The following is a 56,992-nucleotide window of genomic DNA, read 5'->3' on the forward strand; positions in this document are numbered from 1 at the left end:
GCCGAGCAGCATTGCCGCAAGCTGCGGCCGCAGTGAGGCACGGCCCAGCGGACAGGCGCGCCTCAGCTTTCTCGCGGTGCGTTCGGTTGGGAAACCGGCGGCGCTGCCGCCGGCTTCCTGTCGCGGGGCCGGGCTTATTCTGCCGCGGCGTGCCGGGTGCCCTTGGTCATCCGCGCCTTGATGGCGCTGATGGCCGGCCAGAACAGCATGACCAGGGCCAGGGTCACGATGGTGCCCACCAGCGGGTTCGACCAGAAGATGGAGAGATGGCCTTGCGACACCAGCATGGCCTGGCGGAACGAGCTTTCCGCCATGTCTCCGAGCACCAAGGCGAGAACCAGGGGCGCCAGGGGATAGTCGAGCTTCTTGAACACGTAGCCGACGACGCCGAACACCAGCATCACGGCGATGTCCAGGCCGGCATTGTGCACCGTGTAGGCCCCCACCGCGCAGATCACCAGGATGATCGGCGCAATCACGCTGAACGGGATGCGCAGGATTGCGGCGAACAGCGGGACGGTGGTGAGCACCACGATCAGGCCGGCGATATTGCCGAGATAGATCGAGGCGATCAGGCCCCACACGAAGTCCTTCTGCTCGACGAACAGGAGGGGACCGGGCTGCAGGCCCCAGATCAGCAGGCCGCCGAGCAGCACCGCTGCCGTGGGCGAGCCGGGGATGCCGAGGGTCAGCATGGGGAGCAGGGCCGAGGTGCCGGCCGCATGGGCCGCCACTTCCGGCATCACGACGCCTTCCAATTCGCCCTTGCCGAAGTTAGCCCCGTTCTTGGAGAACTTCTTGGCAAGGCCGTAGCTCATGAAGGAGGCGGGCGTCGCCCCGCCGGGGGTGATGCCCATCCAGCAGCCGACCACCGCCGAGCGCAGCATGCCGGCCCAATACTTTGGCAACTGGGCCCAGGTCTGGAACACCACCTTCGGGTTGATCTTGGCGCTCTTGCCCTTGAAGGCGAGGCCCTCTTCCATGGTCAGGAGGATTTCGCCCACCCCGAACAGGCCGATGACCGCCACCAGGAAGTCGAAGCCGCGCAGCAGCTCCACCGACCCGAAGGTCATGCGCAGCTGGCCGGTCACGGTATCAATGCCCACCGCCGCCAAGGCGAAGCCCAGCGTCATGGCCGCGAGCACCTTGAATGGCGATTCGCGCCCCATGCCCACGAACGAGCAGAAGGTGAGCAGATAGACCGCGAAGAATTCAGCGGGGCCGAATTGCAGCGCGAACTTGGCGATCACCGGGGCCAGGAAGGTGATGAGCAGCACGGCGAAGAAGGCGCCGATGAAGGAGCCGGTGAAGGCCCCGGTCAGCGCTTCGCCCGCCTTGCCCTTCTGGGCCATGGGATGCCCGTCGAATGTTGTCGCAACGGACCAGGGTTCACCTGGAATGTTGAACAGGATCGACGTGATGGCGCCGCCGAACAGCGCCCCCCAATAGATCGACGAGAGCATGATGATCGCCGAGACCGGCGACATGGAAAAGGTCAGCGGCAGCAGGATGGCGACGCCATTGGCGCCCCCGAGGCCCGGCAGCACGCCGATCAGCACGCCCAGCGCGATGCCGACGAACATGTAGACGATGTTCATCGGATCGGCGAGGACGGAAAAACCTCCGATGAGTGATGTGAGCGCTTCCACGGAATTCCTCCCCTCGGCCCCGGCAACCCTTGCCTGGACATGCGGGTGTTGTGTTTTTGGCGGCGGATGCGGTCGGGTCGGCGTCGCGGCTGAGCCGGGACGGCGCGGGACCTGCGGATTGGCGGGCGCCCGGCGCGCGGGCGGCCGCGATCAATAGCCGAATGCTGTTTCCAGCGGGCCCTTGGGCAGGGGCACCAGGAACCAGATCTCGAACATCACGAACAGGGCCAGCGGAACGCCGATGGCGACCGGGAGGATAATGGGCAGCTTGTACTTGCCGAGCCACCACATGAAGAAGGCGATGAAGATGACCGAGGCAACGTAGATGCCGATCAGGGTAATCAGGATCGCATAGACAATGGTGGGCACAAGAACCTTCAGCACCTGCATGAAGGGCTCGCGATCGACGAAATTGGTCAGGTCGGGAGTCTTCGTGATGAGGTTCTGCACCAGCGTGCCCACGCTGGCGATAAACATGATGAGGCCGATATAGAAGGGGAAATAGCCGGCCTGCGGGCCGTCTTCCGCCCAGCGCGCGCCGACTCGCCAGCTGTCGGTCATCACCACCACGGCGAGCGCCATGAAGATGAGCGCGACGACGACGTTCATCGTGCGGTTTGAGACTGTTTTCTCGGTCTTTTCGACGTCCGATGACATGCTTGCAACCTCCCTTTGGAGATCACCGCCGCAGATGGGTGCCGGGGCGGGGGGGCGCCCCGGCGGTCCATCACTTGGCGATGAAGCCCGCCTTCTCCATGAGCGTGCGATGTGTATCGGCGGCCTTGCCGAGCCAGGCCTTGTACTCTTCACCGGTCAGAGCGGAGGTGTTGAACGCGCCCTTCTCCATGAAGTCTGCCCAGTCCTTCGTCGCGCGCACGCGCTTGAACAGATCGACGTAATAATCGACCTGGTCCTTGGTGACCTTGGGCGCCATGAAGATGCCGCGCAGCATCAGGTATTCGATGTCGAGCCCGCCTTCCTTGCAGGTCGGGATATCGTTCCAAGACTTGTCGGTGGTGACGGGCGTCTTGTAGTTGAGGCGGACGTCATCGAACACGCACAGCGGCTTCAGTTCGCCGGCGCGCCATTGCGAAACCGCCTCGATGGGGTTGTTGACGGAGGAGGTCACGTGCCCGCCGACCAGCTGCGCCGCGACGTCTCCGCCGCCCTTGTACGGGACATAGATGAACTTGGCGCCGGTCTTCTGCTCGATGGCGGCGGTGATGATCTGGTCTTCCTGCTTGGAGCCGGTGCCGCCCATCTTGAATTCGCCGCCGGGGGCCGCGCTCTTCAGGGCTTCGAGATAGCCCTTCACGTCGGAATAGGGCGCCTTGGCATTCACCCACAGCACGAATTCGTCGAGCGCCAGCATGGAGACCGGCGTCAGGTCGTCCCATTTGAACGGCACGCCGGTGGCGAGCGGGGTCGTGAAGATGTTGGACAGAGAAATGATGATCTTGTGCGGGTTTCCGACGGATCCCTTCATGTCGAGGAAGCCTTCGGCACCCGCGCCGCCGGACTTGTTGATGACCACCATCGACTGGTTCATCAGATTGTTCTTCTGAATAATACCCTGAATGACGCGGGCCATCTGGTCGGCGCCGCCGCCGGTGCCGGCGGGAACGATGAATTCCACATTCTTCGTGGGCTCCCACGCAAGCGCGGGCAAGGGCGACAAGGCCGCCGTGGCGGCCAGAACAGCCGCGAACTGCTTCACGGAATTGGCTAGGGCCAAACGCATTCCTTTTTCCTCCCGATCGTCCGCTTTCTTAAGTAAGCGGATCACCTTCCCTAACGTGCTGACGTAGCTGCTTTTATTGCCACTCTGGCTAGGAGCGGATCAGAGAAGAGTATATTGTATGTCAAAGGCGCGCAAATGAAATTGACGCTCGGGCATATCGTGCGCCGAATACTTCAAATTAAAATAAATAATACAATATGCCAGAAAATCAGAGCCAACTTCCGGCAATCTACCGCTGCAGCCGCAATAAAATCGAGTGCGATGCAGCAAAGTCATTGCGCGACAGCGCTCGCGCCGGCCGCATGTTTGGTCGGTGTGCGCGAAAGGCGTGAGGGGAATGCAGTTCCGGGGCCGCGCAAAAGGTCTCCGCGTGGCTCGGTAAAAACCGATCACCCGAATACCTACGTCACTCGACCGGAAACGGCGCCGACGCCCCGCTGCCCGCCGCCTTCAGCGATAGACGACGAATTCCGGTGGCAGTACTTCGTCGGCGCCGGAATACAGGCGCGTCATCTGCTCGGCAGCTGAGGCGATGCGCGGTCCCAGGCGCGCGATCCGGTCGTCGCTCATGCGCACCGCCGGCCCGGAGACCGATACCGCGCCGATGGGTTCGCGCCATTCGTTGAAGATCGGCGCCGCCACCGCCCGCATGCCGAGGGTGTGCTCTTCGTCATCAATGGCGAAGCCGCGGGACTCGATCGCGCTCACATCGTCCATGAGCGAGCGCTCCGTGCGGTGGGTGCGTACCGTGAAGGCTTCGTAGCGCATCTGCGCGAGACAGGCGCCCCGGAACGCCGGGCTCGCCACGGCCAGGATGCCTTTTCCCGCAGCCGTGGCGTGGAGTGGCAGGCGCGCGCCGAGCCGGAAGAACGCCCGCACCGCCGAATGTCCCTCCGCCTGGGCCACGACCACCAGTTCGTTGCCGTCGAACATGGCAAGGTTCACCGTCTCGTCGGTCTCATGCAGCAGGCGCCGGATGACCGGCCGGCCGATATCCGGCAGCTTGCGGATGCGCAGGTACGCCGCGCCGATGCGGAACAGGCCGAGGCCTACTGTCCATAGCCCGTTCTCATGGTCGTGGTTCACCAGCTGGCGCTTCTGCAAGGTCGCCAGCAGGCGATGCACGGTGGAGGCCGGCAGATCCGCCTTCTTGGCAATATCCGACAGGCTCATCCCGTCGGCGTCCGCAAGCACGCGCAGCAGCGCCACCGCGCGATCCAGCGACTGGACCTCTCCACCCGCATCCGGGGCGGTGGAGGCGGGACGGCCGCGGCGGCGGGGCAGGATCTCGGTATCTGGCATGGGTGGACTCGCCCAATTCATGGCTCCGTGACGGAAACCAGCGGGCCGCACCTTACAGCGAAACCGGGGTGCGGCGAGCCACTGTGACAATTTTCCACATTCTGGAAAGATTTCTCACGAATATCATGAAATAGGATTTGACGACGGCATTGGTCGTCTGATTTTCTGGTATACATTATACGGCATTCGAGTGCGAAGCTCGAGGCATGGGAGGGCAGCGCCATGAAGGTTTGCATTTACGGGGCGGGGGCCATCGGCGGGTATCTGGGCGTGCAGCTGTCGCTGGCCGGCGCCGAGGTCAGCCTCGTGGCGCGGGGTGGGCATCTGGAAGCGATGCAGCAGAACGGCGTCAAGCTGCTGATCAATGGCGAGGAGCGCGTCGCCAAGGTGCGCGCGACCGACGATCCCGCCGAACTCGGCCCGCAGGATTATGTCTTCATCGCCCTCAAGGCCCATTCGGTGCCGAGCGTGGTGGACCGCATGCGGCCGCTGCTTGGAAATGACACCAGCGTCGTCACCGCCGTGAACGGCGTGCCCTATTGGTATTTCTACAAGTCCGGCGGCGCCCTGGAAGGCCGCACGCTGGAAAGCATTGATCCGGGTGGAAAGCAGTGGGACGTGCTGCGCCCCGAGCGCGCCATCGGCTGCATCGTCTATCCGGCCACCGAGGTGGTCGCTCCCGGCGTCATCCAGCACGTCTATGGCGACAAGTTCCCGATCGGCGAGCCTTCGGGCGAGAAGAGCGCCCGGGTCGAGCGCCTCAGCGAGATGATGGGCAAGGCCGGCCTGCGCGCGCCGGTGCTGGAGAATATCCGCGATGAGCTGTGGCTCAAGCTGTGGGGCAATCTCTGCTTCAACCCCATCAGCGCGCTGACCCATGCGACGCTCGACGTGATCGCCTCCGATCCCGATACCCGCGCCGTCGCCCGCTCCATGATGATTGAGGCGCAGACCATCGCCAACCGGCTGGGTGTCAACTTCCGCGTGGATGTCGAACGCCGCATCAATGGCGCCGGCGCCGTGGGCGCGCACAAGACCTCCATGCTCCAGGACCTGGAGCGGGACCGGCCGATGGAAATCGACCCGCTGGTCACGGTGGTGCAGGAAATGGGGCGCCTGGTGGATGTGCCCACCCCCACCCTCGACGTGGTGCTGGCCCTGGTGCGCCAGCGGGCTGCGGTTGCCGGCCTCGGCGGGCATCTGTCCTGCCCGCCCCTGACCGCCGCCGACCTCACCTCTGCAAAGGCTGTCGCGCACTAAGCTGTGCGCGAACCGGGCCGACTCCTGTCGGCCCGCGATGTTTCAGGATTGCCCTGGGCGCGCGCCCAAACCCGCGCCCGGGGCAAGACGGGCCTCGTCGCGGCCAGGGCCGGGCGGGGCACCGGCGCCGGGGCCCGTCAATTCTTTCCCGCCCGCGAGGGCGGACCACGCCTCCCTCCAGAGCATCTTGGGCCGGTCCGGGTTTCGGGCCGGCCTCTCTTTATGCGGTGGTGGCAACGCGGGCGCGCAACGCCGATCTGTGATCGAAGCGTGCGGCGGACCAAGGGGATAGCTCAAAACAGGAGAAGCGGCACGATCCGCGACGGGGCGCAATCCGCCGGGCCGCGGCCCGGCGGAGAGGATCACGCGATGGAGAGGATCACTCGGCGGCCATGGCCACCGGTGCGCCGGTGCGACCGAAGTCACCGGCGTTGAGCGCGACGCCGGTGAGGGCGTAACCGAGGACGAGGACGGCAAATACGGCGATGCGCTTCAGCATGACGGATCTCGTAACTAAAATCTGGTCCCCAAAAGGGACCGCGGCTGGCGACACGTTGCCGCCACACTGGTTCCCATTTGGTTAAACCCGGCTCACCGGAGGGCTGCGCCCACCGTCCGCATTTCAAGGTGGTTAATGTCGCAGAGGTGCGACTGGTTCCTACCTTTCTGCATCGCAGCATGCAACTCTACCAATGTCGGCCATCCACACCCGTCTGGACAGGCGCGCGCGCCGCGTCTAGACCCCCGCCCAAGCCTCCCGCACCGCAAAGAATCCAGATGCTTCGCAAACTCTATGATTGGGTGATCGCCTATTCCGCGCGCCCGTCCGCCCCATGGGCGCTCGGCGTGGTTTCGTTTGCGGAGAGCTCCATCTTTCCCATTCCACCGGATGTGCTTCAGGTGCCCATGACCCTGGCCCGGCCGGACAAGGCCTGGACTTATGCGCTGATCGCCACCTTGTCCTCGGTGGCCGGCGGGCTGGTGGGCTATGCCATCGGCGCGCTGCTGTATGACAGCGTCGGGCAGTTCCTCATCAATCTCTATGGCTACGGCCAGAAGGTCGAAGGCTTCCGTGAGGCCTATGCCCATTACGGCCATTGGGTGATCCTGCTGAAGGGGATCACGCCCATTCCCTATAAGCTAGTGACCATCACGTCCGGCTTCGCCAATTACAACCTGTTCTGGTTCATGGTGTTGTCGCTGATCACCCGGGGCGCGCGCTTCTTCCTGCTGGCGGCGCTGCTGCGCTATTTCGGACCGGCGGCGCGGGACTTCATCGAGAAGCGGCTCGGCCTCGTGACGCTCGGGCTTCTGGCGGTGGTGGTGATCGGCCTGCTGGCGGCGGCCTATCTGATGTGAAGAATCGGGACGCGGAAGCGCACGTTTCCGGGCAATCTGCAAAAAATGTTTCACGTGAAACAATGGGTTAGCGAAGACGAATCGCGCGGAGAAGCACCTCTCCGCGGCGGTTCGGGGGAATGAAACCCCATGTTCCGCCGATTTCCGCCGACGTTCGGGCGATGAGGCCCGTTTCACGGTCTTCGAAGGCAAACCCACGGGCCCACGCGGCGACCGCCGCGCGTAGAGGGCCGGGACCAGCCCGGCCTTACGGCGGCGAAGCGATCGGCCCTCAGCGGGGCAGGGTGGTTTCGCCCATCAGGTCCTTGTCGATGGCGTGCGCGGCCTGGCGGCCCTCGCGGATCGCCCACACCACCAGCGACTGGCCGCGGCGCATGTCGCCGGCCGCATAGAGCTTGGGCACGGAGGTGAGATAGGCGCTCTCGTCCGCCGCCACATTGCCGCGCTTGTCATAGGCGACGCCGGACTGGTCCAGCATGCCTTCGTGCAGCGGCGCGGCGAAGCCGATGGCGAGGAACACCAGATCGGCCCGCAGCACGAATTCCGTGCCGGGGATCGGCTCGCGGCGCTCGTCCACGCGCACGCACTTCACGCCGGTGACGCGGCCGTTGCGGCCCTCGATGCCGAGGGTGGCGCAGGCGAACTCGCGCTCGGCCCCTTCCGCCTGGGAGGAGGAGGTGCGGAACTTGGTGGGCCAATAGGGCCACACCGCCAGCTTGTCCTCCTTCATGGGGGGAACCTGGCGGATATCGAGCTGGGACACCGAAAGCGCGCCCTGGCGGAACGCGGTGCCCACGCAGTCGGATGCGGTGTCGCCGCCGCCCACCACCACCACATGGCGGCCGGCCGCCAGCAGGGGATGTTCGCGGCCCACGTCCTCGCCGCCGACGCGGCGGTTCTGCTGCACCAGATAGGGCATGGCGAAATGCACGCCCTCGAATTCCTGGCCCGGCAGGCGCGGGTCGCGCGGGGCTTCCGAACCGCCGGCCAGCAGCACGGCGTCGTAATTGTCGAGCAATTCCTGAACCGGCTTCGTGACGCCGACATTGACGCCATAATGGAAGGTGACGCCTTCCGCCTCCATCTGGGCGACGCGGCGGTCGATGTGCACCTTTTCCATCTTGAAGTCGGGAATGCCGTAGCGCAGCAGGCCGCCGGCCTTGGGCTCGCGCTCGAACACGTGCACGTCGTGGCCCGCGCGGGCGAGCTGCTGGGCGGCGGCAAGGCCGGCGGGGCCGGAGCCAACCACGGCCACCGAGCGCCCGGTCTTCACCTGCGCCGGCTCGGGCTTGATCCAGCCATTCTTCCACGCCTTGTCGGCGATCGCCTGTTCCACCGTCTTGATGGTGACCGGCACGTCTTCCAGGTTCAGCGTGCAGGCTTCCTCGCACGGGGCGGGGCAGATGCGGCCGGTGAATTCGGGGAAATTATTGGTGGAATGGAGGTTGCGCGCGGCCTCCTCCCAATCGCCCTGATAGACGAGGTCGTTCCAGTCCGGGATCTGGTTGTGCACCGGGCAGCCGGTGGGACCGTGGCAGAAGGGAATGCCGCAATCCATGCAGCGGGCGGCCTGGTTCGCCACCTCGGGGTCGGGCAGGGGCAAGGTGAATTCGCGAAAATGGCGAATGCGGTCGGACGCGGGCTGATACTTCTGCTCGCGCCGATCAATTTCCAGGAACCCCGTAACCTTACCCATTCGATCCCCTCCAGGAGCCGCGTCGCGCGCCCGGCGCCGATAGCTCCATTACAAGAATTGTTCCAGCTTGAGGACTCCGCTTTTGCGGCATGCGCCCCGAAAGCCCTCTCCCGTTTACGGGGGAGGGTTGGGAGGGGGCGCCGCGCAGCGGCGGATGTCGTGCTGAGGGGCCGCCGGAAGCCTTCTCGCTTCACTCGGCCCCCTCCCCAGCCCTCCCCCGCAAGCGGGAGAGGGGGCGGGACGTGCGTGCGGAAATCCTATTCCGCGGCTTGAAGACCCCGCCGCTTTTCCATCTCGCGCAAGGCACGGCGGTATTCCACCGGCATGACTTTCACGAACTTGCTGCGGTAATCGGCCCAATTGTCCAGGATCGTCTGGGCGCGGGTCGAGCCGGTATAGTGCAAGTGCTTGGCGATCAACTGGTGCAGGCGCTCCTCGTCGTGGCGGGACATGTCGCCCTGCACGTCGATGCGGCCCTTGAACTCCAGATCGCCGCCATGATGGTGCAGGCGTTCCAGAAGGTCTTCCTCCTCTTCCACGGGCTCGATATCGACCATGGAGAGGTTGCACCGCTTGGCGAAGCTCTTGTCCTCGTCCAGCACATAGGCGACGCCGCCGGACATGCCGGCCGCGAAATTGCGCCCGGTCTGGCCGATGACGACCACGATGCCGCCGGTCATATATTCGCAACCATGGTCGCCGGTGCCTTCAACGACGGCGACTGCCCCCGAATTGCGCACCGCGAACCGCTCGCCGGCCACGCCGCGGAAATAGCATTCCCCGTCCGTGGCGCCGTACATCACCGTATTGCCGACGATGATGGACTCCTCCGCGACGATGATGGAATTGGCCGGCGGGCGCACGACGATGCGGCCGCCCGAAAGGCCCTTGCCCACATAGTCGTTCGCTTCGCCCACGAGGTTCAGCGTCACGCCGGTCATGAGGAAGGCGCCGAACGCCTGGCCCGCGGTGCCGGAAAGGTTCACCTCGATGGTGTCGTCCGGCAGGCCGGCGCCGCCATGGCGCTTGGCCACCTCGCCCGAGAGCATGGCGCCCACCGAGCGGTCGACGCTGCGAATGGGGCTCTCGATCACCACCTTCTCGCCATGCTCCAGCGCGGGCATGGCCTTGGCGATCAGGGTGCGGTCGAGCACCTTCTCGATCGGGTGATGCTGGCGCTCGTTATGGCGGAGGGAGACATCCGCCGGCATCTCCGGCTGGGCGAAGATGCGGCTGAAGTCGAGCCCCTTGGCCTTCCAATGGTCGATGGCCGGCTGGCGATCCAGCGCATCCACCCGGCCCACCATCTCCTCCACCGTGCGGAAGCCGAGCTGCGCCATGATCTCGCGCATCTCCTCCGCGATGAAGAAGAAATAATTGATGACGTGCTCGGGCGTGCCCTTGAAGCGCTTGCGCAGCACCGGGTCCTGGGTCGCCACGCCCACCGGGCAGGTGTTGAGGTGGCACTTGCGCATCATGATGCAGCCGGCCGCGATCAGCGGCGCGGTGGAGAAGCCGAACTCGTCGGCGCCCAGCAGCGCGCCGATGACGGCATCGCGGCCGGTGCGCAGCCCGCCGTCGACCTGCAATGCGATGCGCCCGCGCAGGCGGTTCGCCACCAGCGTCTGCTGGGTCTCGGCAAGGCCGATCTCCCAGGGCGAGCCGGCGTGCTTGATGGCGGTGAGCGGAGACGCGCCCGTGCCGCCCTCGAAGCCGGAAATGGTGATGTGGTCGGCACGCGCCTTGGCGACGCCCGCCGCGACCGTGCCCACGCCCACTTCCGACACCAGCTTCACCGAGACGTCCGCCGCCGGATTGACGTTCTTCAGGTCATAGATGAGCTGCGCCAGATCCTCGATGGAATAAATGTCGTGGTGCGGCGGGGGCGAGATGAGGCCCACGCCGGGGGTGGAATGGCGCACCTTGGCGATCACCGCGTCCACCTTGTGGCCGGGCAATTGGCCGCCCTCGCCGGGCTTGGCGCCCTGCGCGACCTTGATCTGCATGACGTCGGAATTGACCAGATATTCCGTGGTCACGCCGAACCGCCCCGACGCCACCTGCTTGATGGCCGAGCGCATGGAATCGCCGTTGGGGAGCGTCTTGTAGCGCTCCGCCTCCTCGCCGCCCTCGCCGGTGTTCGACTTGCCGCCGATCCGGTTCATGGCGATGGCGAGCGTGGTGTGCGCCTCGCGCGAGATGGAGCCGAACGACATGGCGCCGGTTGAGAAGCGCTTGACGATCTCGGCCGCCGGCTCGACCTCCGCAAGGTCCACCGGCGCATTGCCGATCTCATCGGCGGCGCGCAGGCGGAACAGCGCGCGGATGGTCAGCGGCTGGTCGTCGGAGGGCGCGTTCATCATCTTGGCGAAGGCGCGGTAATGGTCCTGCGCATTGCCGCGCACGGCGTGCTGCAAGGTGGCCACGCTGTCCGGCGACCAGGCATGCGCCTCGCCGCGGATGCGATAGGCATATTCGCCGCCCACGTCGAGCGCGAGGCGATAGACCGGCGCGTCCGAGAAGGCGAGCTTGTGCCGGCGCACGGTCTCTTCCGCGATGCCGGCAAGGCCCACGCCCTCGATGGTGGTGGCAGTGCCGAAGAAATACTTCGCCACCAGCTCGGAGGAGAGGCCGACCGCATCGAAGATCTGCGCGCCGCAATAGGATTGATAGGTGGAGATGCCCATCTTGGACATCACCTTCAGCAATCCCTTGTCCACCGACTTGATGAAGCGCTTGACGATCTCGGTCTCGTCCACTTCCTCGGGAATGTCTTCCTTCATGCCCAGCAGGGTTTCGAAGGCGAGATAGGGGTTGATGGCTTCCGCGCCATAGCCCGCGAGGCAGGCGAAATGGTGGACTTCGCGCGCTTCGCCGGTTTCCACCACGAGCCCCACCGAGGTGCGCAGGCCGGTGCGGATGAGGTGATGATGCACCGCCGCCGTCGCCAGCAGCGAGGGAATCGGGATGCGGTCCGGCCCGGTCATGCGGTCGGACAGGATGATGATGTTGTAGCCGCCATGGACCGCCGCCTCGGCGCGTTCGCACAGGCGCTCCAGCGCGTCTTCCATACCCGCCGCGCCCTTGTCGGTCGCATAGGTGATGTCGAGCGTGCGGGTGTCGAACCGCTCCTCCATGAAGCCGATGGAGCGGATCTTCTCCAGATCCTCATTGGTGAGGATGGGCTGGCGCACTTCCAGGCGCTTGCGGCGGGCGTTGCCTTCGAGATCGAAGATGTTCGGCCGCGGGCCGATGAACGACACCAGGCTCATGACCAGTTCCTCGCGGATCGGGTCGATGGGCGGGTTCGTCACCTGGGCGAAATTCTGCTGGAAGTAGGAATAGAGCAGCTTCGACTTGTTGGAGAGCACCGAGATGGGCGTATCCGTGCCCATGGAGCCGACGGCCTCCTGGCCGGTCACGGCCATGGGGGCCATGAGCAGCTTGAGGTCTTCCTGGGTGTAGCCGAAGGCCTGCTGGCGATCGAGCAGCGACACGTCGGTGCGCACCTCGCGCGCCTCGACCTTGCGCAGGTCCTCCAGCACCAATTGGGTGCGCTTCAGCCATTCCTTGTAGGGATGGGCGCGGGCGAGCGAGGTCTTGATCTCCTCGTCGGGCACGAGGCGGCCTTCCACCAGGTCCACCAGCAGCATCTTGCCGGGCTGGAGGCGCCACTTGGTGACGATCTTCTCTTCCGGCAGGGTGAGCACGCCCATTTCCGAGGCGAGCACAATGGTGTCGTCGCTCGTCACCATGTAGCGGGCGGGGCGCAGGCCGTTGCGGTCGAGGGTAGCGATGATCTGGCGCCCGTCGGTGGCGACGATGGCGGCCGGCCCGTCCCACGGCTCCATGAGGGCGGCATGATATTCGTAGAAGGCACGCCGCTCCTCATCCATGAGCGGGTTGCCCGCCCAGGCCTCGGGCACCAGCATCATGGCCGCGTGGGGCAGCGAATAGCCGCCCTGGGTCAGGAATTCGAGCGCATTGTCGAAGCAGGCGGTGTCCGACTGGCCTTCATAGGAGATCGGCCACAGCTTGGAGATGTCGGCGCCGAACAGCTCGGTGTCGACGGAGGCCTGGCGCGCCGCCATCCAGTTCACATTGCCGCGCAGCGTGTTGATCTCGCCGTTATGGGCGACCATCCGATAGGGATGGGCCAGCGGCCAGGCGGGGAAGGTGTTGGTGGAGAAGCGCTGATGCACCAGCGCGAGCGCGCTCTCGAAATCGGGATCGTGCAGGTCGGGATAATAGGCGCCCAGCTGGTCGGCCAGGAACATGCCCTTGTAGACCAGGGTGCGGCACGACAGCGACACCGGATAATAGCCGGCGGTGCGGGGATCCTTGGCGTCATAGATGACGTTGGAGATCATCTTGCGCAGCACGAACAGGCGACGCTCGAACGTGTCCTCGTCGGCGATGCTCTCGCTGCGGCCGAGGAAGATATGCACGTGGCGCGGCTCGGTGGGCAGCACGCTTTCGCCGAGCGAGGAATTGTCGGTGGGCACGTCGCGCCAGCCGAGCAGGGTCAGGCCCTCCTCGGCGACCAGCCGCTCGAACGCGGCGCGCACGATGGCTTCGCCCTCGGCATCGCGCGGCAGGAAGATGTGGCCGACCGCATAATGGCCGGGCTCGGGCAGCGAGAAGCCGAGGCGCGCGGCTTCCTTGGCGAAGAAGCGATGGGGAATCTGCACCAGCATGCCGGCGCCGTCGCCCGCGCGCGGGTCCGCGCCCACGGCGCCGCGATGCTCCAGATTGAGCAGGATCTGGATGCCGTCCTCGATGATCTTGTGGGACTTGCGGCCCTTGATGTCGGCGATGAAGCCGACGCCGCAGGCATCGCGCTCCTGCGCGGGATCGAACAGGCCGAAGGCTTTGGGCCGACCGACAATCGCGCCGGCAGTCACGGCGGCGGCGTGCTGAGCCACCTGTCCGGTCAAACCTTCCCTGCGATCGGTCGCATCCATGATATTGCCCTCTCCCTGATGCCGAGCCGTGCCGGCAGACTGCAACCCTCGCTGATCGGCGCGCTTCCGCGCGTAAAAGCGCGCGTCCTGGACAGACGCTCGCGATGACCGACAGCTGAGACGCTATTGATAGGGCAGTAGCGCTGCCCTATCTCGCTGAACATGACAGAAAAGCGGCAAACTCACAAGGTCAACGCCCCTGCATTTGGCGAAGCCCAGCAGAGGAAATTGCGCATCGCTGCCGCGCGACGCAAGAACGGTACGGCGCGGCGGCGTTTCGCGCAATGGCGTTGCTGCGGTGCCCCCTGCGCCGCGCCGTCGCCGCAATCGGGCGGGGCCGCCGCCGGCGCGGCGTCCGGTGCGCTTTGCCAGAGCTGCCGGCCCCGCATGGTGGAGCACGCATAAAAAAAGCGCCGCGGCGAGCCGCGGCGCTTCAAAAAGTCCCCGTCGCGCGGACGGGGATCTGCGATCACTTCAGAGCGTTGAAGGAGGTCGCGAAGGAGAGGCTGGCGACGATCTTATCACCGCAGGCATTGTTGTTGCCGATGATGAAGGCGCAATCGTTGCCGCTGAGGTCGGTGCCGGAATAGCGCACGTCGATCGTGGCGGCCTTATAGGTGAAGCCGATGCCGGCATTCCACCAGTTGTAGCCGGGGATCGAGGTGTCGTAGGTGATGCCGGCGAAGTTGGTCACCGAATAGCTGTAGGCGGCGGTGTCGAGCCACTGATGGCCGAACTCACCCGACAGGTACCAGCCGAAGTCGCCACCCGGGCCGAAGGCCGGCAGGGGAACCTTGACGGTGCCGGACAGGGCGGTGCCGTCCGTGCCGGTGGAGGCGAAGTCGCTGGACCAGAAGAGGTTCAGGCCGACGGTCAGCCAGGGGGCGACCACATAGGTGGGCTTCGCGTAGATTTCCCAGTAGTTGTAGTCGGTCGAGCCGAGGCCGGTCTTCAGCAGCGTGGTCGGGTCGATGCTGTTGCTGCTGCCGGGATAGGTGTAGTAGGCGGCGCCGACGTCGAGGCTGAAGTTGCCCCAGGTGTGGCGCAGGCCACCGGCGAAGTCGACTTCGAGCGAGCTGTTGCCGTCCCAGAGGAAGTTCTCAACCCAGTTCTGGTTGGACGCCCACACGTTGAAATAGATCCAGTCGAACATCTGCAGTTCGACGAAGCCCTGGATCGCAGGGTTGTTGTTGGTCTGGCTGATACCACGGAACAGGTAGTCGGAGGTTCCGGTCACGCCGAAGGCCAGGTCCCACATGGGGGCGACGGGCGCAGGGGCCACGGCCTTGACCGGCATGGTGCTCAGGTCGGCGGCGGAAGCGGCGCCCGAAAGCAGCATGCTGGCGGCTGCGGCAATAACGATCTTCTTCATCAAGTGACCCCCAATGGATATCTGCACAGATTGAGACCAAATTTTTGCAGGCGTTCCAATGAGAAATTTCAGGCACAAACTGCCTGTGCTTTAGGCAAACCCGCATGAATGCTGGATTCCGTTGTTGCAAAAGTGCAACGCAAAGATGAAACCCGTCCGCACCACGCTTAGGCCGAACTGTGGCGACACCGTGCGGGCGAATATTTGGGGGGCTTTGCTGTGTTACTGACGCAACAAAAGGAGCGGCCTACCCCGCTCCGGCACCTTGGCCCAGCCACCATCTTCCTGCCGCGCGAATCGCAGCGGCGGGCCGCCGGATGAGGACGCCATCAGCACATTGCCGCCCTCGATGCTCCAGGACACCGGGCCGAACTGGGTGATGGCGGAATCGCACGGCGTGCCGAGCTGCAGCTTGTGCGCGCCGTTCCCGGTCGCCTCCTCCAGCAGCACCACGTGGCAGATCGGCGTGCCGGCGACCCGCGCCAGGTCCCAGTCGCCGAGCATTTCCTCCACGCGCACCCCCGTCGCATCCTCGCTCGCCGCCGGGCTGGCGAGGAAATAGACGCCGTCGCCCTCCCGCAGCGCCTCGTAATTGCCCGCCGTCGCCTGGCCGAACTCCACCACCAGCCGGCCCTGCGCATTCAGCAGACGCACCGCTCCAGACGAATCGGGCGTCCAGGCCACCACCTGCTGCATGAAGCCGATGCCCGCGCACGCGCCCGCGTCGAACGCGAGGGCAAAGCCATTGGCCACAGGTTCGGTTCTCAAGGTGAGCGCGCATTTGCGCTGGTCGTCGGCGCTGCTGAGCACGAAAGCGCCGGCCGCCTGCTCGGCCTGCGCGCGTAACGCGGGATCGACCTTAGTAGTCTCGGATTTGGCGCCCTCGGATTTCCCGGCGGCCGGCGGCTTGGCGGGCCGGGCGGCGGGCTTCGGCGGCGTCGAGCCGCTGCCGCCGGCCTGGGCGATCTGGTCGGGTGGGGCTTGCCTGTCGGACAGGGCCTCCGATGGGGCCGGACCTGCGGCCCCATCGGGGGCCTGCGCGCGGGCGGATGTCGGCGCGAGGACAGGAGTTTGCGCGAGGACAGGGGCGATCAGCGCAACGGCGCAGACTAGGCGAAGGCGACGCATGATCCGATTCCGTCTCACCACGGCGAAAGCGTCACGCTAAAGCATGTGGGGCGAAAACAGAATGTGGCGACCCGCGCCGTGTCAGCGCGGGCCGATGCGGCTCAGGCGCGCGGCCAGGGGGTCTCGGCGACCGGCGTGACCGGCCCCTTGCCGTCGAGCCAGGACAGCAGATTGTCCACCACCAATTGGCCCATGGCGGTGCGGGTGAAATGGGTGGAGGAGCCGACGTGCGGCAGCAGCACCACATTGTCGAGCGCGAATAGCGCTTCCGGCGCATTGGGCTCGTCCACGAACACGTCGAGGCCGGCGGCGAGGATGGTCTTGTTGGTGAGGGCGTCCACCAGGGCGGGCTCATCCACCACGGTGCCGCGCGCCACATTGATCAGAATGCCGTTCGGCCCGAGCGCGGCCAGCACCTCGGCATTGACGAGGCCGCGGGTGGCGGCGCCGCCGGGCAGGATGAGGATCATGGTGTCCACCTCCCGCGCCATGGTGACGAGGTCGGGATAATGGGTATAGCCGACATCCGGCTGGGCGCGGCGGGTGTGATAGACCACCGGCACGCCGAAGGCGTCGAGCCGCTTGGCGATCGCCTTGCCGATGCGGCCCATGCCGACGATGCCTACGGTGCGGTCGCGCAAGGTGGCGCCGAGGGGGAACGCGCCCTTCTTCCAGCCGCCCGAGCGGACGAAGCGGTCGGCCTGGGGAATTTCACGCACGGTGGCCAGCAGGAGGCCGAGGGCGAGGTCGGCGACCTCCTCGTTCAGAACGTCGGGCGTATTGCTCACCACGATGCCGCGCGCGGCGGCGGCGGCGGCGTCCACCGTGTCGTAGCCGACGCCGAAATTGGCGATGATCTCCAGCTTCGGCAGGCGCGCCATGAGCGCGTCGTCCACCTTGCGCTTGCCGCGGGTGGCGATGCCGCGAATCTCGCTGCCGTGCGCCGCGATGGCGGCCTCGAAATCATCCAGGCCCAGGAGAATGGCGTGCTCGGCCAGCTGTCGCTCCACCACGCTGTCCATGATGGGACCGGTCAGCAGCAGCTTGGGGCGTGAATCTTCCGTCATAGAGAGTGCTCGGCGTTCGGGTGGCGGGCTGCGCCTCGACCGGGGCGCGGCGAAGGATAGGACAGTTCTGGATAGGCCGCCTAATGCTTTGGTTCAATCGTTTTAAAAAGCACTTGATCGAAAATGAGCGCCGCACCATGATCGCCGCGCACCCGGCTGAAGCTGGGGCTCGGCTGCCACGTGCGGCCCAAGGAAAGCGCCGTTCTCCGCCCCGCGGAGCCTCGAAGAGCGCGCATCGGGTGGATGGTTCAAGGAGCGGAACGGGATGGCGACCGTCGATATTCGCGGTGTGAAGAAGGCCTATGGAGCGACGGCGGTCATCCATGGGGTCGATGTGGATATTCGCGATGGCGAGTTCGTCGTTCTCGTAGGACCCTCCGGCTGCGGAAAATCCACGCTGCTGCGCATGATCGCGGGGCTGGAGAACATTACCGGCGGCGAGATCCTGATCGGCAATCGCGTGGTGAACGACGTTCCCCCCAAGGAACGTGACATCGCCATGGTGTTCCAGAATTACGCGCTCTATCCCCACATGACCGTGGGCGCGAACATGGGCTTCTCGCTGAAGCTGCGGAACGCGCCCAAGGCGGAAATCGAAAGCCGCGTCGCCCGCGCCGCCGAAATTCTCGGCCTCTCCCACCTGCTGGACCGGTTTCCCCGCCAATTGTCCGGCGGCCAGCGTCAGCGCGTCGCCATGGGCCGCGCCATTGTGCGTGATCCGCAGGTGTTCCTGTTCGACGAGCCGCTGTCCAATCTCGATGCCAAGCTGCGCGTGCAGATGCGCACCGAGATCAAGGAACTGCATCAGCGCCTGAAGACCACCACGGTCTATGTGACCCACGACCAGATCGAGGCCATGACCATGGCCGACAAGATCGTGGTGATGCACGACGGCGTGGTGGAGCAGATCGGCGCGCCGCTCGACCTCTACGACAAGCCCGCCAACCAGTTCGTCGCCGGCTTCATCGGCTCGCCCTCGATGAATTTCATCAAGGGCACGGTGCAGGTGAACGGCGAGGCTCGCTTCATGAGCGACAGCGGCGTGGTGCTGCCCCTGGAGCGGGTGCCCGGTTCCGCCAGCGGGCGCCGCGCGGTCTACGGCCTGCGGCCGGAGCATGTGCGCATCGACCCGCAGGGCGTGCCCGTGCGGGTGGTGGTGGTGGAGCCCACCGGCTCGGAATTGCTGGTGGTGGCGCGCCTCGGCACCGATACGGCGAGCGAGCAGGAAGTGACCTTGCTGTTCCGTGAGCGGATGATGTTCGCGCCGGGCGAAATCATCCATGTCGCGCCCATGCCCGGCCTCCAGCACCTGTTCGACGAGGCCACCGGCGCCCGCCTGGAGGCGTGAGCGCGACGGCCTGAAAAGCCCGCGCGCCGGAGCCGGCGACGTGCCAGACTGAATTCTGCCGCAAGACCGAAGGGCCAAACCCCGGAGGGCAAGACCTAAAGGGCAAAGACCCAAAAGGGTAAAGACCTGAAGGCGATGACCTGAAGGGCAAAGACCCAGGCGGCCGGCAGGACGTGACAACGCCAATAAGTCACCATGGAGGAACGCCATGACCATTTCCAGACGTAACGTATTGCTCGGCGGCGCCGGGCTCGCCGGCGCGGCGGCCCTGCCGGGTCTCGGCGCGATGCCCGCCTTCGCGCAGGGCGCCGCGATGCCCCAGTTCAAGCCCGAGCCGGGCGCGGCCCTGCGCGTGCTGCGCTGGTCGCCGTTCGTGAAGGGCGAGGAGGATGCCTGGCTCGCCAACACCAAGAAGTTCACCGAGGCCACCGGCATCGAAGTGCGCATCGACAAGGAGAGCTGGGAAGACATCCGCCCCAAGGCCGCGGTGGCGGCGAACGTGGGCTCCGGCCCCGACATCGTCTGGGTCTGGTTCGACGATGCCCAGCAATATCCCGACAAGCTGCTGGACGTGACCCCGCTCGCCAACGGCCTCGGCGCGAAGTTCGGCGGCTGGTATCCCGGCAACGAAGCCTATGCGAAGGCGGACGGAAAGTTCATCGCTTTGCCGCTCGCCACCATCGGCAATGCGGTGTGCTATCGCGAAAGCTGGGTGAAGGACGCCGGGTTCTCGCAATTCCCGAACGAGACCAAGGGCTTCCTTGAACTCGCCAAGGCCCTGAAGGCGAAGAACCACCCCATGGGCTTCACGCTCGGCCACGGTGTCGGCGACGGCAACAATTTCTGCCATTGGGTGCTGTGGAGCCATGGCGGCAAGATGGTGGACGAGCAGTCCAAGGTTGTGATCAACAGCCCGGAGACGGTCGCCGCCCTGAAATACGCCGCCGAGCTCTACAAGACCTTCATTCCCGGCACCGAAAGCTGGCTGGACGTCAACAACAACCGCGCGTTCCTGGCGGGCGAGATTTCGGTGACCGCCAACGGCGTTTCGCTCTATTACGCGGCGAAGAACGACCCCAAGCTCGCCGACATGGCCAAGGACATCAAGACCACCAACATGCCGGTCGGCCCCGGCGGCGTGGCGGAGCTGACGCAGACCACCTCGGCCTGCATCTTCAAATATACCAAGTTCCCCCAGGCGGCTCAGGCCTACATGGCCTTCATGTTCGACGCGCCGCAGATGAACGCCTGGATCCAGGGCGCCAGCGCCTATTGCTGCCAGACGCTCAAGGCGTTTGCGAGCAATCCCGTGTGGACCTCCGATCCCAACCACGCGCCGTATGCGAAGGCCTCCGAGCTGCTGCGTCCCAACGGCTATGCCGGCCCGCTCGGTCCGCAATCGGCAGCCGCCATGGCGGACTGGATCGTGGTCGACATGGTGGCGGAAGCCGCCACCGGCCAGCGCACCCCGGAAGAGGCCGCCAAGCGCGCGGAAACCCGCGCCAATCGCATCTATCGCCGGTGATCCCCGCGCGGGTGATCGCCGCGCGGTGATCCGCGCTTCAACGCGTCCTGCCGGCGCTCGGCCGCCGGCAGGACAGGTTCGGCCGGCCGGGCGCACCGGCGCCGCCGGCGGGCAACGGCTTTCCCGGTGGGCGGCGGCGGCCCGGCAGGAAACCGGGGTCCGGGGCCGACCTCAGGTGCATCAGCGGATTCAGGGAGAGCGAGTTCATGTCTGAGGCAACGGCGCGCGCAGCGCCCGGTTTCAATCTGCGGACCTGGTGGGCGGGCATCGGGCAGGGGCGGCACGTGCTCGGCCTGATCTTCCTGCTGCCGGCCGCGGTGTTTCTGATCTTCTTCCTCACCTATCCGCTCGGCCTCGGCGTGTGGCTCGGCTTCACCGATACCCGCATCGGCCGGGACGGCGTGTTCATCGGCCTGGAGAATTACGAATCGCTGTGGGGCGACAGCATCTTCTGGCTCGCCGTGTTCAATACGCTGATCTATACCATCGGCGCCTCGATCCTGAAGTTCGCGCTCGGCCTGTGGCTCGCGCTTCTGCTGAACGAAAACCTGCCGTTCAAGAGCTTTTTTCGCGCCATCGTGCTGCTGCCCTGGGTGGTGCCGACCGTGCTCTCGGCGATCGCCTTCTGGTGGATCTTCGACGCGCAATTCTCGGTCATCTCCTGGGCGCTGATGAAGATGGGGCTGATCTCCACCAACATCAATTTCCTCGGCGATTCCACCAATGCCCGCATGTCGGTGATCGCCGCCAACGTCTGGCGCGGCATTCCCTTCGTCGCGATCTCGTTGCTGGCGGGTCTCCAGACCATCCCGGCCTCCCTGCACGAGGCGGCGACGCTGGATGGGGCGAGCGGCTGGCAGCGCTTCCGCTACATCACGCTGCCCATGCTCTCGCCGATCATCGCCGTGGTGATGACCTTCTCGGTGCTGTTCACCTTCACCGACTTCCAGCTGATCTATGTGCTCACCCGCGGCGGCCCGCTGAACGCGACCCATCTGATGGCGACGCTCTCCTTCCAGCGGGCGATTCCCGGCGGGCAATTGGGCGAGGGCGCGGCGATTGCGGTGGCGATGATACCGTTCCTGCTCTCGGCCATCCTGTTCAGCTTCTTCGGCCTGCAGCGCCGCAAATGGCAGCAGGGCGGGGGGGATTGATGAGCGCCTCCCGTCAAGCGCCGCGCCCCCCCTCTCCCGCTTGCGGGGGAGGGCCGGGGAGAGGGCCGGCCATGGGCCGGCTCAGCGACGGCGTGCCGTGCGAATTCCCCCTCCCAACCCTCCCCCGCCGGCGGGAGAGGGCTTTGCGGACCCCTCACGTTTCAAGGACAGCCCCATGACCGACCAGGGCGTCACCGACAATTCCACCGGCATGAGCTATCTCGACAGCCTGCCGAAGCGCCTGATCACCGTGATCCTGCCGTTGCTGGTGTTCGTGTTCGTGCTGCTGTTCCCGTTCTATTGGATGGCTTTGACCGCCATCAAGCCGAACTGGCAGCTCACCGACTACACCAATTATTCCCCGCTCTGGGTGTGGGAGCCGACGCTCGAACACATCAAATATCTGCTGTTCGAGACCTCCTATCCCGGCTGGCTCTGGAACACGATCCTGGTGTCGGTGTGCGCGACCGCGATCTCGCTGGTGGCCTCGGTGTTCGCCGCCTATGCCATCGAGCGCATGCGCTTCCACGGCTCGCGCTGGGTCGGGCTCGGCATCTTCATGGCCTATCTGGTGCCGCCGTCCATCCTGTTCATCCCGCTGGCGCTGATGGTGTTCCACCTCGGCATCTATGACAGCAAGCTGGCGCTGATCCTCACCTATCCCACCTTCCTGATCCCGTTCTCCACCTGGCTGCTGATGGGCTATTTCCGCTCCATCCCGTACGAGCTGGAAGAATGCGCGCTGATGGATGGCGCCTCGCGCTGGCAGATCCTCACCAAGGTTCTGCTGCCGCTCTCGGTGCCGGGTCTGATCTCGGCGGGCATCTTCTCCTTCACCTTGTCGTGGAATGAATTCATCTATGCCCTCACCTTCATCCAGTCTTCGGAGAACAAGACGGTGCCGGTGGGCGTGCTGACGGAGCTGGTGCGCTCGGACGTCTACGAATGGGGGGCGCTGATGGCTGGCGCGCTCATCGGCTCGCTGCCGGTGGTGATCCTCTATTCGTTCTTCGTGGACTATTACGTCTCGTCCATGACCGGCGCGGTGAAGGAATAAGACCATGCGGATCGGATTTGTCGGGCTGGGCGCCATGGGGCTGCCCATGGCGCAGCATCTTGTTGCGGCCGGGCACGAGGTGGCCGGCTTCGATCTGAACGCGGCGTCGCTTTCCACCTTCGCCGCCGGCGGCGGCCGCGCGGCCTCATCCCCAGCCGATGCGGCGCAGGGTGCGGACCTGCTGGTGCTGATGGTGGTGAATGCCGACCAGGCCGAGCAGGTGCTGTTCGAGGCCGGCGCGGCGGATGCGCTGGCGGCGGACGGGGCGGTGATTCTGTGCTCCACCTGTTCCCCGCCGCGCGTGGAAGCCATGGCGGCGCGCCTTGCCCTGTCGCAGCGCGGCCTTGTGGATGCGCCGGTGTCCGGCGGCGTGGTGGGCGCGCAGAATGCGGGCTTGACTGTGATGGCCAGCGCCCCGGACTCGCTCTATGCCCGCGTCGAAGGCGTGCTCCGCACCATGGGCAGCCGGCTGTTCCGCGTCGGCACTGCGCCGGGGCAGGGGGCGATGGTGAAGACCATCAACCAGCTTCTGTGCGGCGTGCATATCGCCACCGCCGCCGAGGCGCTGTCGCTGGCCGAGCGGGCGGGGCTCGATCTGCCGCAATTGCTGGAGATCTTCGGCGAGAGCGCGGCGGCGAGCTGGATGCTCAACAATCGCGGGCCCCGCATGGCGGCCGACGACGGCAAGGTCACGAGCGCCGTGGACATCTTCGTGAAGGACCTCGGCATCGTGCTGGAGGCCGGCCGTGGCGCGAAGGCGCCGACGCCGCTGGCCGCGCTCGCCCAGCAATTGTTCCTGGCCGCCTCCGCCCAGGGTCTCGGCCGGGCCGACGACAGCCAGGTGATCGAAGCCTATCGGGCCATGACCTCCCGCCGCGGCTGAAGGCGGCGGCGCACTGACGCAGCGTCTGAGGCTGCGCGTCCGGCAGGCTTGCCCTTGGCGCCGTTGCATGCGAGGCATGCTGCGGCGCACAGACCGGACGGGGACGGCCATGCTGGAACGGGGCATCGAGGGCATACTCTTTCGCAGCCGCTGGCTGATGGCGCCCTTCTATATCGGCCTCGTGATTGCGCTGCTGGTGCTGCTGTTCAAGTTCGGCCACGAGCTGCTGCATTTCGTGACGCACGCGCTGGACGCCAGCGAGTCCGACACCATCCTCGGCATCCTGACCCTGGTGGACCTGACCTTCACCGGCAATCTGGTGTTGATCGTGATCTTCTCGGGCTATGAGAATTTCGTCTCGAAGATCGACCCCAACGGCCATCCCGACTGGCCGGAATGGATGACGCGGGTGGATTTCAGCGGGCTCAAGCAGAAGCTGCTGGCCTCAATCGTCGCGATTTCCGCCATCGCGCTGCTCAAGGCCTTCATGAACCTGGGCGCGGGCGCCGATACCACCTGGCTGATGTGGCTGGTGATCATCCATGCGGTGTTCGTGCTCTCGAGCCTGGTGCTGGCCTTGTCCGACCGGCTCGGCAATCACACCGAAGAACCGCACTGAAGCCGAACCCCGCAAGCGGAGCGGCCGGGACCTGAGCCGCCTGGAACGGGAGGCCGGGCTATCCCCGGGGGCAGACCGCGCCCCGCCCTGGGGCTTTCCGGCGGCGGGGCCGCCGGCACGGTCGGCCGATGCCGAACTCAGCTGATTTCGAACAGGGTCGAGAAGCCGGAAATGTCGAACACTTCGCGGATCTGCGGCTGAAGCGACTTGAGGGACAGCTTGCGCTTCGCGGTGCGCATGGCCTTGCCCGCCACCAGCAGGGCGCGCAGGCCCGAGGACGAGACATAGACCACGCCCGCAAGGTCCACCACGATGCCGCCTCCGGTGGTGTTCACCACCTCCAGCAGGCTTGCTTCGAACGGCTTCGCGTTCGGCGTGTCGAGACGACCGGCCACCTTCAGCAGAACGTCTTCGCCGGCTTGTTCGCGCTCAATCTGCATGAGCCTCTTCCAGGTTCGCCTTGTTACGTGCAAGTGCCGGCTTATCGTCATTCGCATCCGCGCGCAACGCCACTGCGAGCCTCCGCACCAGCCATACCGCGCGTTCGAACAGGCTGGTGGCGAGCAATAGCTTGCGGGCCTCTTCCCCGGAATTGAGCCCGGAGCTGGCCAGCGCGCGGCGAATGCGATCCAGCATCTCGCTGCGGTCGGAGGTCAGGGCGATGAGGATGTCGAAATCCTCGTTCGTGCCGCTGCGCGCATCCACCAGGGAGAGCACGATGGTGCGCAGCGCTTCCGACAGGTTGAAGGCGAGCGGCGGCAGCTCCTTGAACTCTTCCACCACCTGCGAAAAATCATGCAGCGTATCCTGGAGGAATTTGACGAGGTCGAGCTGCTCCTGGAGATGCAGCGCAAGGTCAAGGTCCTCCCGGCCCACACGCCGCTCGATCACCCGCACCACGAATTGGCTGGTCGCCGCGACGATGGTGCTGGACCCTTGCCACAGCACCGTGCGTTGCTTGGCGGCGCCGGTGGAACTCTGGTCGAGGTCGGGCAGCAGGTCCGGCAGCAGGCTCACCAGCCGGTCGGTCTCGTGGGCCGCGAGATCGAGCGCGGTGGACGGATCGCCCATGGCCGCGTCGTGGATGAAGTGGGGGCGCGAGACCTGGTCCTCCACCGAGGCGGGGCTCAGCGCCACGGAGATTTTCTCGGTCAGCCCGCGCAGGCCGGTGACGACCAGGCCGCCGCTCAGCTGAAGCGCGAGGAACAGCAGCGAGATCGACAAGGTGGGCTCGCCGCCGCCGAGATTGGCGAGGATGGCCGGGCTGTCCCAGCCGGCCAGCTCCGCGCCGCGCCAGACCGCAAACACGATCACGCAGCCCACCGCCTTCACCAGGATGTGGACGAAGCACAATTGCTTGCCGATGCCCGCAAGGCCCCCCGCCGACACCAGGGTGGCGATGCCGGAACCGAAATTGGCGCCGAGGATCAGGTAGAAGGAGTCTTCCAGCCCCAGCAGCCGCGCCTTGGTGGCCGCCACAGCGAGGATGGTGGCGGTGGAGGCGGACTGGGTGATCACCGCCGCCACGAAGCCGAGCGCCAGCCCGATCAGCGGGGTCATGCCGCTGGAGAGCGTCTCGGCCGCCTGAGTGATGTCGATGCCCTTGGGGGCCGACTTGATGAAATCGAGCCCCAGGAACAGCAGCGCGAGGCCGAGCGTCACGCCCATCCAGTCGCGCCAGTTCGGGCGCCGGTCCAGGCGCAGCTGATAGGTCATGCCCACCAGGGCGATGAGCAGCAGCACCGCCAGGCGCATGTCGATGGAGGCGACGAACACCAAGGCGGAGGTGCCCACATTCGCGCCCGCCACCACCGGGATCGCGTCGCGCGTGGTGAACACGCCGCCGCGCACCAGATTGCCGGCGATCAGCGTGACCGCATTGCTGGATTGCGCCGCCGCGCCCGCGAAGGCGCCGCAGAAGAAGCCGGAGAAGGAGGAGCGCGTGGCCGCCTTCAGCATGGTGCGCACGCGCCGCCCCATGGCTTGCTGCAAATGAACGCTCATCAGCTTGAGGCCGATGAACAGCAGGCCCAGGCCGGCCAGAAGCCCGGCCAGGATCAGCATGAGGGAACCCCTCGCAGGTCGCGCATGGTCAGGTCGTCTTCGGCTTCGTCACCAGGGTGAGATGGTTTTCATCGCCCTGGCGCTGGTAGGTGAGGCTTTCCAGGAAGTGCCGCATCAATTGCACGCCGTGGCCGCCGATCTTGGCGTCCTCGACGCTCTCCGGCACCTCGGGTTCGGCCACGTTGGTGGGATCGAAGGGAATGCCGTTGTCGACGATCCGCACGCCGATGCGATCACCGTCCAGCTCCAGCAGGTCCAGCCGGATCATCGGCGCGGCGTCCACGCCTTCGAAGGCGTAGGACACCACATTGGCCAGCGCTTCCTCGACGCTCAGCTCAAGGCCGAACTTCAGCGCCATCGGCCAGTCCTCGGCCTCCGCAAGGGTTCCGAGCCACTCCGTGGCGTCGGCGATCGCATCGACGGTCGCGTCGATGGTGAGCGATGCGCGAATCGGCGCCTGGGGGGGGAGGGACGTGCTCATGGTTCGCCGGCAGGCGGCTCCCGGAAAGGGGGGGCGGGTGGCGCCAGCTGAGCGGGCCAAAACATCATGCACCGGGACATCACGCAAGTCTCGGCTGTGGCGGGGCGAACAGGATGCCGGGCGCGCCCGACGGCAGGCGCGAGCGGGCAAATCCGCGCCACCCCTTCGCGAATAATTCGTCTTGAAGAGGCAGGTTCAGAGGGTCCACCGTCAGGGCGTGCGCCGGGTCGTAGGTCGCGCCGTCGCGGACCATCATGTAGCGCAGATAGCCGCCGTAGCGCTGGACGATGCCGTGGATCGGAAAGCCCTCCGCCAGCAGGCTCGCCCAGCTCGGCGTATTGACCGGCGCGGCGGTGGAGAACAGCGCCATGTCCGGCGGCGCCATGGCGACGCGGGCGCTGATGGTCAGGCGCTGGAGCCCGCGCCCCCGGAAGGCGGGGGCCACCGAGGCGCCGGCGAGCCGGCCGACCGGCGCGCCCGGCTCCAGGCCCAGCTCGCGCCGGGGATCGTCCGCCGGGGAATGATCGTGCTGGAGGATGCCATAGGCGATCAGTCGGCCGTCGAAGGCGCCGATCACCCGGCCGCGACCGTTGAGGATGCTGGCGAAATAGGACCGGGATTCCGGCTTCACGATATCCGGCCGCACCACCGGGCCAACCGCCAGGCGATGCAGCGTTTCCACCTCGTCCAGATCCTCCGGGCGCAGTTCGCGCCAGGTCAGGCTGTCATCCAGGGGCCGTGCTGCCGATAAACCGGCCATCATGTGAGGACTTCCGCATAGTTCAGCATGACGATGGGCGGGAACACGCCGAGCTTCTTCGCCACATTCATGTTGATGATCAAGGCGAAGCGCTTCAGGGTTTCGATCGGAATATCCTTGGGCGCCTTCTTTTGCACCAGGATCTCGACCGCTTTCGACGCCGCCAGCTGTCCCACCGAATAATACCGGCTCACCAGCCCGACAAGTCCCTCGCCCTCGCGCAGGAAGAATTCCGTGGAGCCGAAGGTGGGCAGGCCTACGTCGATCGCCACCGGGGCGATGCGGTTGAAGATGGTGGCAAGGAAGGTGTCGGGCGGCAGATACAGCCAGTCCACCCCCTGGGCGCGCATGTTGCGCACGAATTGCTCCACGCCCTCGCCGGTGGGGCGGGTGCCGTGCATGGTCAGCGGCTGGGTCACCAGGGTCGCGCCCACGCTGTCGCAGAACGCCTTCATCTCTTTGACGATGACGAGGGAATTGCTCTCGTTCGGGGAATAGATCACGCCGACCTTGGAGAAGGATTTGTAGGTCTGCATGGCGCGCATCTGCACGTCGGTCGGCACCACATGGACCGCGCCGGTCACGTTGCGGCCGGAGGAGGCGACCGAGGGCGCGATCTTCACCTGGACCGGCGCGGCGACCAGGGCGAACACCACCGGGATGTCGCGCACGAACGATGCGTCGGCGGGCGCGTCATAGGGCCCCGCGACCGCCAGCGTGTTGGGCGTGCCGTAGGTGTAGATCAGGTCCGGCTTGAACGTGGGCAGCTCCTCCGCGAGGATCGGCTTGACCCGGGTGGCGTCGCGCTCCACGTCGCGGGTGAGAAATTGCGCCTTCACCCCGGCGGCGTCGAAGAAATAGCGGAAGCCGCGCTCCACGTCGGTGTCGCCGCGAAAGGTCAGCATCAGGATGCGGAACGGGCGATCCTGCGCGAAGGCGGGCGCAGGCGCGCCCATGACGCCGAGTGCGCCGGCACCCAGGCCCAGGGAGAGAACGGAGCGCCGGTCCATCACAGAGGAGTTCCTTCCGGTGAGACCTCGGGGCCGTCGGGGGCCTCGGTCGGGGTGGCGGATGCGTTGCGACCAGATAGCGCGAAGGCGAGGGCTCCCGCCACCACCATTATGCCGATCGAGGCGGTCGCCGCGGCAAATCCGATGGCGGCGAGCAGCAGGCCGGCGGCCGCCGGCCCCGCCGCATTGCCCGAGCGCTCGATCAGGCGGAACAGGCCGAGCACCCCGGCCGAGCTGCCGCCGGGCACGTGGCGGGCGCTGTCCGCCACCAGAGCGGATTGCGGCGCGATGGACATGGATTGCCCGATCCCCAGCAGCGCCAGCACCAGCGCGATTAGCGCCGGCGAGGTGCCGAGCGTGAGCAGAAGCGCGCCGCCGCCGGCCACCAGCCCGCCGGCGATCACAAAGCCGGAGCGCGCGTTCATGCGCTCCGCCAGCGCGGCGAACACCGGCACCGCCACCACCATCAAGATGGGATAGATCATCTGAAGCCGGCCGATCGCGGCAGCGCTATAGCCCTCGCGCTGCAATTCCACCGGAACGAGATAGAAGCACACCGCCACCAGCAGGAATTTCGCCGGCAGCGCGCAGCCGAACAGTAGGGCCGCGAGGCGCGGCGCCTTGAAGGCGGCGGCAAGCTCCGACACGCCGACCCCGGCGCCGCCGCGGCGCGGCTCGGAGCGCGGCAGCGAGAGGAAGGCGACCACCAGCGCGACCACGGCAAGGCCGGCGGAGACGAGGAACGCCGCCTGCCCGCCCAGCCGGTCGGCGATGACGCCGCCGATGGGCGGACCGCACAGGCCGGCCACCATGATCGCCTTGACGAACACCGCGAGGCCGGCGGTGCGCTCGCTCGGCCGGGAATGGTCGATCACGTGCCCCTGGGCGGAGACGAACACCAGCGCATAGCCGATGGCCGAGAGGAAGCGGGTGCCGAGGAATAGCCAATAGTCGCCGGTGAGGCCGGAGGCGCAATAGCCGAACGCGGCGATGAGCGCCCCCAGCATGAAGGAGGAGCGCCGCCCCAGACGTTCGGAGGCGACCGCGAACGGCAATTGGCACAGCGCGACGCCAGCCATGAACACGACGATTGGCAGGCTCATGGCGAAGTCGAGGCTGAACGGCAGCTTCGCCGGCACGAGCCCCTGCACCAGGCGCGGCAGGAACGGACGGGTCAGCTCCTCCGCCACCATGAACAGGAACAGCGCCGGCCGCACGATGGTCGCCGCGTGATTCTCGCCCGGATGCACCGAGCCGAGGCCGGTGCGGCTCTCCACCTCGGCGAGGGTGGCGAGGGCGCGCGCGTCGCCTTTCTCCTCGGCGGTGGCGCGCACCTGCCGGTGGACCGCGTTCACCTGCTCCACGCGGGCGTCGATGGGCGCGATCAGCGGCAGCTTGGCTGCGTCCGCGTGCTGGGACAAGCGCCCGCCGGCGAGCGTCCGGATGCGCGCTTCCAGGGCGGCGAGCGCCTCGACACCGCTGGTGCCAACCACCAGCGCCACAAGTTCGAGTGCCACCAGCAGCGACACGATGCCGATGAAGGCCACATCCACCAGAACCGCGCTGACCTGGGCGGAAATGACGCTGGTGTCGATGGCGATCGCGATGGTGGCGAGCGGGGCTCCGCTGCGCGCGGTGACCGAGGAATAGACCACGGGCGTGTCGGCAGGCAGGTTCGGTGCGCCCGATTGGGTGAGCACCGCCCCGAACGTGGTCATCATGCGGATCTGCGCCAGTTCCGCATTGGCGGCCCGCAGATCGTCGAAATAGTCGCGGACCCCCACCAATTGGTCGAGCGGGATGCCCGCCCGCACGGCGTTTTCCACCAGGGCCGCGGCGGAGCGCCCGACCGATTCCGCCTTGGCGGAAATGGCCGGCACGATGGTGCGCTCGGCGGCCCGCCCGGCGGCCCAGCCGATCACCGCCAGCGCGGCGCAGAGAATCACCGCGATGGCGAGCGAAATGCCTGCACGCAAGCCGATCATGAGCGTGCGGGCTCCGTGGGTGTGCCGGCTTCCCCGGCATCGGTTTCGGTGCGGCCGGCCTGGATGACGCTGGCGTGCGCGGCCTGGGCGGCGGCCAGGGCGGAGCGGGCAGCGGGCGGCCATTTTTCCGGCTCGGCGGCGCGGCGGGCGGCGCGCTTCAGGTCCGCCGCGAGCAGGATGCCGATGGCGATGGTGGCAAGCGCCGCGCCGATCAGCGTGGGAATGGCGATGGTGCGAAGATCGTCCGCCAGCGCCCGCGCTCCCGCCTCCATGGAGGCGGGATCATAGCGCACCACGACCCGCCCGATGGCGGCGGCCAAATCGTTCTCGATGCGCCGGCCCACCGCGTGCGGCAGCGCGCCGGCCGGCGCGCCGACGCGCGTGGGCTGGCTGCTGAACAGAACCGTGCCCCGGTCGTCGAGGATGTCGATGGAATCCACCGCCGCATCGAGCCGGGCTTCGCGCGCCACGAGTTCGGACAAGGTGGTTTGCGCCGGCAAAGCGATGCCGAGGCTGGCGGCGAACTGGGCGGTGGTGGCGATGCGTTCCGCCGTGATGCTGAACCGCGCCTCGACGGCGTTGCGATGCGCATTCTGCAAGGTGACGTAGGAAAAATAGGCGCCGAACGCGACACAGGCCGCGGCGATCATCGCGAACAATGCGATAAGGCCCAGGGTGGTTCGGATCATTTGTACAATTCCGCGAAGCGCTTGCACTCTGTCAGGGCGGGCGGGTGAAGGGAAGAGGCTTCCCCGTAAAGCTTTTTGAGCGCCGATGCAGTTTAGGTCTGGTTTGAAGCGGCCGGGGCGGCTAACGTCCGCCGTCTCCAGCGTATAAGCATTTTTTCATGTCATTCGTGAGCCGCCTTGTATTGGTTGTGGTTTTTTCGGTGCTGCTGACCATCGCGGCGGTGGCCGCCGGAGCTTTCCTTGCCGGCGAACGGGTGAATGGGGAAATCGAGGAAGCCCGTGTTTCGCGCCTGCTCGGGGCGTTGCGCAGCACGACCGAGGCAAATCTTTCCATCGGACTCGCGCTGGACCAGATTTCGCCGCTCCAGTCTCGGATCGAGCGTGAGAAGGCGAGTGATTCGTCCGTGCTCGCGATCGAGATCTTCAATGCCGCCGGCAAATCGGTCTACAGCACCGACCGCGGGACGGTGGGCGAGAGCGTGACCGAGAGCTGGTCGCAGAAGCTTCAGGACGACGGCATCTGGCAGACCGTCACGCGCGGCGAGACTGTGTTTGGAACCCGCTTCGAGAACGACCTCGGCGTGGCCGGCGGCATCGCGGTGATCGTCTCGGACAAATCCCGGCTGGCGCGTGGCGATGCGCTGCATTTCGATCTGCTGAAGCGCTCCGCCAGCCTGGCGACCGGCGCGGGGATTCTCGCCGTGCTCTCCACGCTCGCCTTTGTCTATGCCGTGACCCGCAGCTTCGATCGCGCCGCGCGGGTTCTGCGCGGGGAAGAGGGCGTGGATGGCTCCGGCCAGGGGCTGGAGCTGCTGGCGGTCCAGGCCAAGGACACCTGGACCAAGAGCGAGCAGCGGATCGAGCGGGGATTGGCGCAATTGGGGGCGCTCGACGATGCCCATTAAATCCCCGCGCATGTCCATGGCGCGCGACCGCCTCATGGTGGGCCTGTTCGTGTTCCTGCTGACCCTCGTCCTCGGCGGCGGCGCCGGGGTGATGATGTTCAACGGCTTCACGCTGAAGGTGGAAGAGACCGCGCGGCGCGACGCCAATGTGATCGGCACCTCCGTCGCCCGCGCGCTGGCGTTGCAATTCGAAAAAGCCGCCCGCTTCGGCATTCCGCTGAAATTGCTTCCGGGCGTCGAGGCCTATCTTTCGGCCACCATGGCGCAGACCCCGGGCATCTCGCGCATCGTCCTGCGCGGCCCCGACGGGCGCGAGGCGCGCTTCGCCATCGGCCCCAGCCCCGGCGGCGAAACGGTCTCGGTGCCGATCCAGGTGGATAGCATCCAGGTCGGGCAGGTGGACGTCACCACCGCCCCCTCCACCTTGAGCACCGCCCTGTCGGCCTCCTACCTGCCGCTCGCGCTCGCGGTGGTCGCATGCAGCGTCGTCGCCGGCCTGTTCGGCGCGTTTTTCGCCGGCTCGGCCCTGGCGACGAGCCGCATCCGGCTCGCCCAGGCGCTCGCGCGCAACGCCGAGGGCGAACTCGACAGCGGCCCCGGCGCGGCCCGCCTGGGGCAAGGCGCGATCGCCCGCGCCTATCGGGCCACCAGTGCCGGCGTCCACCGGGTGGCGGACAAATGGCTCGCGTTGCAGGCCTATGCCGAGGAACTGCTGGCAGTCGATTTTGAAGGCGGGCTGCGGGCCGACGTGGAGCGCATCCGCCGCGAGGCGATGCCGCGCAAGGCGACCGGCGCGGCAAAGGTGGGGCGCGGTTCCTGATGCTTCTGCGCACCCGAATCACGCTGATCGTCGCCCTGGGCTTCCTGGCCCTGATGGGCACCTTCTGGGGCGCGACCATCGTGCGCGACCGGCTGGAGGAAGCGCGCACCTCGGACATCGCCATTTCCGGCCAATCGGCCCTGTGGCGCGAGATCGTCACGGTGCAGGTGGCCGAGCTCGACCAGCGGCTCGGCCGCATCGTCGATTCAAGCCCGGTGCGGCTCGCATTGTCGCTGAACGATCGCGCGGGAATCCTGGCGGCATTGTCGGATCTCGGCGTCGGCTCGAATTCGGCACTCAGCTTCGAAGTGGTGGCCGGCGACCGCGAAATCCTGTTTTCCGCGGGCCTCGCCGCCGGGCGCAGCATTCTCGACGCCGGCAGCCTCGACCGCGCGCAGGCCGGCGAGCGCATCGGCGGCCTGCGCTCGATCTCCGCCGATCAGGTGATGGTGGTGGCGACGCGGGTGGTCACCCTCCAGAACGCCGGGCGCGCGGTGGTCGTGCTGGGGCGGGACGTCTCCTCCGCCGTACAGCGCTTCTCCGCCAGCACCCAATCGGCGGCGACCTTGCTGACATTGCGCGACCGGATCGCCGCCACCACCGACGCCGCGCTGTGGGCGCGGGCGGCGCCCGTGGTCGCGCCGCGCCAGGCGCTGTACGAGCGGATCGAACTCGCGCCTTTGACCTATTCCGTGGTCAACGTGCCGGTGGAAGACATCAATGGCGGCATCATCGGCGGCTTGGTCTCGCTGAAGGATACCACGGCGGCCTGGGCCGCCCAGGGCATGCTGCGCAACTGGGCGATCGGGCTCGGGATCCTTCTTCTGGTGATCGGCGTGATCGGGGTGAACGCCTTCCTGTGGTATTCCTTCCGGCCGCTGGAGGACGCCATCGACGTGCTCCAGGCCTTGTCGCGCGGCGATACCTCGGTGACGCTGGAGCGCACCGGCAAGGACGAGATCGGCCGCATCGCCGAGGCGGTGGTGGGGCTGCGCGGGAACGTGCAGGCCCTCGCCGAAAGCCGGCGCCAGCGCGACCGGGTCCGCCGGCGCCAGGAAACCGTCATCTCGCGCGAGTTGAAGGCCCTTGCCGATGCGCTGGACGCCAGCGACCGCGAGGAGGTGCTCGCGCTGCTGCAGTCCGGCGAGCAGCAGGACAATGACGACGAGCTGCGCCGCGTGGCGCGCGTGCTGCACGATCTCTCCCGCCGCATCGTGGAGCAATACACCCGCCTCTCCGCCATGGTGGTGGAACTGCGCGAAGCCCTCATCACCAAGACCAAGCTGGCCGGCCTCCAGCAGGAGCTGGAGATTGCACGGCAGGTTCAACTCGCGATCCTGCCGAAGGAATTCTCGCCCGATCCGCGCGTGACCGTGGACGGCAGCATGACCCCGGCGCGCGAGGTGGGCGGCGACTTCTACGATTATTTCCTGATCGACAAATCCACCCTCGGCTTCGTGGTCGCGGACGTGTCCGGCAAGGGCGTGCCGGCGGCGCTGTTCATGGCCATTTCCCGCACCCTGCTGCGCTCCACCGCGCTGTTCGAGCGTTCGCCCGCTGGCTGCGTGCGCCGCCTCAACGATCTTCTGGCGGTGGAAAACGAGCAGATGCTGTTCGTGACCCTGTTCTATGGTGTGCTGGACCTGGAGACCGGCCGCCTGAGCTTCGTGAACGCCGGCCACAACCTGCCCTACCGCATCACCCGCGACGGGGCGCTCTCCACCTTGCCCAGCACGGCGGGCATGGCGGTCGCGGTGCTGGAGGGGTTCATCTATGTCGAGCACGAAATGCAGCTCGCGCCGGGCGACACGCTGTTCCTGTTCACCGACGGCGTGACTGAAGCGTTCGATATCGACGACGAGCCCTATGGCGAGGGCCGGCTGGAAAGCCTGCTGTCCCAGGGCGTCAATACCGGCCATGTGCCGGAGGTGGCCGAGCGCGTGCTCGCCTCGATCCATGCGTTCGAGCGCGGCGCCCCGCAGGCCGACGACATCACCTGCCTGACGCTGCGCTATTTCGGCGGCAGCGGATCACGCGCGGTGTACTGACCGGACGTCCGCGCCCGGAAGAAGAAGAGCCCGCCCTTCAAGCGCGGGCCGAGGAGAGACGCCGTGTATTCGACCCTGGAACCCGGCCGGATCAGCCGGGGTGAAGTTGCCACCATCGGCGCCGTGGGCGCCGCCCATTTCGTCAGCCACATCCTTCAGCTCGCCCTTGCCCCGCTGTTCCTGGTGATGCGGGATGATCTCGGCGTGTCGTTCACCGAGCTCGGGCTCATCCTCTCGATCTTCTATCTGTTCTCCGGCGCGGGCCAGGTGCTCGCCGGGGTGTTGGTGGACCGTTTCGGCGCGGACCGGCTGCTGCTGTGCGGCATCGTGCTGCAATCGGCCTCCATCGCCGCGCTCGGCGCCGCGCCGAGCTATGGCGCCATGCTGCCGCTGGCCATGCTGGCCGGGCTGGGCAACAGCGTCTATCACCCGGCCGACCTGTCGATCCTCAGCCACCGGGTGGGCGGAAAGCGGCTCGGGCGCGCGTTCGCCGCCCATGTGATCTTCGGCAATATCGGCTTTGCCCTTTCGCCCATCGTCTCGGGCGGACTCGCCCTGATGTACGGATGGCGGGCCGCGCTGATCATCCTCGGCGTGGCGTGCCTGTGCGTCGCCGTGGCGCTGATGTGCAGCCGCTCCGTGCTGCGCACCCCCTCCCATGCCGAGCGCCGGGCGGACCATGCCGCGGGCCCCGCGCCCAGCTTCATGCACATTCTGATGACGCCGGTGGTGCTGCTCGCCTTCCTTTATTTCCTGCTGTCGGCCATGTCGCTGGTGGGGGTGCAGAACTTTTCCATCACCGCGTTTCAGGAAGGCTTCGGCGTGTCCGCCGCCATCGCCGCGTTCGCCGTTACGGCCTATCAGATCGGGCAGGCGCTTGGCGTCGCGGCCGGCGGCTGGCTGGCCGACCGCATCACCCGCCATCACGTGGTGGCGATGATCGGCCTCTCGGTTGCGGCGCTGATGTGCCTGCTGCTCGGCTTCGTGGCCTATGGGCCGGCCGCGGCCGTCGGCTTGCTGACGCTGATCGGGGCGTCGGTGGGCGTCACCATGCCCTCGCGCGACGTGCTGGTGCGCCGCGCCGCCGCCTCCGGCTCGACCGGCAAGGTGTTCGGCGTGGTCTATTCCGGCTACGACATCGGCTCGCTGATCGGCCCGGTGGTCTATGGCATGCTGCTGGATCACCATTTGAACCATGTGGTGTTCATGGCCGCCGCGATCCCGCTGGCGCTCGCCGTGGTCACCGTGGTCGGGGTGAAGCGCAAGGGCGCGCCACGTGCCGCGTGAACGCTTCCGCGCGGCGGGGGGCGAAGGTCGGCTTCAGTTCGCGCCGGGCATCAGCACCTTGCCGGGGTTCAGCAGCCCGGCCGGGTCGAGCGCGCGCTTCACTGCAGCCATCATCTCCAGCGCCACCGGGTCCTTATAGAGGCGCAATTCCTCGCGCTTGAGCAGGCCGATGCCGTGCTCGGCCGAGATCGAGCCGCCCATCTGCGCGACGAGATCATGCACGAGGCGATTGAATGCCTCCCATTCGGCGATGAAGTCCGCCTTGTCCATGCCCACCGGCTGGCTCAGGTTGAAATGGATGTTGCCGTCGCCCATGTGGCCGAAGCCGCACACCCGCACGCCCGGCATATGCGCTTCGCACAGCCGGCTGGCCTCGGTGTAGAAATCCGGCACCTTCGACACCGGCACCGAGACATCGTGCTTGATGGAGCCGCCCTCGAACTTCTGCGCCTCGGGCAGGGTTTCGCGCAGCTTCCAGAGCGCTTGCGCCTGCGCCTCGCTCGCGGCGATCACGGCGTCCTCGATCTCGCCGGCCTCCATCGCCTGCTCCAGCACCCCTTCGGCGAGGGCGGGGAGATCGTCCACCAGCCGGGTGGAGGTGAGTTCCGCCAGCACGTAATAGGCGTGCCGCAGGCCGAGCGGGCGCACCGTGCCGGGAATATGCTTCAGCACGGTCTCGATGCAATAATCGGAGAGAAGCTCAAAGCCGGTGAGGCTGTCGCTGGCCACAGCGCGCATGCGGCGGAACAAAGCCAGCGCGGCGTCCACGCTCGGCAGACCGATGAAAACGGTGCAGCGCTGGCGCGGGCGCGGGAACAGGCGCAGGGTCGCGGCGGTGATGATGCCGAGCGTGCCCTCTGAGCCGATGAAAAGGTCGCGCAGATCGTAGCCGGTATTGTCCTTGCGCAGGCGCGAGAGGCCGTTCCACAGGCGCCCGTCGGGCAGCACCACTTCCAGGCCGAGGGTCAGCTCGCGCATGTTGCCATAGCGCAGCACCGCGACCCCGCCCGCATTGGTGGCGAGATTCCCGCCGATGCGGCAGGTGCCTTCCGACGCGATGGAGAGCGGAAACAGGCAGTCCGCCGCCCGCGCCGCCTCCTGCACCGCGTGGAGCGTGCAGCCGGCTTCCACCGTGGCGGTCAGGTCGGTGGGGTCGATGTCGCGGATGCGGTCGAGCCGGGTGAGGGAGATGAGCATTTCGCCGAACGGCGTCTGCCCGCCCACGACCCCGGTATTGCCGCCCTGCGCCACCAGCGGTAGGCCGGCCTCGGCGCATTGGGCGACGCAGAAGGCAACCTCTTCCGCCGTTCCCGGCCGCAGCACGGCGGGCGCCTCGCCCTGGAACAGGCCGCGCGTCTCCACCAGATAGGGCGCCGCCTCGGCCCCCGGCGGCACCACATAGCGCGCGCCGATGCGGGCGGCGATCCGCTCCAGGACGTCGGCGACGGCGGTGGCGGGGAGGTGGCGGAGGGGGGGCGCGATGCTCGACATGGCGGCACACTGGAACAGGCGCGCGATCCGGGCAAGAGCATTGCGGCTGCTTGCGCTGGGGCAGATCTACACCCCGAGGCGCGTCTTCAGCCGGGCGAGGGCGCGGGTGAAGACGGCGGTATCGTTCACCGCGCGGGAAAGCACCAGGGCACCCTGGATCGAGAGCACCGCGTCTTCCGAAAGATCCGCGGCGTCTTGCGGCGGGTGGCCGGCGCGCACCAATGCCTCGCGTAGGGCCTCGCGCCAGCGAACGAAATAATCCTGAACCGCGAAGGCGAAGCGCTCGCGGGTCTCGCCGAGCGCAAACACGCCGACCACGCACACGCGGTTGCCGGAGCGAAAATAGGCATCCGTGGAGGCGAGCATCCGCGCGATGGCGGCGCCGGCGTCCTCATCCTCGCGCAGGGGGCGATAGACCTCATTCTCGAACCAGCGGTCCACATGGGCGAGCACGGCATTCGCCATCTCCTCCTTCCCGCTGGGGAAGAAATGATAGAGGCTGCCTTTGCCGAGCCCGGTGCGGGCCTGGATGATGGCCAGGCTCGCGCCCTCGAAGCCGTGTTCGCGAAACACTTCTCCGAGGGCGGGCAGCACATCTTCACGCTCGTGGACAATCTTCGCCATTACAGTCCAAGTTCGGTGAGGCCGGGATAATCCGCCGGGCGGGGACCCTGCGGCCACAGGAATTTGCGCTCGGAAGCGGCGATCTTCACATCATTGATGCTGGCCTGTCGCCACCGCATGAGGCCGTTCGCGTCGAACTCCCAATTCTCATTGCCATAGGCGCGATACCATTGGTCGGTGGCGTCGCGCCACTCGTATTGGAAGCGCACGGCGATGCGGTTCTCGTGGAACGCCCACAATTCCTTGATTAGCCGGTAGTCCTGCTCCTTCTGCCACTTGCGGGTGAGGAACTCGACGATCGAGGGCCGGCCGGTGAAGAATTCGGAGCGGTTCCGCCACACGCTGTCGGGCGTATAGGCGAGCGAGACGCGCACCGGATCCTGGGAGTTCCAGGCATCCTCAGCGCCGCGCGCCTTCTTGGCGGCGGTCTCGAACGTGAAGGGCGGAAAGGGAGGACGGGGTTCGGGCGCGTCGGACATGAAAAGCTCCTGTACCGATTGGTATTTAATGTACTGATTGGTACAGACGGGGAAAAAGCTTGTCAAGCGATCAAAACTCAGCCGGCTGCGCATCGCTTGCCATTATATCGCGTGCGATTTAATGTGGAGTCTGGGGCGGTGCCTTAAGGGCGCGGGCGCCCTGCGAGGGCCGGTCATGGACCAAGATCAATTGAAGCTCGGCGACTTGCTATGCTTCGCCGTCTATTCCACGGGGCACGCGTTCAACCGTGTCTACAAGCCGATCCTGGATCGGCTGGGCATCACCTATCCGCAATATCTGGTTATGGTCGCGCTCTGGGAGCGGGATGGCCAGACAGTGGGCCAGATCGGCGAGAGCCTGTTTCTGGAATCCAGCACGCTGACGCCGCTGTTGAAGCGCCTGGAAGCCGCCGGCCATGTGCGGCGGGAACGCGACAGCCGCGATGAGCGGCAGGTGCGCATCCATCTCACCGCGCAGGGACGCGCGCTCCAGGCGCAGGCCAGGGATGTCCCCAGCTGCGTCTTCGCGGCGACCGGCAAGAGCATCGAGGACTTGATTCGCCTCCAGGCCGAAATCGTCGCCCTGCGCGCCGCCTTGGACCATTATGAGGGATCGTCGGCGGATCGAAACTGAGCCCGCGGCGCCCTTAGCTGAGGGCAGCGCTTGGACACCCCACCATCTGGCCCACGCCAACGCTTGGGCCAGATGGCGTGCAGCCAAAAGCCTTGGTGCCAAAAACCTTGGTGCCAAAGGGTTGGGCGCCAAGGGGTTTGCGGCCAAAGGGTCTGTGGCGCAGCCGAATGTCGTTCAGCCGAGGGCCTTGAGGTGGCGCAGCGGCCGGCCGGGCGCGACCGCCTGCGCCGCGGCGGCGATCGCCGCGCTGTCGATGCCGTGGGCCCGATAGAGATCGGCGATGGTGCCGGTCTGCCCGAAATGCTCCACGCCCAGTGTCCGCACCCGGTGGCCATGCACCGAGCCGAGCCAGCCCAGCGTTGCGGGATGGCCGTCCAGCACGGTCACCAGCCCGCAATGGCGCGGCAGGGGAGCGAGCAGGCGTTCCACGTGGCTCTGTGCGTGCACCAGGCCCCTTTCCCGCGCGCGGGCCGCCGCCGTCCAGGCCGCGTTCAGCCGGTCGGCGGAGGTGACGGCGAGCAGGCCCACATCGCGCCGGTCCTCGGCGATCAGGCCCACGGCCTCGATGGCTTCTGGCGTCACGGCACCTTGCACGGCGATCACCACGTCGCAATTGGGGCCGGGCTCGCGCAGCCAATAGGCACCGTCCACCATGTGGCGCTTCTGGGTTTCGGTGAGGGTGCGCTTCGGCTGCTCCAGCGGGCGGGTGGAGAGGCGGAAATAGACCGAGCCGCCGGTCTCGTCGCGCAGCCAGTTGCGCTCGTCGTCGGCGCCCGTGCCGTCGCGCTGCACATAGTCGAAGGCAAAGCCCATCAGCACCGCCAGCTCGTCCACGAAGCACGGCTCGAACGCCACCAGTCCGTCCTGCGCCATGCCGATCAGCGGCGTGGAGATCGACTGGTGGGCGCCGCCTTCCGGCGCCAGCGTCACGCCTGAAGGCGTGGCGACGAGGATGAAGCGAGCGTCCTGGTAGCAGGCATAGTTCAGCGCATCGAGCCCGCGGCAGATGAAGGGATCGTACAGCGTGCCGACCGGGATCAGCCGCGCGCCGAACAGCGAATGGGAAAGCCCGAGCGCGGAGAGCGCCAGGAACAGGTTCATCTCGGCGATGCCCAGTTCCAGATGCTGGCCCTTGGGCGAGAACTCCCAATTGAAGGTGGAGGGAATGCGCTCGCGCTTGAACACGTCGGAGAGTTCGCGCTCGGCGAACAGGCCGCGCCGGTTCACCCACGGGCCGAGATTGGTGGAGACCGTCACATCCGGCGAGGTGGTGACGATGCGCGCCGCCAGATCGCTGTCGCCGCGCGCCAGCTCCTGGAGGATCAGCCCGAAGCCCGCCTGGGTGGAGAGGGTGGGATTGGGCGGGGTCGCGAGCGCCGGCACCGGCAGCGCGGGCGCGGTGAAGCGGCGCGTGCCTTCCTTTGCGAACGGGACCTTCTTCAGGAAGGCGTCGAGCACCGCGGGCGGCGTCGCGAGCCCCTCGAACAGGTCCCACTCATGCCCGGCGCGGATCTTCATGGCGCCGCGCAGCACATCCATCTGGGCGGTGGTCATGAGGCCGGCATGATTGTCCTTGTGCCCCGCGAGCGGCAGGCCGAAGCCCTTCACCGTGTAGCAGAGGAAGCAGACCGGCTTGTCGTGGTCGATGCTCTCGAACGCGGAGATGATGCTCGGCAAATCGTGGCCGCCGAGATTGGTCATCAGGGCGGAAAGCTCGGCATCCGAGCGGCGCGCGATGAGGGCGGAAACCTCGCCCTGGTCGCCGAGATCGTCCATCAGCCGCTTGCGCCAGGAGGCGCCGCCCTGGAAGGTGAGGGCGGAATATTCCGAATTCGGGCAGGTGTCGATCCAGGCCTTGAGCGCCGCGCCGCCGGGCTCGGCGAAGGCGGCCTGCTGCAGCGAGCCGTACTTCAGGATCACCACCTGCCAGCCCATGGCCTCAAAGATGCCGACGAAGCGTTCGTACAGCCCTTCGCGCACCACGGCATCCAGGCTCTGGCGGTTGTAATCCACCACCCACCAGGTGTTGCGCACGTCGTGCTTCCAGCCCTCCAGCAGGGCTTCGAAGACATTGCCCTCGTCCAGTTCCGCATCGCCGACCAAAGCGATCATGCGGCCTTCCGGACGTTCCGGCGCAAAGCCGTGGGCGCGCACATAATCCTGCGCGATGGAGGCGAACAGCGTCTGCGCCACGCCGAGGCCGACAGAGCCGGTGGAGAAATCCACGTCGTCGACGTCCTTGGTGCGGGAGGGGTAGGATTGCGCGCCCTTGAACGCGCGAAAGGCTTCCAGCTTCTCGCGGGTCTGGTGGCCCAGCAGATATTGGATGGCGTGGAACACCGGGCTCGCGTGCGGCTTCACCGCGACGCGGTCCTGCGGCCGCAGCACGCGGAAATAGAGCGCCGTGAGGATGGTGGCGAGCGAGGCGGAGGACGCCTGGTGGCCGCCCACCTTCAGCCCGTCTTCGCTCGGCCGCAGGTGGTTGGCGTTGTGGATGGTCCAGCTGGCGAGCCAGAGCACCTTGCGCTCCAGCTCGGCCAGGATGGCGAGGTCTGTCGCGTCGCGGGCCTGGGTCATGGCATCATCTCCTCGGGCCGCCGCACCGGCGGAGCCAGGACTTAAGAGTATCCCGCGATCAGCGGTGAAAATCGCCTATTTGAGGCTCGCGTGGGGCCGCGTTTAGCGTATTCTGCCGGTTTAATGCCTTCCCACGCACGAAACATGCGCTTATGGACCTGCTCGATCGCAAGATCCTTTCCGCCCTCCAGGAAGACGGGCGCATCACCATCGCCGAACTTGCGGCGCGGGTGGGGCTGTCGCCCTCGCCGTGCCTGCGGCGCGTGCGGCATCTGGAGGACGAGGGGCTGATCACGCGCTATGTGGCGGTGCTGGACCAGCGCGCCGTCGGCCTGCCGGTGAGCGTGTTCGTCTCGATCAAGCTGGAGCGCCAGCGCGAGGATGCGCTCGACGCGTTCGCCGCCGCCATCCGCCATTGGCCGGAGGTGCTGGAATGCTATCTCATGACCGGCCAGCGCGATTACCTTTTACGGGTGGTGGTGGCCGATCTGGAATCCTATGAACGCTTTCTGAAGCAGAAGCTCACCCGGGTCGAAGGCATCGCCTCCATCGAATCGTCCTTCGCCCTGGAACAGGTGAAGTATTCCAACGTCCTGCCATTGGTGTGAAGAGAAGGAACGCGTCATGGCCATTCGCGTCGGCATCGGGGGATGGACGTTCGAACCCTGGCGGGGCACGTTTTTCCCCGAGGGGCTCAAGCAAGCCAAGGAACTGGAGTTCGCCAGCCGGGCCGTCACCTCGATCGAGATCAACGGCACCTTCTATCGCGGGCAGACGGCGAAGACGTACAAGAGCTGGGCGGACCAGGTGCCGGAGGGCTTCGTCTTCGCGCTGAAGGCGACGCGTTTTTGCACCCATCGGCGCATCCTGGCGGAGGCGGGCGAGAGCGTCGCGCGCTTCGTCGAGGGCGGCATCGCCGAGATGGGCGAGAAGCTCGGTCCCATCAATTGGCAGTTCGCGCCCACGAAAGTCTTCGACCCCGATGATTTCGGTGCGTTCCTCGCCCTGCTTCCGGAAAGCGTCGACGGGGTGAAGCTGCGCCATGCGGTGGAAGTGCGCCACGAGAGCTTCTGCACGGCGGATTTCATTGCACTGGCGACCAAGCACAAGGTGGCGATCATCTATGCCGACAAGCCGGGCTATCCGGCCATTCCCGACATCACCGCCGATTTCGTCTATGCGCGCCTCCAGGATGCGCGCGAGGAGGTCGAGACCGGCTATGAGCCGAAAGCCCTCGACCATTGGGCGGCACGCGCCAAGAGCTGGGCGGAGGGCAAGGTGCCCAAGGATCTGAAGGCTTTGGCCGCTAAGGCGCCCGCCAAGGGCGCGCGCGATGTCTTCGTCTACATGATCAATGGGGCGAAGGTGCGTGCGCCGGCGGCGGCGCAGGCTTTGCTGGAGCGTGTGGGCTGACCGGGTCCTTCAGGAAACCCAGCATGTCGGTGATGCGGGTGAGCACGGCGAACAGGATCGCCGTGGACCAGCCGAACATCAGCATGCCGTTGGCCGCCGTCACCGGGCCGAGCAGCCGCCATTCCGGCGTCGGCAGGATGTCGCCATAGCCGAGTGTGGTGAAGTTTACGAATGCCAGATAATAAGCATCGCGGCCGTCCTTGACCGCGCCCAGAAGGTCATAGGCGATCGCCCACACGCCCACCTGGATGAGATGCGTGGCGGTGAGCAAGGTGCCGGTGAGCACCATGCCCACCTGCAGGATCAAATAGCGCCGCTTCAGGCTGCGCCCGTGCGCCAGGCGCCGCATGGAGGTGATCAGCGCCACGCTCGCGAGCGCCTGAAGCGCGACATTCACCAGGCTGATGAACACGCCGATTAAAAGTTCACCTGGCATTGCCGCGCCCGCTGCCGCCGGGCCGCGCCGGCCCAATTGGCTTTCTCATTGGCCGCAACCGCAAGCGGGCGCAAGGGGGCGCAAGAGGGCGCAAAGGGGAGGGCGGAACCCGGATGCCGGCGGAGCGTTTCTCCCTGTGGGGAGAACAGGCAGGCGGGGCCGAAAGAATGGCCGCAGGCGCGCAGCGCTTTCGGGCAAGCTTTGGAGGCACATAATGAGCGCATCGACGCACGCCACGGAAAAGCCCGTGAAACTGCAATACTGGTCCAGTTCCCATTCGGTGAACGCACCCGATCGCTGGCCGGAACCCTATGGCTTCGAAACCGTGGAGGATGCGGTCGCTTTCGCGGCCACCCAGGCACCGGCGAACCGGGAATTGGCTTGGCTGCGCAAGCCCGACGGCACGGTGATGACCCCGGAACAGATCCTGCGCGCGTTCCAGCTGCGCCAGGGCTGAGGCCGCGCCGGAGACACCCTTCGCCACGCCCTGGATTGCTTTAGCCGGGCGCATGTGTATTTTGCACCGCGAAATTCGCGGGAGCGGGTCCGAGGTATCGGGCCCGCGTTTTGGTGTTTGAGAATCTTATGAAGCTGCGCAACATCGCCATCATCGCCCACGTCGACCACGGCAAGACGACGCTGGTGGACAAGCTGCTCCAGCAATCCGGTTCGTTCCGAGACAACCAGCGCGTCGCCGAACGCGTCATGGATTCCAACGATCTGGAAAAAGAGCGTGGCATCACGATCCTGGCCAAGGCCACCTCGGTGGTCTGGAAGGACATTCGCATCAACATCGTCGACACCCCGGGCCACGCCGATTTCGGCGGCGAGGTGGAGCGCATCCTCTCGATGGTGGACGGCGCCATCGTGCTGGTGGATGCCGCCGAAGGCCCCATGCCGCAGACCAAGTTCGTGGTCGGCAAGGCGCTGAAGATCGGCCTTCGCCCGATCGTCGCCATCAACAAGGTAGACCGGCCGGACGGTCGTCCGCAGGAAGTCATCAACGAGGTGTTCGACCTGTTCGCGGCGCTCGACGCCAATGACGACCAGCTCGACTTCCCGATTCTCTACGGTTCCGGCCGCGACGGCTGGATGGCCCATTCGCCGGAAGGCCCCAAGGACCAGGGCCTCGCACCGCTGTTCGACCTCGTCGTGAAGCATGTGCCGGCCGCCCATGTGGACGACGCGCCGTTCCGCATGCTGGGCACGCTGCTGGAAGCCAATCCGTTCCTCGGCCGCATCATCACCGGGCGCATTTCCTCCGGCACCGTGAAGCCGAACCAGTCCATCAAGGTCATCGACCGCGAAGGCAATCTGGTTGAAACCGGCCGCGTCTCGAAGATCCTCGCGTTCCGCGGCATCGAGCGCCAGCCCATCGAGCAGGGCGAGGCGGGCGACATCGTCTCCATCGCCGGCCTGGTGAAGGGCTCGGTGGCCGACACCTTCTGCGATCCCTCGGTGGAAACGCCCATCCAGGCGCAGCCGATCGATCCGCCGACCGTCACCATGTCCTTCATCGTCAATGATTCGCCGCTGGCGGGTACCGAAGGCGACAAGGTGACGAGCCGCATGATCCGCGACCGCCTGTTCAAGGAGGCCGAGGGCAACGTCACGCTGAAGATCGAGGAATCGGCCGACAAGGATTCGTTCTTCGTCTCCGGCCGCGGCGAACTGCAACTCGCCATTCTGATCGAAACCATGCGCCGCGAGGGCTTCGAGCTGGCCGTGTCGCGTCCGCGCGTCGTGTTCCACCAGGGGCCGAACGGCGAGACGCTCGAGCCGGTGGAAGAAGTCGTCATCGACGTGGACGAGGAATATTCCGGCACCGTGGTGCAGAAGATGTCCGAGCGCCGCGCTGAGATGATCGAGATGCGGCCCTCGGGCGGCAATCGCCAGCGCCTGGTCTTCCATGCGCCCACGCGCGGCCTGATCGGCTATCAGTCGGAACTGCTCACCGACACGCGCGGCACCGCCATCATGAACCGCCTGTTCAAGGCCTATGAGCCCCATAAGGGCGAGATCCCGAGCCGAATCAACGGCGTCCTGATCTCCAACGAAGCGGGCGAGGCGGTGGCCTATGCCTTGTGGAACCTGGAAGATCGTGGCCCAATGATCATCGAGCCGGGCTGGAAGGTCTATCAAGGCATGCTGGTCGGCATCCACAACCGGGACAACGACCTGGAAGTGAACGTGCTGAAGGGCAAGAAGCTCACCAACATCCGCACCACCTCTAAGGATGAGGCGGTGCGCCTGACCCCGCCGATCCGCATGACGCTGGAGCGTTCGCTGGCCTGGATCCAGGACGACGAACTGGTGGAAGTCACCCCGAAGTCGATCCGCCTGCGCAAGCGCTGGCTCGATCCGAACGAGCGCAAGCGCAACGAGCGCAAGTCCGAGACCGCCATCGCCTGATTGCACGCGCTCCGGCGTCGTTTCGACACCCTCGGCAGTCCCTGCCGGGGGTGTTTTGCTGTTCGGGCCAGCGACTCGGTGCGCCGCCGCCGGCCCCTGCGCTCCACCGGCCTCGATCCGAAGGCGGCAAATAGCTGTGGGCGCAGACGCTTCGGTGCAAGCGCCAAAACAGGTTGGCGGGCGAGGGTTTGCGCCAGCCGGGCGTGAAGCGGGACCGGAATCCGTGTTTCTCTGGGGAACCTGCAAGGCAATGCGCAGCGTTGACAGTTGGCTAAAGCGCTCCTACCACTGTTAAGCCGGCCGGTTTGCAAGAACAGAGACAAGGTGTGGAGAAACGCTTCGCCTCTCGTCTCAAAGAGGATCAAATCGCATGGCTCTACGTGTCTCGGGTAAGAATATCGACATCGGAGAGGCCCTCCGGACCCGCTTGTCGGACCGGATTTCCGAGGTGATCGGGAAATATTTCGACGGCGGCTGGTCCGGCCATGTCACCGTTGCCCGCGATGGGTCCGGATATCGCTCCGAGTGCATGCTGCACCTCGATTCCGGCGTCAATCTTCAGGCCCACGGAAACGCGCATGACGCGAATTCCTGCGCCGATGCCGCCGTCGACAAGGTGGAGAAGCGGCTGCGCCGCTACAAGCAGCGCCTCAAGGACAAGCACGGGCACGGCAATGGCGATCTCAAGGGCGAGGATATGAGCGCCCAGAGCTACGTGCTGTCCACTCCCGACATTGAGACCGACGAGGAAATCGAGGGCTGGAGCCCCACCGTCGTCGCCGAGCAGGTCACCAAGCTGCGCAGCCTTTCGGTGCGCGATGCGGTGGTTGAGCTTGAGATCACCGGGGCATCCGTGGTTGTCTTTCGACATGCCAACCACGGGCGGATGAGTGTGGTCTACCGCAGGCCGGACGGTCATGTGGGCTGGATCGATCCCTCGGCCTTCGCCCTTGAGGAAACCCATTGACCGGCACCTGGGCTTGGGAATAGCGTCCCCCGCGTTCTCGGAGCCCACCCCGGCCGCCAGTCGCCAGGGATTTTCAACCTATGCCTCTCGCCGATCTTCTCGCCCCCGATGCGGTTTTCCCGTCCTTGAGGGCGAGCAGCAAGAAGCAGGCTCTCCAGGAGCTTGCCCAGCATGCCGCGGTTCTTAGCAATCGCGATGCCCGGGAGATATTCGAGACGCTGCTGCAACGCGAGCGTCTCGGATCCACCGGCGTCGGCAGCGGCATTGCCATTCCGCACGGGAAGCTGCCGAAGCTGGACAAGCTGTTCGGCGCCTTCGCGCGCCTGGAAAAGCCGATCGACTTCGAGGCCCTGGACGGCGAGCCGGTGGATCTGGTGTTCCTGCTCCTGGCGCCGGAAGCGGCAGGGGCGGACCATCTGAAAGCCCTGGCCCGGGTCGCGCGCATGCTGCGGGATCCGGATATCGCTGAAAAGCTGCGGGCGTCACGCGATGCCCGCTCGATCCACACGCTGCTCACCGCCGCATCGGCATCCGACGCGGCCTGAGGGTTCTCTTTCAATCTCTGGAAACGTAGGGGCCGGAAGCGGCGCCTTGTGCCGTGTCGCGCCTGCGGATCAAATCCGATTGCGCATGGGATACGGCCAGCGGGCCGTTTGTCGCGAACGGGCTTCCTGTCGCGGCGGCCGTGAACCCCTATTCCCTGCGCGTGGCGATGAATACGGCAGCCGCCGCGCGTGTCCTGCTGAGAGCTGGAGCCCGCCCCGCGAGCGGCCGCGCCAGCGGGGCGCGGCGCGCTATGGGGTCAATGCACCGAAACCGTGACCAGTTCATGCTCGCTGGCATTCGCGAGCGCCGCTTCGCGGCTGTCGGTCAGCATGATCGGCGTGCCGTCGGCCGCGTGCAGGGTGAACAGGGTCAGCCCCGGTGCGATCTGCGGCGCCTGCGGGAACAGGCGCGGCACGTCTTCCGACCGGATGGTGCGCAAATAGGCGATCTCGCCGCCGCCCAGGCCCGCGAGGGCTTCCGGGCTGAGGGGCATGACGCTCGTGTCTGTGATGCTCTTCTCAATCATTTTCTCAACCTCTCCATTCCGCAACGCCGACCTTTCCCTTCCGTTCCTTCACGGTCGGGCGACGATGTCGATGCGCTTGGCCTGCCGGGTCGGTTCCGGGCGGACGAGATCGATGGACAGAAGTCCGTTGCGCAATTCGGCGCCGAGTACATTCATGCCCTCGGCCAGAACGAACGTGCGCTGGAACTGGCGGGCCGCGATCCCCCGATGCAGGTAGATCCGGTCTTCCCCATCCTCGACCTGGCGGCCGCGAATGGTCAGTTCCTTCTCCTCGAGGGTGACGTCGAGCTGTTCGACGGTAAACCCCGCGACGGCGAGCGTGATACGCAGCCGCAGCGGCGCGCCGGTGGACGAATCGATCCTCTCCACATTGTAGGGAGGATAACCCTCGGCCCCCTTGGTCACCCGATCGAGCACCCGCTCGACCTCGTCGAAACCCAGAAGGAAGGGGTTCGACAATGAAGAGATCCGCGACATAAGCCAAAGTCCTCATCAAGCGACTTTGCGGTTCGGATGCGGCCCGGTCCGGGCCACATCCACCGGGACCCCATAAGGCACCCCGACGCCTTCCCATATGGTGGCGTTCCAGGCATGCCGCAAGATGTCGGGCCACACCGGGCGCCGAGCCCGGTCGCATCGCCGCGCCGCGCGTCCGCAGGCTGGCTTCACTCGGGTTTTTCGACCGCTTGCGGAACCAGCCGGCCACCGATGCGTTGGGGCCTTCAGCCTGTTTCCGTTTTGCAGCGGATGCCTGCGCGCGCGGTGCCGTTCGCCCGCTTCACGCTAAGCACAGGAACTGCCGATGAATTTTGCGCGCAACGGCGCGATGCGCTGCGTTCCGCTGATTGTTGTCTTGCTCGTGTGCGCCATGGTTGGGACATCGCTTCCCGCCGGCGCCCAAATCCTCCCCGTAACGCCCGGCTCCACGTCCGCCTCCCCGGCGCAGCCCGCGCCTGCCTCGGGCGCCGCGCTCACCGGCAGCGAGCGGCAAGATGCCGAGCGGCTGCTGCGCACCTTGTCCGATCCCACGGAACGCGACCAGTTTCTCTCCAATCTGCGGGGCCTGCTGCGTGCGGTCCCGTCCGCGCCGGCCGAGCAAGGTGAGGATGCGGTTCGCTCCGACTGGCTGTCCCAGGCGACCCAGTCCCTGGCCTCCCTCTCCACCGGCGTTTTGTCCGCCATCGGCGAGATGGAGCAGATTCCCGAACAACTGAGCTATGTGGCCGAGACGCTCACGGACCCCTTCACGGTGCAGCGTCTGGCCTGGACGGTGGTGACCGTGCTCGGCGTCCTCGCGGGCGCGCTGCTGGCGGAATGGATGACCATCCGCCTGCTGGCGGCGCCGCGACGGGCCGTGGAAGCACGACAATCCCGATCGTGGCTGGTGCGCGCGCTGCTGCTGGTGGTGCGGACGATTCTTGATGTGCTGCCGATTGCGGCGTTCGCCTTGGTGGCCTTTGGCATTCTGGGCTTCGCGGAGGTGGGCTTCGTGGTGCGCCTGGCGGTGGTGAGCGTGCTCCATGCGAATGTGATGGCGCGGCTCATCAATGCCGCCGGACGCGCGGTTCTGGCGCCGCGCACGCCTGCGCTGCGCCTTGTCGCTTTGGATGACGAGGGGGCCACCTATGCCTATCTTTGGTGGCGCCGGTTCACCACGGTCGCGGTCTATGGGTATTTCCTTGTCCGCACGGGCTGGATTCTCGGCCTGTCGCAGAGCGCCTTCGGGTTCTTCAGCGACCTGCTGGGCTTGCTGATCGCCGGAATGGCCATCGTGTTCGTGCTTCAGGTGCGTGCGCCGGTGGCGCGCGTCCTGCGCGGATCGCGCGAGGACACCACAAGTTTCCGCCGCCTGCGCCGCCATTTTGCCGACTTCTGGCATCTTCTGGCGATCGCTTACGTGGCGGCGATTTACGCCGTGTGGGTGCTGGAGATTCCCGGCGGCTTTGCCTATCTCGCCCGCGCCAGCATGCTGTCCGTGCTCGTGGTCGTCGTGGCCCGGCTGGTGTATCTCGGCCTTGGCCGGGTGCTCGGCACCATATTCAGGCTTTCGGTGGAGACGCGCCTTCAGTTTCCCTTGCTGGAGGCGCGCGCCAATCGCTATCTGCCATTCCTGCGCCGGGTGGGGCAGGTGCTGCTTGCGCTGCTCGTCGCGCTCGTCCTGCTGGAGATCTGGGGCGGCGCGCCGTTCGAATGGCTGGGTTCGCTGCGCGGCCAGGCGGTGCTTGGGCGGCTGGTGTCCATCTCCATCGTGATGCTGGCCGGCCTCGTGGTGTGGGAATTGGGCAGCGTGTTCGCCGAGCGGCTGGCGACCCGCCGTCCCGCCTCGACCCGGCTGAAGACCCTGCTGCCATTCCTGCAGAATGCCCTGCGGATCGTCCTGCTCACCCTCGTCGGGCTGATCATCCTATCGGAGATCGGCGTGAACATCGCCCCGCTCCTGGCCGGCGCCGGCGTGCTGGGCCTGGCGGTCGGCTTCGGCGCGCAGACCCTGGTGAAGGACGTGATCACCGGCGTGTTCATCCTGATGGAGGACACCATCTCGGTGGGGGATGTGGTGGAATTAGGCACGCATGGGGGGCTGGTGGAGAAAATTACCATCCGCACCCTGCATCTGCGCGATTTCGACGGGAATGTGCATTCCATGCCGTTCAGCGAAGTGCAGACGGTGAAAAATATGTCGAAGCAATTCGCCTATGCCGTCGTCGACGTGCGCGTGGCCTATCGCGAGAGCATCGACGAAGCCCTCGGCGTGATGGCCGAGGTTGCCCAGGACATGGCGACCTCGGGACCCCTGGCGGAAAGCATCGTCGCGCCGTTCGAGGTGGTCGGGGTGGAAGCGCTGGAAGATTCGGGCGTGTGGCTGCGCGGGCGGTTCAAGACCCGCCCACTCGGCCAATGGAACGTCCGGCGCGAGTTCTACCGCCGCATCAAGGGTGCGTTCGATGCCCGCGGGATCGAGATCCCGTTCCCGCACACCACGCTCTATATGGGCGTCGACAAGAAGGGCAACGCGCCCGCGCTGCATGTGGCGCAAGGGGAGGTGGAGCCCACGCGCCCGGCCCCCGCCGCCAAGCGCCGCGCTGCGCTGGAGGAAGCGCGGACGCCCGGGCCGATCATCGAGGAGCATCCCGGCGCAAAGGAGCGCCAGGAAGAGGACGCGCTGTTGCCGGTGCTGGAGGAAAACCCCCGCTGAGACCGCGTCCCCGGCTTCGAAACGGTTTCAAAGCCGGAGCGAGGGGACCTCAAGCCGCGCGGCGCGGGCCGACGGTGGCGCGCGGCGCGAAGCTGTCGGCATCGGCCGCCCGCCATTCGGCGGCATAGGGCGTGTCCTCCGGCGCATCGTTGAGCACACCGGTGGAGAGGAAGGGATAGAGCCGGTCGAGCGGCTGCACCTGGACCGGCGTGACCCGGTGCCAGATATGGTGCGGCAGCAATTCGTTCGGATGATTGAGCCCGGCGGCGGCGACCAGGTCGGCGAGCGCCTCAACCGTGTGATGCTGGAAGCTGGCGACGCGCTGCGCCTTCTCCTCCACCACCAGGCCGCGCTGGAGGTGCGGATCATTGGTGGTGATGCCGGTCGGGCATTGTCCTGTGTGGCAGCGCATGGACATCACGCAGCCGAGCGAGAACATGAAGGCGCGGGCCGCGTTGCACCAGTCGGCGCCCACCGCCATGTTGGCCGCCATGCCGAAGCCGGAGGTGACCTTGCCGGAGGCGGCGAGTCGCATATGCTCGCGCAGCCCGGTGCCCACCAGGGCGTTGCGCATGAGGATAAGCCCTTCGCGCAACGGCATGCCCATATGGTCCGCCAATTCCTGCGGCGCCGCGCCGGTGCCGCCCTCCGAGCCGTCCACCACCACGAAGTCGGGCATGATGCCGGTCTTCAGCATGGCCTTGACGATGGCGAAGGTCTCGCTCGGATGGCCGATACACAGCTTGATGCCCACCGGCTTGCCGCCGGACAGCTCGCGCAGCTGGGCGACGAATTCCATCATCTGCGCCGGGGTGGAGAAAGCCGGGTGGCGCGAGGGCGAGATGCAATCCTCGCCGAGCGGGATGCCGCGGATTTCCGCGATCTCCGGCGTCACCTTGGCGGCCGGCAGCACGCCGCCGTGGCCGGGCTTGGCGCCCTGGGAGAGCTTGATCTCCACCATCTTCACCTGCGGGTCGGCGGCTTTTTCCGCGAATCGCTCGGGGGAGAAGGAGCCATCCCGGTTGCGGCAACCGAAATAGCCCGAGCCCAGTTCCCACACGATGTCGCCGCCATGGATGCGGTGATAGGGGGAAAGCCCGCCCTCGCCGGTGTCGTGATAGAAGCCGCCCCGCTTGGCGCCGAGATTGAGCGCCTCGATGGCATTGTGGCCGAGCGAGCCGAAGCTCATGGCGGAGATGTTCAGCGTCGCAGCGGCATAGGGCTTCGTGCACTCCTTGCCACCCACCTGCACGCGGAACGGCTCCTTCGCCACCGGCGTGGGCGCCAGCGAATGGGTCATCCATTCATATTGCGGGGCCTGGGTGTCGAGCTCGGTGCCGAAGGGCTGGCGATCCTCCTCGCCCTTGGCGCGGGCATAGACGAGGCTGCGCACATTGCGATTGTAGGGATGCCCTTCCAGATCGTCCTCGACGATATATTGGCGCAGATAGGGGCGCAGCGCCTCGAAGATCCAGCGCACGCTGCCGATGACGGGATAATTGCGCAGCAGCGAATGGTGCGGCTGCATCACGTCGAACACACCCACCAGCACCAGCGGAAACAGCACGCAGAATACGAACAGCCATGCCGGGTGCGCGGTGAAGGATAAAATCAGGCACAGCAGCGCGAGGCCGGAAATCAGCCCGAAGAGGCTGTAGCGGCGCATGAGCATCATGGTGCTTGGTTCGATGGCGCCCGGCATGAGTCTCCCCCCGATCATCTCGTTGGGGCGAACCTAAGACGTTGCGGGGCGCGGCACAATGAAGCTTCCTGGCCCGCCTCAGACCAGAACGGTCGGCGCCGTGGTGGTGAACCGCTGGGACAAGGCGCGGACGGTGTCGATCTGCGCCGGCAATTCGCTCCAATAGCGCCGATGCAGCTCCAGATTGACGATGGCGCCGGCGTCGAAGGTGCACCGCGTGGCCAGCTCGTCCCAGGGAATGGAGCCCCAGCCCACCGGCAGATGGAGGTCGCCTTCCCCGAGCGCGAGGCGTTCGGCCTCGTCGATGGTCCAGCTTTCCAGCGGCCGGCCGTAACTGTCGTGCACATGCACATGCCGGGCAAAGGGGGCGAGGACCGCAACCTCGGTGAGCAGGTCGAGCCCGGCGTCCGTGCAGTGCAGGAAGGCGTGGCTCACGTCCAGCGTCGCGCGCACGAAGGGATGGCCGATGGCGTCGATTTCCTCCGCGAGGCGAGAGGGAACCGCGGTTTCCCGCATAGCCTCGAAGCGGAAGACATTCTCCACGCACAAGGTGACATTGGCTTCTGCGGCCCGGTCGCCCGCCTGCGCGAGGGCCTCGCGCTGGCGGGAATAGGCGACGCGGATATGATCGTCGGGATCGCGCACACAGCCCGCGTGCAGCACCAGATTGACGGCCTTCAAGGCCCCGGCGACGGAGATCGCCGCATCCAAGAGCGCCTGGTGACGGGCAAGGCGCGGCCCGTTCTGCATCAAGTTCACAGCCAGCGGGCCGTGCACCGTATAGCCGAAAGGCCGGCCGGCGGTGGCGTCCACCAGCCGGGCGAGCCGGTCCTCGAGGACCTTGCAATCGGCCATCAGGGTCCAGGCGAAGATCGGCAGCTCGACGAAATCGACCCCGAGCCGCTCGGCTTCGTCCAGCTTGGGTCCGAGGTCGTCAAAGTCGGGCGAGGTGGCGCGGATGGAATAACCGATGCCTCGAACGCCTGGAGGAAGCGCGCGCGTGTTCATCTGTCCATCCTCCTGGGTGTCGTTTGGCTGCGTGTCGTTTGGGTGCCCGTACGTGAACCACCTTGGCCTCGGCCGCTGGGCGCACCATAGGACCGGACGCGGGGGATCGCATCTTGTTTTTTGCGACGCATCAAAAGGGGCGGGGCATGTTGCGGCGGCTGACGCCGGGGCAGGGATCAGCGCCGCGGCTGCTCCATCAAGGCGCGGACGTCCCGGGCCAGATGGATGGCGTCAAACGGCTTGGCGATTACGCCGATGGCGCCCAGGGTCATGAAATGCGTGATCTCATGGGCCTGGGTGCGCGCCGTCACGAAGGCAACGGCGGCGGGGGGCGCCAGCCGTCTCTGCTGGAGCTGCATGAGGGTGGTGGGCCCGTCCATGGACGGCATCATCACGTCCAGCAGGATGAGATCGAAGGATTTCTCGCCCGCGAGGGCGAGCGCGGCGGCCCCGGACGGCGCCGTGTCGACGCCGATCTGCGGGTCCAGGCTGAGCGCGAGCGTCACGATTTCCCGGATGTCGGGCTCATCGTCCACATAGAGGATATGCAGCCTCACGCGCTTTGTCCCCCCTTGCCGGCCGGGGTGCCGGAGACGTGGTCGATCACGGTATCGAACATGGTCGGCAGCGCGGGCGTCTCGCCCTGGAACATCTGGTCCAGCCGCCGCGCCATCAGCGGATCGTGGCTACGCGGCGAGAGCATCGCAAGCGGCAGATGGTTTTCGGCGCAGAAGCGGCACAGCGCGGTCAGGTGCTCCAGGGACAGATCGAACGGCCACATGTCGACGATCACCATCCGGCAATCGCGTTGCACCATGATCGCGTTGGCATCGTCCAGGCTGGCGGCGGGGATCACTTCGACCAAGTCGCGCAGCGCATGGGAGACGGCGCGGCGCGACTCGTTGGCCTGCGAGAGATGCAGCACGCAGCCGGTGCGCGCCAGCACGGCGCTGCGGGACACCAGGGCGATCAGGCGGTCGCGCTCGGGGGGTGTGTCGAACCAGTCGGCGATCTCGACCACCGGCCCGATGCCGCCGCGCGAGAGCAAAATCAACGGTGTGGTGCGCGTCCGCTCGGAGCGGCGCAGCGATCGGATGAGGGTGATGCCGTCCGAATCGCGCAGCCGCAGCGCCATCAGGATGACGGAATAGGGTTGAAGCGCGGCGTGCCCTTCCGCTTTCGCGGCGGTGTCGGCGCATTCCACCACGATGCCGTGGCCGTTGAGCGCGGCCGTGATGGCGTCCGTCTGCTGGGCGTCGCCGCTGACCAGCAGCACATGGGCGGCGGAGGGGCCGCCCTCGGGCGGCGGCACCGGCAGGCGGGCGGGCAGGTCGACCATGAAGGTCGTCCCAAGTCCCTCATGGGTTTCGAACGAGACGCGGCCCGCGTGGCGCTCGACGATGTCCTTCACGATGGCGAGGCCAAGCCCGGTGCCGCCGCGCTGTCGAGCGTCCGAATTGTCGGCCTGGGCGAAGCGGGTGAACATATTGGCGCGGAACGCCTTGGGAATGCCGGCGCCGTTGTCCTTCACGCACGCGCGCACGATCTCGCCGCGCCGCTCCACCGTGAGGCGCACGACGCCGTCCACGGGCGAGAATTTGACCGCGTTGGATATCAGATTGGTCAACACCTGGATCAGCCGGTCGTGGTCGCCGACCACGGTGGAATCGCCCTCCTCGATGTCGAGGGCGAGGCGGACGCGGTGCTCGTCGGCATAGGCGGTGTTCTGCTCGATGGCTTCGCGGGCCACCTGCGCCACCGACACCGGCGCGCGGGCGAAGGCGACCGAGGCGGACTGCATTTTCTCGATGTCGAGAATGTCGTTGATCAGCCGCACCAGGCGGCGGCTGTTCTGGTGGGCGATGCCGACCAGCCGCTTGGCGGCATCCGGCAGCGGACCGGCGGCGCCCGCATCCAGCAGGCCCAGGGAGCCGGCGATGGAGGTCAGCGGCGTGCGCAATTCATGGCTGACGGTGGAGACGAAATCATTCTTCACGATCTCCGCGCGCTTGCGCTCGCTCACGTCGTGCAGGATCGCGACCAGGCGATTGCCGTCGCTCTCGCGCATCTGCCCCACCGCCACGTCGATGGGAAAGGTCGTGCCGTTTTTCCGCCGGCCGGTCAGTTCCTGGGCATGGCCCCCTTCGAGCGCGAAATTCTCCAGCCGGTGGAGCAGGTCGGCTTCGCTGCGTCCTTCGCCCAGAACGAACAGCAGCCCGAGATGGCGTCCCGTCAATTCCTCCGGCGACCAGCCGAACATCCGGATGGTGACGGGATTCGCGGTCTCGATGATGCCCTTGCTGGTGATCACCACGATCGCGTCCATGGCGCTGGCGAGGATCGCGCGATGGCGCGCCAGCGTATCGGCCAGGGCCAGCTCGGCGCGCCGGCGCCCGACCAGATGGGCGATCATCACGAGGCTGGACCCGCCGACCACCGTGATGGCGGCCGCCAGCAGTAGGAGAAGCGTGCGCTTGGTGCGTTGGCCGGCGATGCGCACTTCATAGGTCTTGCGCTCGATCGCCTCCACCTCGGCATTGCGCACCTGTTCCACCACCTGGCGGATCCGGTCCATGAGCGCCTTGCCGCGGCGGGTCTCCATGACATTGGAGGCGGCAAGGGCGCCGGCGGCGTTGCGGGTTTCCACCATGTCGGCGAGCAGGCGCATTTCCTGATCGGAATACCGCGCCAGTTCGCTCAGAGAGATGGCGTGCTGCGGGCGCTCCGCCGACAATTGGGACAGCGCGTCGATCTCGCCGCGGATATCGGTGCGGACCTGTTCCAGCGGCGCGAGGAATTCATCGCGTCCGG

The 56,992-nt window shown here is 66.5% G+C and carries 47 protein-coding genes (1 of these 47 cut by a window edge); 20 read left to right on the forward strand and 27 right to left on the reverse strand.

What is annotated here, in order from left to right:
• Window positions 1–134: 134 nt before the first annotated feature.
• From V5F78_RS22165 to V5F78_RS22180, 4 genes are all read right to left on the reverse strand, one after another.
• Window positions 135–1,649: a tripartite tricarboxylate transporter permease gene (locus V5F78_RS22165; RefSeq protein WP_394069969.1), complete on the reverse strand. Its 1,515-nt coding sequence runs from the start codon at window positions 1,647–1,649 to the stop codon at window positions 135–137.
• Between the two features lie 150 nt (window positions 1,650–1,799).
• Window positions 1,800–2,306: a tripartite tricarboxylate transporter TctB family protein gene (locus V5F78_RS22170; RefSeq protein WP_394069967.1), complete on the reverse strand. Its 507-nt coding sequence runs from the start codon at window positions 2,304–2,306 to the stop codon at window positions 1,800–1,802.
• 70 nt (window positions 2,307–2,376) lie between these two features.
• Window positions 2,377–3,390 (reverse strand): Bug family tripartite tricarboxylate transporter substrate binding protein, encoded by a 1,014-nt coding sequence (locus V5F78_RS22175; RefSeq protein ID WP_394069965.1) that lies wholly within the window; start codon window positions 3,388–3,390, stop codon window positions 2,377–2,379.
• A gap of 450 nt (window positions 3,391–3,840) precedes the next feature.
• Window positions 3,841–4,692, reverse strand: coding sequence for an IclR family transcriptional regulator (locus V5F78_RS22180; RefSeq protein WP_394069963.1), 852 nt, complete (start codon window positions 4,690–4,692; stop codon window positions 3,841–3,843).
• A 222-nt stretch (window positions 4,693–4,914) separates the two neighbouring features.
• On the opposite strand from V5F78_RS22180, the gene V5F78_RS22185 reads away from it, so the two are divergent.
• Together V5F78_RS22185 and V5F78_RS22190 are read left to right on the forward strand one after the other, a co-directional pair.
• The gene (locus tag V5F78_RS22185) at window positions 4,915–5,952 is read left to right on the forward strand and encodes a 2-dehydropantoate 2-reductase (protein WP_394069961.1); all 1,038 of its coding nucleotides are present in this window, start codon (window positions 4,915–4,917) and stop codon (window positions 5,950–5,952) included.
• 777 nt (window positions 5,953–6,729) lie between these two features.
• A complete protein-coding gene (locus V5F78_RS22190; RefSeq protein WP_394069959.1) occupies window positions 6,730–7,311 on the forward strand; it encodes a YqaA family protein in 582 nt (193 codons plus the stop codon).
• A gap of 271 nt (window positions 7,312–7,582) precedes the next feature.
• On the opposite strand, the gene V5F78_RS22195 is transcribed toward V5F78_RS22190, so the two are convergent.
• From V5F78_RS22195 to V5F78_RS22215, 5 genes are all read right to left on the reverse strand, one after another.
• Window positions 7,583–9,007 (reverse strand): glutamate synthase subunit beta, encoded by a 1,425-nt coding sequence (locus tag V5F78_RS22195; RefSeq protein ID WP_394069957.1) that lies wholly within the window; start codon window positions 9,005–9,007, stop codon window positions 7,583–7,585.
• A gap of 257 nt (window positions 9,008–9,264) precedes the next feature.
• Window positions 9,265–13,971 carry a glutamate synthase large subunit gene (gene gltB / locus V5F78_RS22200; RefSeq protein ID WP_394069955.1) on the reverse strand — a complete coding sequence of 1,569 codons (4,707 nt, stop codon included), beginning with the start codon at window positions 13,969–13,971 and terminating at the stop codon, window positions 9,265–9,267.
• A 469-nt stretch (window positions 13,972–14,440) separates the two neighbouring features.
• Window positions 14,441–15,343 carry a TorF family putative porin gene (locus V5F78_RS22205; RefSeq protein WP_394069953.1) on the reverse strand — a complete coding sequence of 301 codons (903 nt, stop codon included), beginning with the start codon at window positions 15,341–15,343 and terminating at the stop codon, window positions 14,441–14,443.
• Between the two features lie 222 nt (window positions 15,344–15,565).
• Complete coding sequence (locus tag V5F78_RS22210; RefSeq protein WP_394069951.1) at window positions 15,566–16,471, reverse strand: protease inhibitor Inh/omp19 family protein; 906 nt, start codon at window positions 16,469–16,471, stop codon at window positions 15,566–15,568.
• 101 nt (window positions 16,472–16,572) lie between these two features.
• Window positions 16,573–17,538 carry a 2-hydroxyacid dehydrogenase gene (locus V5F78_RS22215; protein ID WP_394069949.1) on the reverse strand — a complete coding sequence of 322 codons (966 nt, stop codon included), beginning with the start codon at window positions 17,536–17,538 and terminating at the stop codon, window positions 16,573–16,575.
• Between the two features lie 265 nt (window positions 17,539–17,803).
• Between V5F78_RS22215 and V5F78_RS22220 the strand changes: the two genes are divergently transcribed.
• The 6 genes from V5F78_RS22220 (at window position 17,804) to V5F78_RS22245 (ending at window position 24,124) form a co-directional block, all read left to right on the forward strand.
• Entirely contained in the window at window positions 17,804–18,886 is a 1,083-nt protein-coding gene (locus V5F78_RS22220) for an ABC transporter ATP-binding protein (RefSeq protein ID WP_394069947.1), read from the forward strand.
• A 208-nt stretch (window positions 18,887–19,094) separates the two neighbouring features.
• Window positions 19,095–20,411, forward strand: coding sequence for an ABC transporter substrate-binding protein (locus V5F78_RS22225; protein ID WP_394069945.1), 1,317 nt, complete (start codon window positions 19,095–19,097; stop codon window positions 20,409–20,411).
• Between the two features lie 206 nt (window positions 20,412–20,617).
• Window positions 20,618–21,565 (forward strand): carbohydrate ABC transporter permease, encoded by a 948-nt coding sequence (locus V5F78_RS22230; RefSeq protein WP_394069943.1) that lies wholly within the window; start codon window positions 20,618–20,620, stop codon window positions 21,563–21,565.
• A 175-nt stretch (window positions 21,566–21,740) separates the two neighbouring features.
• A complete protein-coding gene (locus V5F78_RS22235) occupies window positions 21,741–22,622 on the forward strand; it encodes a carbohydrate ABC transporter permease (protein ID WP_394043122.1) in 882 nt (293 codons plus the stop codon).
• A 4-nt stretch (window positions 22,623–22,626) separates the two neighbouring features.
• Window positions 22,627–23,505 (forward strand): NAD(P)-dependent oxidoreductase, encoded by an 879-nt coding sequence (locus tag V5F78_RS22240; protein WP_394069941.1) that lies wholly within the window; start codon window positions 22,627–22,629, stop codon window positions 23,503–23,505.
• A gap of 109 nt (window positions 23,506–23,614) precedes the next feature.
• A complete protein-coding gene (locus V5F78_RS22245) occupies window positions 23,615–24,124 on the forward strand; it encodes a TIGR00645 family protein (RefSeq protein ID WP_394069939.1) in 510 nt (169 codons plus the stop codon).
• A gap of 137 nt (window positions 24,125–24,261) precedes the next feature.
• Here the strand turns inward: V5F78_RS22245 and V5F78_RS22250 are convergent, their stop codons facing one another.
• The 7 genes from V5F78_RS22250 to V5F78_RS22280 all read right to left on the reverse strand — a co-directional run bounded on the left by V5F78_RS22250 (window position 24,262) and on the right by V5F78_RS22280 (window position 31,113).
• Window positions 24,262–24,564, reverse strand: a complete 303-nt coding sequence (locus V5F78_RS22250; RefSeq protein ID WP_394069937.1) for an STAS domain-containing protein — start codon at window positions 24,562–24,564, stop codon at window positions 24,262–24,264.
• The gene (locus V5F78_RS22255; protein WP_394069936.1) at window positions 24,554–26,188 is read right to left on the reverse strand and encodes a Na/Pi symporter; all 1,635 of its coding nucleotides are present in this window, start codon (window positions 26,186–26,188) and stop codon (window positions 24,554–24,556) included. The genes V5F78_RS22250 and V5F78_RS22255 overlap by 11 nt, the downstream gene beginning before the upstream one ends.
• 28 nt (window positions 26,189–26,216) lie before the next feature.
• Window positions 26,217–26,669, reverse strand: a complete 453-nt coding sequence (locus V5F78_RS22260; protein WP_394069934.1) for an ATP-binding protein — start codon at window positions 26,667–26,669, stop codon at window positions 26,217–26,219.
• 79 nt (window positions 26,670–26,748) lie between these two features.
• Window positions 26,749–27,432 (reverse strand): GNAT family N-acetyltransferase, encoded by a 684-nt coding sequence (locus V5F78_RS22265; RefSeq protein WP_394069932.1) that lies wholly within the window; start codon window positions 27,430–27,432, stop codon window positions 26,749–26,751.
• Window positions 27,429–28,439, reverse strand: a complete 1,011-nt coding sequence (locus tag V5F78_RS22270) for an ABC transporter substrate-binding protein (RefSeq protein ID WP_394069930.1) — start codon at window positions 28,437–28,439, stop codon at window positions 27,429–27,431. Before V5F78_RS22270 ends, V5F78_RS22265 begins: the two co-directional genes overlap by 4 nt.
• Entirely contained in the window at window positions 28,439–30,424 is a 1,986-nt protein-coding gene (locus tag V5F78_RS22275) for an MFS transporter (RefSeq protein ID WP_394069928.1), read from the reverse strand. Before V5F78_RS22275 ends, V5F78_RS22270 begins: the two co-directional genes overlap by 1 nt.
• Window positions 30,421–31,113 carry a hypothetical protein gene (locus tag V5F78_RS22280; RefSeq protein WP_394069927.1) on the reverse strand — a complete coding sequence of 231 codons (693 nt, stop codon included), beginning with the start codon at window positions 31,111–31,113 and terminating at the stop codon, window positions 30,421–30,423. The genes V5F78_RS22275 and V5F78_RS22280 overlap by 4 nt, the downstream gene beginning before the upstream one ends.
• 158 nt (window positions 31,114–31,271) lie before the next feature.
• Here V5F78_RS22280 and V5F78_RS22285 point away from each other — a divergent pair, with 158 nt between their 5' ends.
• From V5F78_RS22285 to V5F78_RS22300, 4 genes are all read left to right on the forward strand, one after another.
• Window positions 31,272–32,018 carry a hypothetical protein gene (locus V5F78_RS22285; protein ID WP_394069925.1) on the forward strand — a complete coding sequence of 249 codons (747 nt, stop codon included), beginning with the start codon at window positions 31,272–31,274 and terminating at the stop codon, window positions 32,016–32,018.
• Complete coding sequence (locus V5F78_RS22290; protein ID WP_394069923.1) at window positions 32,008–32,838, forward strand: hypothetical protein; 831 nt, start codon at window positions 32,008–32,010, stop codon at window positions 32,836–32,838. The genes V5F78_RS22285 and V5F78_RS22290 overlap by 11 nt, the downstream gene beginning before the upstream one ends.
• Window positions 32,838–34,886, forward strand: coding sequence for a SpoIIE family protein phosphatase (locus V5F78_RS22295; protein WP_394069921.1), 2,049 nt, complete (start codon window positions 32,838–32,840; stop codon window positions 34,884–34,886). The genes V5F78_RS22290 and V5F78_RS22295 overlap by 1 nt, the downstream gene beginning before the upstream one ends.
• A gap of 63 nt (window positions 34,887–34,949) precedes the next feature.
• The gene (locus tag V5F78_RS22300; RefSeq protein WP_394069920.1) at window positions 34,950–36,173 is read left to right on the forward strand and encodes an MFS transporter; all 1,224 of its coding nucleotides are present in this window, start codon (window positions 34,950–34,952) and stop codon (window positions 36,171–36,173) included.
• 33 nt (window positions 36,174–36,206) lie between these two features.
• On the opposite strand, the gene V5F78_RS22305 is transcribed toward V5F78_RS22300, so the two are convergent.
• From V5F78_RS22305 to V5F78_RS22315, 3 genes are all read right to left on the reverse strand, one after another.
• Complete coding sequence (locus tag V5F78_RS22305; RefSeq protein WP_394069919.1) at window positions 36,207–37,664, reverse strand: FAD-binding oxidoreductase; 1,458 nt, start codon at window positions 37,662–37,664, stop codon at window positions 36,207–36,209.
• A gap of 66 nt (window positions 37,665–37,730) precedes the next feature.
• Window positions 37,731–38,288, reverse strand: coding sequence for an LmrA/YxaF family transcription factor (locus V5F78_RS22310; RefSeq protein ID WP_394069918.1), 558 nt, complete (start codon window positions 38,286–38,288; stop codon window positions 37,731–37,733).
• Window positions 38,288–38,767, reverse strand: a complete 480-nt coding sequence (locus V5F78_RS22315; RefSeq protein ID WP_394069916.1) for a nuclear transport factor 2 family protein — start codon at window positions 38,765–38,767, stop codon at window positions 38,288–38,290. Before V5F78_RS22315 ends, V5F78_RS22310 begins: the two co-directional genes overlap by 1 nt.
• 175 nt (window positions 38,768–38,942) lie before the next feature.
• On the opposite strand from V5F78_RS22315, the gene V5F78_RS22320 reads away from it, so the two are divergent.
• The gene (locus V5F78_RS22320) at window positions 38,943–39,401 is read left to right on the forward strand and encodes a MarR family winged helix-turn-helix transcriptional regulator (protein WP_394069914.1); all 459 of its coding nucleotides are present in this window, start codon (window positions 38,943–38,945) and stop codon (window positions 39,399–39,401) included.
• A gap of 174 nt (window positions 39,402–39,575) precedes the next feature.
• Here V5F78_RS22320 and V5F78_RS22325 read toward each other — a convergent pair whose 3' ends face one another.
• On the reverse strand, window positions 39,576–41,978 hold the full coding sequence (locus V5F78_RS22325; RefSeq protein ID WP_394069912.1) for a thiamine pyrophosphate-binding protein: 2,403 nt from the start codon (window positions 41,976–41,978) through the stop codon (window positions 39,576–39,578).
• 152 nt (window positions 41,979–42,130) lie between these two features.
• On the opposite strand from V5F78_RS22325, the gene V5F78_RS22330 reads away from it, so the two are divergent.
• Window positions 42,131–42,586 (forward strand): Lrp/AsnC family transcriptional regulator, encoded by a 456-nt coding sequence (locus V5F78_RS22330; RefSeq protein WP_394069910.1) that lies wholly within the window; start codon window positions 42,131–42,133, stop codon window positions 42,584–42,586.
• A gap of 16 nt (window positions 42,587–42,602) precedes the next feature.
• Window positions 42,603–43,391: a DUF72 domain-containing protein gene (locus V5F78_RS22335; RefSeq protein WP_394069908.1), complete on the forward strand. Its 789-nt coding sequence runs from the start codon at window positions 42,603–42,605 to the stop codon at window positions 43,389–43,391.
• Here V5F78_RS22335 and V5F78_RS22340 read toward each other — a convergent pair.
• The gene (locus V5F78_RS22340; protein WP_394069906.1) at window positions 43,330–43,827 is read right to left on the reverse strand and encodes a potassium channel family protein; all 498 of its coding nucleotides are present in this window, start codon (window positions 43,825–43,827) and stop codon (window positions 43,330–43,332) included. The two genes, V5F78_RS22335 and V5F78_RS22340, sit on opposite strands and share 62 nt — an antisense overlap.
• Before the next feature lie 214 nt (window positions 43,828–44,041).
• Here V5F78_RS22340 and V5F78_RS22345 point away from each other — a divergent pair, with 214 nt between their 5' ends.
• The 4 genes from V5F78_RS22345 (at window position 44,042) to ptsN (ending at window position 47,751) form a co-directional block, all read left to right on the forward strand.
• On the forward strand, window positions 44,042–44,284 hold the full coding sequence (locus V5F78_RS22345; RefSeq protein ID WP_394069905.1) for a hypothetical protein: 243 nt from the start codon (window positions 44,042–44,044) through the stop codon (window positions 44,282–44,284).
• Window positions 44,285–44,412: 128 nt separating this feature from the next.
• Window positions 44,413–46,239: a translational GTPase TypA gene (gene typA, locus V5F78_RS22350; RefSeq protein WP_394069903.1), complete on the forward strand. Its 1,827-nt coding sequence runs from the start codon at window positions 44,413–44,415 to the stop codon at window positions 46,237–46,239.
• A gap of 370 nt (window positions 46,240–46,609) precedes the next feature.
• Window positions 46,610–47,206, forward strand: coding sequence for a ribosome hibernation-promoting factor, HPF/YfiA family (hpf, locus tag V5F78_RS22355; RefSeq protein WP_394043098.1), 597 nt, complete (start codon window positions 46,610–46,612; stop codon window positions 47,204–47,206).
• Window positions 47,207–47,286: 80 nt separating this feature from the next.
• The gene (gene ptsN / locus V5F78_RS22360; protein ID WP_394069902.1) at window positions 47,287–47,751 is read left to right on the forward strand and encodes a PTS IIA-like nitrogen regulatory protein PtsN; all 465 of its coding nucleotides are present in this window, start codon (window positions 47,287–47,289) and stop codon (window positions 47,749–47,751) included.
• 257 nt (window positions 47,752–48,008) lie between these two features.
• On the opposite strand, the gene V5F78_RS22365 is transcribed toward ptsN, so the two are convergent.
• Both V5F78_RS22365 and V5F78_RS22370 read right to left on the reverse strand, forming a co-directional pair.
• A complete protein-coding gene (locus tag V5F78_RS22365; protein ID WP_394069900.1) occupies window positions 48,009–48,278 on the reverse strand; it encodes a BQ00720 family protein in 270 nt (89 codons plus the stop codon).
• A gap of 48 nt (window positions 48,279–48,326) precedes the next feature.
• Window positions 48,327–48,755, reverse strand: coding sequence for an Hsp20 family protein (locus V5F78_RS22370; RefSeq protein WP_348845448.1), 429 nt, complete (start codon window positions 48,753–48,755; stop codon window positions 48,327–48,329).
• 325 nt (window positions 48,756–49,080) lie between these two features.
• Here V5F78_RS22370 and V5F78_RS22375 point away from each other — a divergent pair, with 325 nt between their 5' ends.
• The gene (locus V5F78_RS22375) at window positions 49,081–51,471 is read left to right on the forward strand and encodes a mechanosensitive ion channel domain-containing protein (RefSeq protein ID WP_394069898.1); all 2,391 of its coding nucleotides are present in this window, start codon (window positions 49,081–49,083) and stop codon (window positions 51,469–51,471) included.
• A gap of 49 nt (window positions 51,472–51,520) precedes the next feature.
• On the opposite strand, the gene V5F78_RS22380 is transcribed toward V5F78_RS22375, so the two are convergent.
• The 4 genes from V5F78_RS22380 to V5F78_RS22395 form a co-directional block, all read right to left on the reverse strand.
• The gene (locus V5F78_RS22380; protein ID WP_394069896.1) at window positions 51,521–53,173 is read right to left on the reverse strand and encodes an FMN-binding glutamate synthase family protein; all 1,653 of its coding nucleotides are present in this window, start codon (window positions 53,171–53,173) and stop codon (window positions 51,521–51,523) included.
• Window positions 53,174–53,251: 78 nt separating this feature from the next.
• Window positions 53,252–54,181 (reverse strand): sugar phosphate isomerase/epimerase family protein, encoded by a 930-nt coding sequence (locus V5F78_RS22385; protein ID WP_394069894.1) that lies wholly within the window; start codon window positions 54,179–54,181, stop codon window positions 53,252–53,254.
• A 176-nt stretch (window positions 54,182–54,357) separates the two neighbouring features.
• Complete coding sequence (locus V5F78_RS22390; RefSeq protein ID WP_394069892.1) at window positions 54,358–54,738, reverse strand: response regulator; 381 nt, start codon at window positions 54,736–54,738, stop codon at window positions 54,358–54,360.
• A protein-coding gene (locus V5F78_RS22395) for an ATP-binding protein (RefSeq protein ID WP_394069890.1) crosses the window boundary here: on the reverse strand, window positions 54,735–56,992 show its 3' portion. It continues 241 nt past the right edge of the window; the window shows 2,258 of its 2,499 coding nt (coding positions 242–2,499); its start codon lies beyond the right edge, outside the window; the stop codon is at window positions 54,735–54,737. Before V5F78_RS22395 ends, V5F78_RS22390 begins: the two co-directional genes overlap by 4 nt.

This window comes from Roseixanthobacter glucoisosaccharinicivorans (assembly GCF_043195095.2).
Classification (GTDB): Bacteria; Pseudomonadota; Alphaproteobacteria; order Rhizobiales; family Xanthobacteraceae; genus NCEH01.

Excerpts from the sequence above, each read along its gene's own strand:
- V5F78_RS22310 (WP_394069918.1), bottom strand. The coding sequence starts at position 38,288 with ATGGCGAAGATTGTCCACGAGCGTGAAGATGTGCTGCCCGCCCTCGGA.
- V5F78_RS22305 (WP_394069919.1), bottom strand. The coding sequence starts at position 37,664 with ATGTCGAGCATCGCGCCCCCCCTCCGCCACCTCCCCGCCACCGCCGTC.
- V5F78_RS22380 (WP_394069896.1), bottom strand. The coding sequence starts at position 53,173 with ATGCCGGGCGCCATCGAACCAAGCACCATGATGCTCATGCGCCGCTAC.
- V5F78_RS22190 (WP_394069959.1), top strand. The coding sequence starts at position 6,730 with ATGCTTCGCAAACTCTATGATTGGGTGATCGCCTATTCCGCGCGCCCG.
- V5F78_RS22375 (WP_394069898.1), top strand. The coding sequence starts at position 49,081 with ATGAATTTTGCGCGCAACGGCGCGATGCGCTGCGTTCCGCTGATTGTT.
- V5F78_RS22175 (WP_394069965.1), bottom strand. The coding sequence starts at position 3,390 with ATGCGTTTGGCCCTAGCCAATTCCGTGAAGCAGTTCGCGGCTGTTCTG.
- V5F78_RS22170 (WP_394069967.1), bottom strand. The coding sequence starts at position 2,306 with ATGTCATCGGACGTCGAAAAGACCGAGAAAACAGTCTCAAACCGCACG.
- V5F78_RS22255 (WP_394069936.1), bottom strand. The coding sequence starts at position 26,188 with ATGCTGATCCTGGCCGGGCTTCTGGCCGGCCTGGGCCTGCTGTTCATC.
- V5F78_RS22250 (WP_394069937.1), bottom strand. The coding sequence starts at position 24,564 with ATGCAGATTGAGCGCGAACAAGCCGGCGAAGACGTTCTGCTGAAGGTG.
- V5F78_RS22240 (WP_394069941.1), top strand. The coding sequence starts at position 22,627 with ATGCGGATCGGATTTGTCGGGCTGGGCGCCATGGGGCTGCCCATGGCG.
- V5F78_RS22270 (WP_394069930.1), bottom strand. The coding sequence starts at position 28,439 with ATGGACCGGCGCTCCGTTCTCTCCCTGGGCCTGGGTGCCGGCGCACTC.
- hpf (WP_394043098.1), top strand. The coding sequence starts at position 46,610 with ATGGCTCTACGTGTCTCGGGTAAGAATATCGACATCGGAGAGGCCCTC.
- V5F78_RS22280 (WP_394069927.1), bottom strand. The coding sequence starts at position 31,113 with ATGATCCGAACCACCCTGGGCCTTATCGCATTGTTCGCGATGATCGCC.
- V5F78_RS22225 (WP_394069945.1), top strand. The coding sequence starts at position 19,095 with ATGACCATTTCCAGACGTAACGTATTGCTCGGCGGCGCCGGGCTCGCC.
- V5F78_RS22335 (WP_394069908.1), top strand. The coding sequence starts at position 42,603 with ATGGCCATTCGCGTCGGCATCGGGGGATGGACGTTCGAACCCTGGCGG.
- V5F78_RS22385 (WP_394069894.1), bottom strand. The coding sequence starts at position 54,181 with ATGAACACGCGCGCGCTTCCTCCAGGCGTTCGAGGCATCGGTTATTCC.
- V5F78_RS22285 (WP_394069925.1), top strand. The coding sequence starts at position 31,272 with ATGTCATTCGTGAGCCGCCTTGTATTGGTTGTGGTTTTTTCGGTGCTG.
- V5F78_RS22215 (WP_394069949.1), bottom strand. The coding sequence starts at position 17,538 with ATGACGGAAGATTCACGCCCCAAGCTGCTGCTGACCGGTCCCATCATG.
- V5F78_RS22260 (WP_394069934.1), bottom strand. The coding sequence starts at position 26,669 with ATGAGCACGTCCCTCCCCCCCCAGGCGCCGATTCGCGCATCGCTCACC.
- V5F78_RS22320 (WP_394069914.1), top strand. The coding sequence starts at position 38,943 with ATGGACCAAGATCAATTGAAGCTCGGCGACTTGCTATGCTTCGCCGTC.
- V5F78_RS22345 (WP_394069905.1), top strand. The coding sequence starts at position 44,042 with ATGAGCGCATCGACGCACGCCACGGAAAAGCCCGTGAAACTGCAATAC.
- ptsN (WP_394069902.1), top strand. The coding sequence starts at position 47,287 with ATGCCTCTCGCCGATCTTCTCGCCCCCGATGCGGTTTTCCCGTCCTTG.
- V5F78_RS22230 (WP_394069943.1), top strand. The coding sequence starts at position 20,618 with ATGTCTGAGGCAACGGCGCGCGCAGCGCCCGGTTTCAATCTGCGGACC.
- V5F78_RS22365 (WP_394069900.1), bottom strand. The coding sequence starts at position 48,278 with ATGATTGAGAAGAGCATCACAGACACGAGCGTCATGCCCCTCAGCCCG.
- V5F78_RS22210 (WP_394069951.1), bottom strand. The coding sequence starts at position 16,471 with ATGCGTCGCCTTCGCCTAGTCTGCGCCGTTGCGCTGATCGCCCCTGTC.
- V5F78_RS22185 (WP_394069961.1), top strand. The coding sequence starts at position 4,915 with ATGAAGGTTTGCATTTACGGGGCGGGGGCCATCGGCGGGTATCTGGGC.
- V5F78_RS22180 (WP_394069963.1), bottom strand. The coding sequence starts at position 4,692 with ATGCCAGATACCGAGATCCTGCCCCGCCGCCGCGGCCGTCCCGCCTCC.
- V5F78_RS22290 (WP_394069923.1), top strand. The coding sequence starts at position 32,008 with ATGCCCATTAAATCCCCGCGCATGTCCATGGCGCGCGACCGCCTCATG.
- V5F78_RS22325 (WP_394069912.1), bottom strand. The coding sequence starts at position 41,978 with ATGACCCAGGCCCGCGACGCGACAGACCTCGCCATCCTGGCCGAGCTG.
- V5F78_RS22315 (WP_394069916.1), bottom strand. The coding sequence starts at position 38,767 with ATGTCCGACGCGCCCGAACCCCGTCCTCCCTTTCCGCCCTTCACGTTC.
- V5F78_RS22295 (WP_394069921.1), top strand. The coding sequence starts at position 32,838 with ATGCTTCTGCGCACCCGAATCACGCTGATCGTCGCCCTGGGCTTCCTG.
- V5F78_RS22275 (WP_394069928.1), bottom strand. The coding sequence starts at position 30,424 with ATGATCGGCTTGCGTGCAGGCATTTCGCTCGCCATCGCGGTGATTCTC.
- V5F78_RS22235 (WP_394043122.1), top strand. The coding sequence starts at position 21,741 with ATGACCGACCAGGGCGTCACCGACAATTCCACCGGCATGAGCTATCTC.
- typA (WP_394069903.1), top strand. The coding sequence starts at position 44,413 with ATGAAGCTGCGCAACATCGCCATCATCGCCCACGTCGACCACGGCAAG.
- V5F78_RS22265 (WP_394069932.1), bottom strand. The coding sequence starts at position 27,432 with ATGATGGCCGGTTTATCGGCAGCACGGCCCCTGGATGACAGCCTGACC.
- gltB (WP_394069955.1), bottom strand. The coding sequence starts at position 13,971 with ATGGATGCGACCGATCGCAGGGAAGGTTTGACCGGACAGGTGGCTCAG.
- V5F78_RS22245 (WP_394069939.1), top strand. The coding sequence starts at position 23,615 with ATGCTGGAACGGGGCATCGAGGGCATACTCTTTCGCAGCCGCTGGCTG.
- V5F78_RS22330 (WP_394069910.1), top strand. The coding sequence starts at position 42,131 with ATGGACCTGCTCGATCGCAAGATCCTTTCCGCCCTCCAGGAAGACGGG.
- V5F78_RS22340 (WP_394069906.1), bottom strand. The coding sequence starts at position 43,827 with ATGCCAGGTGAACTTTTAATCGGCGTGTTCATCAGCCTGGTGAATGTC.
- V5F78_RS22205 (WP_394069953.1), bottom strand. The coding sequence starts at position 15,343 with ATGAAGAAGATCGTTATTGCCGCAGCCGCCAGCATGCTGCTTTCGGGC.
- V5F78_RS22370 (WP_348845448.1), bottom strand. The coding sequence starts at position 48,755 with ATGTCGCGGATCTCTTCATTGTCGAACCCCTTCCTTCTGGGTTTCGAC.
- V5F78_RS22195 (WP_394069957.1), bottom strand. The coding sequence starts at position 9,007 with ATGGGTAAGGTTACGGGGTTCCTGGAAATTGATCGGCGCGAGCAGAAG.
- V5F78_RS22220 (WP_394069947.1), top strand. The coding sequence starts at position 17,804 with ATGGCGACCGTCGATATTCGCGGTGTGAAGAAGGCCTATGGAGCGACG.